The 57,671-nt window shown below is 37.7% G+C and carries 54 protein-coding genes and 1 riboswitch (1 of these 55 running past the window's edge); of the genes, 44 read left to right on the top strand and 10 right to left on the bottom strand.

The window, feature by feature from the left end:
• Window positions 1-282, bottom strand: the start of a protein-coding gene (locus tag BMX30_RS20495; protein WP_090749825.1) for a CynX/NimT family MFS transporter. The gene continues 936 nt to the left of window position 1, outside the view; 282 of the gene's 1,218 nt are visible here — the first part of the coding sequence; its start codon is at window positions 280-282; the stop codon falls past the left edge of the window.
• Between the two features lie 736 nt (window positions 283-1,018).
• Here BMX30_RS20495 and BMX30_RS20490 point away from each other — a divergent pair.
• From BMX30_RS20490 to BMX30_RS20475, 4 genes are all read left to right on the top strand, one after another.
• Window positions 1,019-1,771: an NADPH-dependent oxidoreductase gene (locus BMX30_RS20490; RefSeq protein WP_090749824.1), complete on the top strand. Its 753-nt coding sequence runs from the start codon at window positions 1,019-1,021 to the stop codon at window positions 1,769-1,771.
• 340 nt (window positions 1,772-2,111) lie between these two features.
• A complete protein-coding gene (locus tag BMX30_RS20485; protein WP_090749836.1) occupies window positions 2,112-3,176 on the top strand; it encodes a PfkB family carbohydrate kinase in 1,065 nt (354 codons plus the stop codon).
• Window positions 3,176-4,090, top strand: a complete 915-nt coding sequence (locus tag BMX30_RS20480; RefSeq protein ID WP_090749823.1) for a pseudouridine-5'-phosphate glycosidase — start codon at window positions 3,176-3,178, stop codon at window positions 4,088-4,090. Before BMX30_RS20485 ends, BMX30_RS20480 begins: the two co-directional genes overlap by 1 nt.
• 123 nt (window positions 4,091-4,213) lie before the next feature.
• The gene (locus BMX30_RS20475) at window positions 4,214-4,735 is read left to right on the top strand and encodes a DNA topology modulation protein (RefSeq protein ID WP_090749834.1); all 522 of its coding nucleotides are present in this window, start codon (window positions 4,214-4,216) and stop codon (window positions 4,733-4,735) included.
• A gap of 69 nt (window positions 4,736-4,804) precedes the next feature.
• On the opposite strand, the gene BMX30_RS20470 is transcribed toward BMX30_RS20475, so the two are convergent.
• A complete protein-coding gene (locus BMX30_RS20470; protein WP_090749822.1) occupies window positions 4,805-5,764 on the bottom strand; it encodes a D-2-hydroxyacid dehydrogenase in 960 nt (319 codons plus the stop codon).
• A 266-nt stretch (window positions 5,765-6,030) separates the two neighbouring features.
• On the opposite strand from BMX30_RS20470, the gene BMX30_RS20465 reads away from it, so the two are divergent.
• On the top strand, window positions 6,031-6,570 hold the full coding sequence (locus tag BMX30_RS20465; protein WP_090749820.1) for a hypothetical protein: 540 nt from the start codon (window positions 6,031-6,033) through the stop codon (window positions 6,568-6,570).
• An 89-nt stretch (window positions 6,571-6,659) separates the two neighbouring features.
• Here BMX30_RS20465 and BMX30_RS20460 read toward each other — a convergent pair whose 3' ends face one another.
• Entirely contained in the window at window positions 6,660-7,607 is a 948-nt protein-coding gene (locus BMX30_RS20460; protein ID WP_244532683.1) for an endonuclease I family protein, read from the bottom strand.
• A gap of 161 nt (window positions 7,608-7,768) precedes the next feature.
• Between BMX30_RS20460 and BMX30_RS20455 the strand changes: the two genes are divergently transcribed.
• From BMX30_RS20455 to BMX30_RS20420, 8 genes are all read left to right on the top strand, one after another.
• On the top strand, window positions 7,769-8,554 hold the full coding sequence (locus tag BMX30_RS20455; RefSeq protein ID WP_090749818.1) for an HAD family hydrolase: 786 nt from the start codon (window positions 7,769-7,771) through the stop codon (window positions 8,552-8,554).
• Between the two features lie 969 nt (window positions 8,555-9,523).
• Window positions 9,524-10,996, top strand: coding sequence for an NCS1 family transporter (locus tag BMX30_RS20450; RefSeq protein ID WP_090749817.1), 1,473 nt, complete (start codon window positions 9,524-9,526; stop codon window positions 10,994-10,996).
• An 18-nt stretch (window positions 10,997-11,014) separates the two neighbouring features.
• Window positions 11,015-11,257: a hypothetical protein gene (locus tag BMX30_RS20445; protein WP_090749816.1), complete on the top strand. Its 243-nt coding sequence runs from the start codon at window positions 11,015-11,017 to the stop codon at window positions 11,255-11,257.
• Window positions 11,258-11,451: 194 nt separating this feature from the next.
• Complete coding sequence (locus BMX30_RS20440; protein WP_090749815.1) at window positions 11,452-12,804, top strand: aspartate aminotransferase family protein; 1,353 nt, start codon at window positions 11,452-11,454, stop codon at window positions 12,802-12,804.
• 174 nt (window positions 12,805-12,978) lie between these two features.
• The gene (locus BMX30_RS20435) at window positions 12,979-13,290 is read left to right on the top strand and encodes a YbjQ family protein (RefSeq protein ID WP_090749814.1); all 312 of its coding nucleotides are present in this window, start codon (window positions 12,979-12,981) and stop codon (window positions 13,288-13,290) included.
• Window positions 13,291-13,887: 597 nt separating this feature from the next.
• Window positions 13,888-14,460 (top strand): MEDS domain-containing protein, encoded by a 573-nt coding sequence (locus BMX30_RS20430; RefSeq protein WP_090749812.1) that lies wholly within the window; start codon window positions 13,888-13,890, stop codon window positions 14,458-14,460.
• A gap of 56 nt (window positions 14,461-14,516) precedes the next feature.
• Window positions 14,517-14,891 (top strand): DUF488 domain-containing protein, encoded by a 375-nt coding sequence (locus BMX30_RS20425; protein ID WP_090749810.1) that lies wholly within the window; start codon window positions 14,517-14,519, stop codon window positions 14,889-14,891.
• Window positions 14,892-14,983: 92 nt separating this feature from the next.
• Window positions 14,984-16,597, top strand: coding sequence for an acyl-CoA dehydrogenase family protein (locus BMX30_RS20420; RefSeq protein WP_090749808.1), 1,614 nt, complete (start codon window positions 14,984-14,986; stop codon window positions 16,595-16,597).
• Between the two features lie 139 nt (window positions 16,598-16,736).
• Here BMX30_RS20420 and BMX30_RS20415 read toward each other — a convergent pair whose 3' ends face one another.
• Window positions 16,737-17,234 carry a DUF4367 domain-containing protein gene (locus tag BMX30_RS20415; protein ID WP_090749806.1) on the bottom strand — a complete coding sequence of 166 codons (498 nt, stop codon included), beginning with the start codon at window positions 17,232-17,234 and terminating at the stop codon, window positions 16,737-16,739.
• A 608-nt stretch (window positions 17,235-17,842) separates the two neighbouring features.
• Between BMX30_RS20415 and BMX30_RS20410 the strand changes: the two genes are divergently transcribed.
• The 21 genes from BMX30_RS20410 to BMX30_RS20315 all read left to right on the top strand — a co-directional run bounded on the left by BMX30_RS20410 (window position 17,843) and on the right by BMX30_RS20315 (window position 41,124).
• Window positions 17,843-19,054, top strand: coding sequence for an acyl-CoA dehydrogenase family protein (locus tag BMX30_RS20410; RefSeq protein ID WP_090749804.1), 1,212 nt, complete (start codon window positions 17,843-17,845; stop codon window positions 19,052-19,054).
• Window positions 19,055-19,127: 73 nt separating this feature from the next.
• Window positions 19,128-19,451, top strand: a complete 324-nt coding sequence (locus BMX30_RS20405; RefSeq protein ID WP_090749802.1) for a DUF3870 domain-containing protein — start codon at window positions 19,128-19,130, stop codon at window positions 19,449-19,451.
• A 166-nt stretch (window positions 19,452-19,617) separates the two neighbouring features.
• The gene (locus BMX30_RS20400) at window positions 19,618-21,027 is read left to right on the top strand and encodes an MFS transporter (protein WP_170843959.1); all 1,410 of its coding nucleotides are present in this window, start codon (window positions 19,618-19,620) and stop codon (window positions 21,025-21,027) included.
• Window positions 21,028-21,076: 49 nt separating this feature from the next.
• On the top strand, window positions 21,077-22,750 hold the full coding sequence (locus tag BMX30_RS20395) for a sigma-54 interaction domain-containing protein (RefSeq protein WP_090749798.1): 1,674 nt from the start codon (window positions 21,077-21,079) through the stop codon (window positions 22,748-22,750).
• Window positions 22,751-23,076: 326 nt separating this feature from the next.
• Window positions 23,077-24,225 (top strand): acyl-CoA dehydrogenase family protein, encoded by a 1,149-nt coding sequence (locus tag BMX30_RS20390; protein ID WP_090749796.1) that lies wholly within the window; start codon window positions 23,077-23,079, stop codon window positions 24,223-24,225.
• Between the two features lie 26 nt (window positions 24,226-24,251).
• Window positions 24,252-25,874, top strand: a complete 1,623-nt coding sequence (locus BMX30_RS20385) for a long-chain-fatty-acid--CoA ligase (RefSeq protein WP_090749794.1) — start codon at window positions 24,252-24,254, stop codon at window positions 25,872-25,874.
• Complete coding sequence (locus BMX30_RS20380; protein ID WP_090749792.1) at window positions 25,864-26,745, top strand: 3-hydroxyacyl-CoA dehydrogenase family protein; 882 nt, start codon at window positions 25,864-25,866, stop codon at window positions 26,743-26,745. The genes BMX30_RS20385 and BMX30_RS20380 overlap by 11 nt, the downstream gene beginning before the upstream one ends.
• A gap of 11 nt (window positions 26,746-26,756) precedes the next feature.
• Window positions 26,757-27,530, top strand: a complete 774-nt coding sequence (locus BMX30_RS20375; protein ID WP_090749790.1) for an electron transfer flavoprotein subunit beta/FixA family protein — start codon at window positions 26,757-26,759, stop codon at window positions 27,528-27,530.
• 16 nt (window positions 27,531-27,546) lie between these two features.
• Complete coding sequence (locus tag BMX30_RS20370; protein WP_090749788.1) at window positions 27,547-28,524, top strand: electron transfer flavoprotein subunit alpha/FixB family protein; 978 nt, start codon at window positions 27,547-27,549, stop codon at window positions 28,522-28,524.
• Between the two features lie 58 nt (window positions 28,525-28,582).
• Window positions 28,583-29,431, top strand: a complete 849-nt coding sequence (locus BMX30_RS20365; protein ID WP_090749786.1) for a 3-hydroxyacyl-CoA dehydrogenase family protein — start codon at window positions 28,583-28,585, stop codon at window positions 29,429-29,431.
• Between the two features lie 11 nt (window positions 29,432-29,442).
• A complete protein-coding gene (locus tag BMX30_RS20360; RefSeq protein ID WP_090749784.1) occupies window positions 29,443-30,597 on the top strand; it encodes an acyl-CoA dehydrogenase family protein in 1,155 nt (384 codons plus the stop codon).
• Between the two features lie 18 nt (window positions 30,598-30,615).
• Window positions 30,616-31,812, top strand: a complete 1,197-nt coding sequence (locus BMX30_RS20355) for a thiolase family protein (RefSeq protein ID WP_090749782.1) — start codon at window positions 30,616-30,618, stop codon at window positions 31,810-31,812.
• A 17-nt stretch (window positions 31,813-31,829) separates the two neighbouring features.
• Window positions 31,830-32,609: an enoyl-CoA hydratase/isomerase family protein gene (locus tag BMX30_RS20350; RefSeq protein ID WP_090749780.1), complete on the top strand. Its 780-nt coding sequence runs from the start codon at window positions 31,830-31,832 to the stop codon at window positions 32,607-32,609.
• 83 nt (window positions 32,610-32,692) lie between these two features.
• Window positions 32,693-32,914 (top strand): YozE family protein, encoded by a 222-nt coding sequence (locus tag BMX30_RS20345; protein WP_090749779.1) that lies wholly within the window; start codon window positions 32,693-32,695, stop codon window positions 32,912-32,914.
• Window positions 32,915-33,209: 295 nt separating this feature from the next.
• Window positions 33,210-34,685, top strand: coding sequence for a recombinase family protein (locus BMX30_RS20340; protein WP_090749778.1), 1,476 nt, complete (start codon window positions 33,210-33,212; stop codon window positions 34,683-34,685).
• 464 nt (window positions 34,686-35,149) lie between these two features.
• On the top strand, window positions 35,150-36,070 hold the full coding sequence (locus BMX30_RS20335) for a Kiwa anti-phage protein KwaB-like domain-containing protein (RefSeq protein ID WP_090749776.1): 921 nt from the start codon (window positions 35,150-35,152) through the stop codon (window positions 36,068-36,070).
• Between the two features lie 20 nt (window positions 36,071-36,090).
• The gene (locus BMX30_RS20330) at window positions 36,091-36,720 is read left to right on the top strand and encodes a hypothetical protein (RefSeq protein ID WP_090749774.1); all 630 of its coding nucleotides are present in this window, start codon (window positions 36,091-36,093) and stop codon (window positions 36,718-36,720) included.
• A 705-nt stretch (window positions 36,721-37,425) separates the two neighbouring features.
• Window positions 37,426-38,991: an RNA-dependent RNA polymerase family protein gene (locus BMX30_RS20325; protein WP_090749773.1), complete on the top strand. Its 1,566-nt coding sequence runs from the start codon at window positions 37,426-37,428 to the stop codon at window positions 38,989-38,991.
• Between the two features lie 430 nt (window positions 38,992-39,421).
• Window positions 39,422-39,868, top strand: a complete 447-nt coding sequence (locus BMX30_RS20320; RefSeq protein ID WP_090749771.1) for a hypothetical protein — start codon at window positions 39,422-39,424, stop codon at window positions 39,866-39,868.
• A 290-nt stretch (window positions 39,869-40,158) separates the two neighbouring features.
• Entirely contained in the window at window positions 40,159-40,428 is a 270-nt protein-coding gene (locus tag BMX30_RS24030) for a hypothetical protein (RefSeq protein ID WP_244532682.1), read from the top strand.
• Between the two features lie 60 nt (window positions 40,429-40,488).
• Entirely contained in the window at window positions 40,489-41,124 is a 636-nt protein-coding gene (locus BMX30_RS20315) for a tyrosine-type recombinase/integrase (protein WP_244532681.1), read from the top strand.
• Between the two features lie 216 nt (window positions 41,125-41,340).
• On the opposite strand, the gene BMX30_RS20310 is transcribed toward BMX30_RS20315, so the two are convergent.
• Genes BMX30_RS20310 through BMX30_RS20300 form a run of 3 tightly spaced genes read right to left on the bottom strand, consistent with a single transcriptional unit; the run spans window position 41,341 to window position 42,064 of the window.
• Complete coding sequence (locus tag BMX30_RS20310) at window positions 41,341-41,514, bottom strand: aspartyl-phosphate phosphatase Spo0E family protein (RefSeq protein WP_090749770.1); 174 nt, start codon at window positions 41,512-41,514, stop codon at window positions 41,341-41,343.
• Between the two features lie 52 nt (window positions 41,515-41,566).
• Window positions 41,567-41,770 (bottom strand): YvdQ family spore coat protein, encoded by a 204-nt coding sequence (locus BMX30_RS20305; protein ID WP_280139995.1) that lies wholly within the window; start codon window positions 41,768-41,770, stop codon window positions 41,567-41,569.
• Between the two features lie 6 nt (window positions 41,771-41,776).
• Window positions 41,777-42,064 carry a YvdQ family spore coat protein gene (locus tag BMX30_RS20300; RefSeq protein ID WP_090749766.1) on the bottom strand — a complete coding sequence of 96 codons (288 nt, stop codon included), beginning with the start codon at window positions 42,062-42,064 and terminating at the stop codon, window positions 41,777-41,779.
• A gap of 758 nt (window positions 42,065-42,822) precedes the next feature.
• Window positions 42,823-42,948: riboswitch (cobalamin riboswitch) on the top strand.
• Window positions 42,949-43,121: 173 nt separating this feature from the next.
• Between BMX30_RS20300 and BMX30_RS20290 the strand changes: the two genes are divergently transcribed.
• Both BMX30_RS20290 and nrdG read left to right on the top strand, forming a co-directional pair.
• Entirely contained in the window at window positions 43,122-45,005 is a 1,884-nt protein-coding gene (locus tag BMX30_RS20290; RefSeq protein ID WP_090749763.1) for an anaerobic ribonucleoside triphosphate reductase, read from the top strand.
• Entirely contained in the window at window positions 45,002-45,490 is a 489-nt protein-coding gene (gene nrdG / locus BMX30_RS20285) for an anaerobic ribonucleoside-triphosphate reductase activating protein (protein ID WP_244532680.1), read from the top strand. The genes BMX30_RS20290 and nrdG overlap by 4 nt, the downstream gene beginning before the upstream one ends.
• A 395-nt stretch (window positions 45,491-45,885) precedes the next feature.
• On the opposite strand, the gene BMX30_RS20280 is transcribed toward nrdG, so the two are convergent.
• Window positions 45,886-46,473 carry a CBO0543 family protein gene (locus BMX30_RS20280; protein ID WP_090749761.1) on the bottom strand — a complete coding sequence of 196 codons (588 nt, stop codon included), beginning with the start codon at window positions 46,471-46,473 and terminating at the stop codon, window positions 45,886-45,888.
• Window positions 46,474-46,879: 406 nt separating this feature from the next.
• Here BMX30_RS20280 and BMX30_RS20275 point away from each other — a divergent pair, with 406 nt between their 5' ends.
• From BMX30_RS20275 to BMX30_RS20265, 3 genes are all read left to right on the top strand, one after another.
• On the top strand, window positions 46,880-47,887 hold the full coding sequence (locus tag BMX30_RS20275; RefSeq protein WP_090749759.1) for a DUF3231 family protein: 1,008 nt from the start codon (window positions 46,880-46,882) through the stop codon (window positions 47,885-47,887).
• Window positions 47,888-47,897: 10 nt separating this feature from the next.
• Window positions 47,898-48,368 carry a hypothetical protein gene (locus BMX30_RS20270; protein WP_090749757.1) on the top strand — a complete coding sequence of 157 codons (471 nt, stop codon included), beginning with the start codon at window positions 47,898-47,900 and terminating at the stop codon, window positions 48,366-48,368.
• Between the two features lie 753 nt (window positions 48,369-49,121).
• Window positions 49,122-49,406 (top strand): hypothetical protein, encoded by a 285-nt coding sequence (locus tag BMX30_RS20265; protein WP_090749755.1) that lies wholly within the window; start codon window positions 49,122-49,124, stop codon window positions 49,404-49,406.
• Window positions 49,407-50,188: 782 nt separating this feature from the next.
• Here BMX30_RS20265 and BMX30_RS20260 read toward each other — a convergent pair.
• Entirely contained in the window at window positions 50,189-51,691 is a 1,503-nt protein-coding gene (locus tag BMX30_RS20260) for a restriction endonuclease (protein ID WP_170843958.1), read from the bottom strand.
• Window positions 51,692-52,082: 391 nt separating this feature from the next.
• Here BMX30_RS20260 and BMX30_RS23680 point away from each other — a divergent pair, with 391 nt between their 5' ends.
• The 5 genes from BMX30_RS23680 (at window position 52,083) to BMX30_RS20235 (ending at window position 57,252) form a co-directional block, all read left to right on the top strand.
• Window positions 52,083-52,241, top strand: a complete 159-nt coding sequence (locus tag BMX30_RS23680; protein ID WP_170843957.1) for a hypothetical protein — start codon at window positions 52,083-52,085, stop codon at window positions 52,239-52,241.
• Window positions 52,238-53,767, top strand: a complete 1,530-nt coding sequence (locus BMX30_RS20255; protein ID WP_170843956.1) for a recombinase family protein — start codon at window positions 52,238-52,240, stop codon at window positions 53,765-53,767. The genes BMX30_RS23680 and BMX30_RS20255 overlap by 4 nt, the downstream gene beginning before the upstream one ends.
• On the top strand, window positions 53,724-55,388 hold the full coding sequence (locus BMX30_RS20250; protein WP_090749749.1) for a recombinase family protein: 1,665 nt from the start codon (window positions 53,724-53,726) through the stop codon (window positions 55,386-55,388). Before BMX30_RS20255 ends, BMX30_RS20250 begins: the two co-directional genes overlap by 44 nt.
• Window positions 55,389-55,859: 471 nt before the next feature.
• A complete protein-coding gene (locus BMX30_RS20245; protein ID WP_090749747.1) occupies window positions 55,860-56,381 on the top strand; it encodes a hypothetical protein in 522 nt (173 codons plus the stop codon).
• A 649-nt stretch (window positions 56,382-57,030) separates the two neighbouring features.
• Window positions 57,031-57,252: a hypothetical protein gene (locus BMX30_RS20235; RefSeq protein WP_090749743.1), complete on the top strand. Its 222-nt coding sequence runs from the start codon at window positions 57,031-57,033 to the stop codon at window positions 57,250-57,252.
• Between the two features lie 6 nt (window positions 57,253-57,258).
• On the opposite strand, the gene BMX30_RS20230 is transcribed toward BMX30_RS20235, so the two are convergent.
• A partial coding sequence (locus BMX30_RS20230; RefSeq protein WP_139195426.1) for an IS3 family transposase occupies window positions 57,259-57,671 on the bottom strand: 413 nt, incomplete at its 5' end.

Raw genomic sequence — 57,671 nt, 5'->3', positions numbered from 1 at the left:
GGACCGGATAAGAATCCCCACTCCTAACAAACATAGACCAATGAATATGCTTCGTTCAGTTCCAAACCGGGATGCAATTTTTGGTGCAAATGGAGAGATTAAAGCGAATGCTAAGAGCGGTAGAGTCGTTAATAGACCTGCTAGTGAATTTGAAACTCCTGTATCTTCACGGATAAAGCCTACTAGTGGTCCAACTGATGTAATTGCAGGCCGTAAGTTAAAGGCAACAAATATAATTCCAATAATTAAGAGCCATTTTCCTCGATAAATAGAATCTTTCATACGTTTGTTTGCTACCTCCACGTTTTTATGTGAACCGTGTTAAGGATAAATCATTATAGATTTATGACAACCAATCTATACTCGTTTAACACAGCCTAGGTAAATTAATGGAAAAAGTATAGGTATTCGAACTATTATAATGAACTTTCTTTTGTTTGTATATAAAAATTCTGAATTTTTTAGTTGGTTTACAAAGTTAAGGATAGGGGAAAAGAGCAGAAAGGTACTGGTGAACTTTTTCTTTGGCTAATATCTTATAAAAATCTGTATTTGATGCAGGAAAAATACTCCTTCATGTCAAATTAAATTTGCACATTCTTTTTATAAGGAGGAAATATCATGACAAAGCATTACTGTAAACAATGTATGGGCTTTACAAAAGAAACACAAAAGTGTGACCAATGTGGCCATGATGAAGTTGTTGAGATTGAAATCAACACTCATAAATAACCACGAAAAAGTACTTTTTTATTGAAGCTCATTTAATTAAACTTTCTATCCCTACCTGAAAAATCCTCAATTACTTAAATTAATCCAACTTTGTCTCTCTTTTAGTAACGCTAAAGTTGAGATAAGATTCCTACTAGGATAATTACCGTTTTGCTCCAAATTTGAAATGAATGTAAAATGGCTTGGAAGGACTCCTATCCAAGCCATTTTATATAGGGCGTTCAAAATAGACATCATTTGAATTAATTCCTGAAAGTATGTAAGGTATCTAGTAGGGAGTGATCATATGAATGAAATGATACGGTTATTAAAAGACCACCGTTCTATTCGAGAGTTTTCAACGGATAGGGAGGTTACGGAAAAACAATCAAAGACAATTATTGAAGCTGCAATGGCTGCTCCAAATTGGATCAATGGTCAGCAGGTAAGTGTAATAGAAGTACGTGACAAAGAGAGAAAGGCAAAGTTAGCGATGGCTGCCGGGAATCAAACATGGATTGATGAGGCACCTGTATTTTTTGTGTTTTGCATTGACTTTTATCGGGCAAAGCTAGCTTCGGAGAAAAATGAGGCAGGATTTCGCATTGCAGACAATATCGAGGCTGTAATCATTGGTTCTACAGATGTTGGAATTGCCTTAGCCAATGCAACGACGGCAGCAGAGTCTATGGGTCTCGGAATTGTTCCAATTGGTGGAATCCGAAGAAATCCAGATGTCTTTATAGAGGCATTAGGTTTACCTGAATATGTTTTCCCAATCTCCGGTCTCGTTGTTGGATATCCAAGGAATGTACCTGAACAAAAGCCTCGTCTTCCACTTGAAGCTGTTCTTCATAGGGAAAAATATGATTTAGATAGACAGAATACTCTAATAAACAAATATGATAACGAAATATCTACATATATGAGCAAACGTACGAATGGACAAGATTCATCAAACTGGTCATCCAAAATAGCATCTTTCTATGATAAAGGATTTGAAGCTTATGAGAGGGCAGTTGCACCAGCGATAAAAAAACAAGGATTCGATTATAAATAATAGATACATCCTCGAGTAACCGGTGCTAAGCTGGTTGCTTTTTTTTATGGAGGAAGAGTGAAAACACTAATAAGAACCGTCACAATAATTTAATTTCCCAAAGGCTGTAAATCAGTAACGCTGTTAATCCCCCGTAAGGAGGATATGAAGTTGATTTGAGGAAAAGTAACTCCTTGTTTAACGATAGTAATTTTAATAAAACAAAAATAGGTAAAAGCTAGGCTAGACGAAATCGATTATGTAAGTTATAATCTAAACATAAGTTTTAAAAATAAACAAAAGTTTGGGGTGTGGGTCTGTGTCTGGGAATATTTCAGAGAAAGAACACTTTCTACTAGATATGATTCGAAAGAACCCTTATGTCTCTCAACAAGAAGTAGCGGAAGCGCTAGGCTTATCACGTCCATCGATTGCGAATTTAATATCTGGGTTGACGAAAAAGGGTTATATTGTTGGACGAGCTTATATTTTAAAAGAATCCCAACCGATTATCTGTATAGGCGGAGCCAATATTGACCGGAAGTTTTATCTGAAGGATAAAGCTCAATTAGGCACTTCTAACCCAGTTAAATCCAATCAGAGCCCTGGTGGAGTGGCGAGAAATATCGCTGAAAACCTAGGTCGCTTAGGAATGGAATCCGTATTGCTAACGGCTTGTGGAGGGGATTCTGATTGGAAGTTTATTGAAGATTCTTCTTCCTTGTACATGGATTTGAATTCTGTCGCTCAGATTTCGGGAATGGCAACAGGGTCCTATTCGGCTGTATTAGATTCGTCAGGAGACTTAATCATTGCCCTTGCTGATATGGATGTATATGATTCAATCTCAACAGAAGTGGTTCAACAACAAGAGCGTTTGCTCAGTAACGCCAAATGTATTGTTGCAGATTTAAACTGTCCTAAAGAAACCCTTCAATTTATTGCGCAGTTTGCAAATGCTCATGATGTACCGCTTGCTTTTATTCCGGTTTCGTCTCCAAAAATGAATCGACTCCCAGATGAGCTATCGGGTGTTACATGGCTGATTACAAATCGTGATGAATCGGAAACTTTTTTTAACTGCAAAGTGGAGAGTAAAGAAGAATGGATACAAATCGTGGAGAAGTGGCTTGCTCTTGGTATTTCAAATGTCGTGGTTACAAATGGTAAGGAAGGTGCAATGTTTGGAAATAAGGAAGAAGGGATTTTTCATCAGCCTGCCATAGAAACGGAACAAGTTGTCGATGTGACAGGAGCGGGCGATGCCTTTAGTTCGGCTGTGATTTTTAGCTGGTTGGAAGGAAAACCTTTACAAAGTATTGCTAAAGCTGGGACCGTCAATGCATCAAAAACTCTTCAATCATCTTATACAGTTCGCCAAGATTTATCAGCTACCCAACTAATAAAAGACATGGAGGAATTATAATGGAACAATATATTACTTATTCTGAAGAAGTACTTGAAGCAAGAGAGCAGGGAAAGCCAATCGTTGCCTTGGAATCAACCATCATCTCTCATGGAATGCCGTATCCGCAAAATGTGAAAACGGCACGTGAGGTGGAGCAAATCATCCGTGATTACGGTGCGGTACCCGCTACAATTGCGATTGTGGATGGTAAAATCAAGATTGGTTTATCAGATGAGGAACTTGAAATGTTTGGGAAGAGCTCGAATGTGGCTAAAGCGTCACGACGTGATTTACCTTATTTGATTGCTACGAAACAGCTTGGTGCAACAACGGTTGCGGCGACAATGATCTGTGCGGAACTAGCTGGAATTAATATTTTTGTTACCGGAGGAATTGGTGGTGCCCACAGAGGAGCAGAAACATCCATGGATATTTCTGCAGACTTAGAGGAGTTAGCTCAAACAAATGTTGCCGTCATCTGTGCGGGAGCGAAGTCCATCTTGGATTTAGGTTTAACAATGGAATATCTTGAAACAAAAGGTGTCCCTGTCATTGGTTATCAAACGGATGTTCTTCCTGCTTTCTATACGAGAACGAGTGAATTTGCTGTTAATTTCAGAGCAGATGACGTGGAAACAGTAGCTTCTACGTTAAAAACAAAATGGGATCTAAATTTAAAGGGAGGCGCGGTAATCGCTAATCCAATTCCCGAAGAGCATGCGATGGATGAGCAAATGATTAAAAATGTAATTGAAACAGCATTACAAGAGGCCGAAGAGAACCATATCAGTGGCAAAGAGGTAACACCATTTTTATTAGCGAAGGTAAAAGAGTTGACGGGTGGAAAGAGCCTCGAATCAAATATCGAGCTAGTAAAAAATAACGCAGTGGTAGGTGCGCAAATCGCTGTTAGCTTTCATTCACAAAGTTAATTAGATGAAAAGGTAACTGCTTTCTAAAGTAGTTGCCTTTTATTTATTTCTGATTATCTTCAACTATCCTTTTGCGGAATCGTTTATAATGGATAAGCAATTTGAGCGGGAGGTGGGCATTTGGTGAAGCGCATTATGGTGATTGGAGTTTCTCCAGGAGTTGGGAAAACGACATTTGCCCGTACGTTAGGGGAAGCTTTGCAGATACAGGTACATCATCTGGATAAATTGTATTGGAAGCCCGGTTGGATTGAAACACCTCTTGAAGAGTTCGCCGACGCCCAAAAGAAAATCATGGAGGGAGAAGAGTGGATTATTGAAGGTAATTATGGCAACACTTTTGATCTTCGCATACAATATGCGGATACAATCATCTACTTAGAACTTCCACTATATGTATGTTTATATCGCGTCGTTAAACGGTGGGTGACCAATATCGGGAAGACGCGCCCAGATATGGGAGAAGGCTGCGAGGAGAAGCTAGATTGGGAGTTTATAAAATTCATTTATACTACCTTCTACTCTAGGAAAAAGAAGATGAAAGAAAGATTCCGTTCATTTCAAGAAACGGAAGCGAATAAAAACATTATTATTCTAAACAGTAAAAAGCAAATACAGGATTTTTTAGATGCCCGAAGAAAATAACAAAGGTGAGATGGAGAAAAGGAAACAACTGGAAGGCGCCTGGCACCTTCCAGTTGTTTCCTTATTAACTTAATAACCTTTTTTGTAGTCGACTAGGTTGAGTGTTGGTGGTTGATTGTTTAAATACTGTTTGAGATTTGGGATAAAGATATCCTCTACTACTCTTTTTGCGTAGTCCTCTGTGGCACCAGCGGTATGTGGGGTAACGATGACATTCTCCATTTCCCATAATGGGCTCTGCTCATTCAAAGGTTCTTTTTCGAAAACATCAAGTCCGGCTCCAGCAATTTGTTTTTCCTCTAAAGCAGTAATAAGTGCCTTTTCATCAACAATGGGGCCGCGTCCGATATTGATGAAGAAGGCAGTCTGTTTCATCTGCTTAAACTCATTTGAGCCAAACATTCGATGAGTTTCCTCAGTGAGCGGTAGAGTAACGACGACATAATCGCATTGTGGTAAAACCTCATTTAAAGCGTCAGGCTTATACATTTTGTTTACTGACAGATCAGGTTTCCCAGAATGCCGGATCCCTAATACTTTCATACCAAATGCTTTAGCTATTTTGGCTGTCTCCTTTCCAATCGCTCCAACACCGATGATGCCAATGGTCTTACCGTGTATTTCTAACTTAAGCCCGGAGGCCTCCCAGGTTTTCTTGGTTTGATTTCTAACATATGTATGTATTTTTCGGGTTAAGCCCAGCATCAGTGCAAAGATGGTTTCGGAGATTGGAAAAGTATGTACCCCATTTGCACTTGTTAGGTAAATTCCTCTAGATTGCATGATCTCTAACGGCATACTGTTCACTCCTGCACTCCATGACTGAAGCCAGCGCAACTTTGAATCTTGTTCGAAAAGGTCCTTCATTTCCTTTTTCCAACCGACAATAACTTCAGCATCCTGTAAGTGCCCCTGCCAAATCGAGGCATCTCTTCCAGTAATAAGCTCCCAATCAGGGACAATTCTTTTAACGGACTCTATAAGACTTTGATCTACATTATGAGTGATAAGTAATTTCCTTTTTCGCAAATTCATCCCTCCGTAAATGTGTAACAACAGTTAATCTTTTTTCTTCACTATACCTTTTCCGAAAAGGACAAACAATCCCAATGAAGATTATTTGTAAGACTATTATTAGTTATCTAATAATTTTGAAGCTATTTTAAAAAAGAATGCAGGGATTTTTTAATTTAAAAGGAAGTGTTATATAGAGAGGTTTTTATTAAAGTAGCATCCATATAATTAGTAGTGCAATCAATCATAATCTATTTCTACCGGGAGGGGGACTATTAAAAATGTTATCTTTTGAAGAAAAAAAGGCGATATTCCATTCGTTTAAACTTGAAGAAAAGCAAATGAGTAATGGCAAAGTAAGTTTTCATTATCCTGAGAGCAAGCAAAGGGGCCAAGTGTTGGCAACGCAATTGCATTCCACCGGAAATGGGTATGTTGTGGGGAAGTATATGTCCGAGGAAACCATTAAGAAGAATGGGTTCACGGTGGACTCCCGGGGGTGGATTTCTATTAAGGAATTCTCGATAGAGGAGTTAGAAAACGTCATTACCGAGGCAATGAAGTCAATGCTTTCTACCACAACAGACATTCAGGAAGAACCAATCGAAACGCTTTCCGTTCAGGAAGAGACAATTCAGGAAGACTCACCCCGTCAGAAGTCGGTTGAAAAGGATAATGAAATTAAAACAACCATAAAAGAGGAACCATCTTTACAAAGATATAAAAGATATAGATCTCCTTGCCTCACCTATTGGACAGGGCTTACAAAGGCTGTAATCGAGTTTCATTATATTGTGTGGACAGGTATGATTAGAAAATAGGTACGAAATTGAGCTAAGACAACCGAAAGAAGGTATGGGCTATTTTCGAGTCCATACCTTTTGTTGTAGAGAGAGGACGTTAAGTCAAGCTAAAGAAAGCTTATCTCCTCCGCTAAGTCCGGAAAATCAATGAATGGATTTCTGTTGCCTTGAATCATATAGATGGATTGGTTTCGGTGTTTTTCATATAGTGTGACGGGAAATTGTTGATTCCAGCGTTTAAGCAGGGGTAGGTCAATCGAATTTCGAAAGCTACGTTTAATCGCATCAGGATACCTTAATAAAAAATAGAGCATCGCACGGGCACTTTTTCCTTTGCCATGTTCTGGCTCGAACTTTTCATTAATAGCTACCCCGCAATGATTTTGGATAGGTTCATATACAGACTCGGGCGTATAAAAGGTGAAATCGGCATAAGGGAAATTTGACCTTGATATATTACAGTCAGGTTGACAGGTAAACAGGTGGTGTAAATCACCTTTCATTGGCTCCAAGGCACCAAACCAGGATTGTGGAACGATATGTTCGGTGTTAAATCTGAATTTCCAATCGATTGATTTTAACTTCTTTAATGAAACATATTCATCCTGACCAACCTCGTGGAAATACTTTAGAAATTCCTCGTACTTTATTCGGATGATTTCTTGGTCATTGACGATTAGGCTAGCAGGATCTTTTTCTTCCCCTGAGTAGATACTTTTCACTGTTCCATCTGGGTACAAGTCGACCCAAGTATATAAATATAAATCCTTGCTAATAAAATATGGAACTTGATTTTTATGCGATTTCATTAGTAGTTTAGTTAGTGATGAACTTAAATTAGTTGATTCTTCAAAAATAGAACCATAATAGTGATTGAGATCGCATTGGTTTTGTTGTTCGTTATAATAGAGCTCCTGATTTTGCTGGATTCTTCTTTTGTTCGCTTTTAAAAAAGCCAATTGTTTTTTTAAATCTATTCGTTCCAAAGGTTTGTGACCCACCATTTTAATCTTTTTCTTTTTTGTGTCCTTTTTTGGCTTCTTTTGCTTCCCCATAAAAGTTCTCCTCATGTAAGAAATTGACTAATGTCTTCTGTTCTTATTATAACGAATTGAATATTGTAGAAAAATCAGATAAATATTTTATTCATATATTCTTTCTATTAAAAAAATGGTAAACTATTAAACAAATTAAAATGAGATAAGTGAGGAAGAATATGATAAAAGCAATTTTTTTTGATTTAGATGATACACTCCTTTGGGATCAGAAAAGTATCCAAGAAGCCTTTATTGCTACTTGTAAAATAGCGGAGGAACGCTATGGCGTAAATCCAGAAAAATTAGAAGTGGCTGTTCGGCAAGCTGCAAGGGAGCTATACGCTTCGTATGAAACTTACTCTTTCACACAGATGATTGGAATCAACCCATTCGAAGGGCTTTGGGGTAATTTTCCAGATGACCACGAAGAGTTTAGGAAAATGAAAGAGATTGTTCCTGCGTATCGTAAAGATGCCTGGACAATAGGGTTGAAAAAACTGGGGGTTGATGACTGCGAGTTCGGCTTCGAATTAGCTGAAACATTCCCTGAAGAACGAAAAAGGCTCCCGTTTGTTTACGAGGAAACGTTTCAGGTCTTGGATGCATTAAAGGAAAACTACCAACTATTGCTGCTAACAAATGGCTCTCCGGATCTTCAGCAAACAAAGCTGAAGATAACTTCAGAACTTGTTCCTTATTTTAATCAAATTGTCATTTCAGGTGACTATGGCAAAGGGAAGCCAGACCCAGGTATCTTTGAACACGCATTGGATCTCATGAAGGTAGACAAAAACGAAGCAATTATGGTTGGGGATAACCTAATGACCGATATCCTCGGGGCAAATAGGGTCGGGATGAAATCAGTTTGGATTAATCGTCACCAAAAAGAGCGGAACGAGGTCATTCCAACGTATGAGATTCAGCATCTTGAAGAGCTTTATCCATTGTTAGAGAAGTTAGGATAAAGAAAACTCGCAGGTTTGAAAACTGTAAAATTTAAAGGCATCGGCATACGGCCGATGCCTATTTCACGTTTATTTTGATTGCTTTGTTTGTCCGTATCTTGTTTGTCCGGCTTCCTTTTCCCCTTTTTGTTTATTCAACTTTCCTTTTAATTGAACATTGGGATAGCTAGTTTCTTTTTCATTCACAATAAATCACCTCCAAATTATATTCTTTTCTTATTTCTAGAAGATTATGTTGGTGGCTAATTGGCCTAGGCGCAAAACTTTTCTCTATTTCTAACGTATTTTTTTAATTTTCAAAAAATATGTTAGAAATAATAACAAAACAGAGGAACCCCCTGTCAAACTGTTATACGCTTTTCTTAAAGTTAGTTTTGGAAGCATCATCGGAAATGTGTACTACAACTTTGTTCTTAAAGGCTAGGTGTGCTCGTTCGTTATAAAGCATTGTTTAGCACATCTAACAGGATGATCGTTGAAGGACTAGGAAGAAGTAAAAACAGGTAGAAATAGAAAAGATAGAGGGTGGGATAAGAACAGGGGGGAATATTTTACTAATGGAACTATATTTTTAGTAAATATCTGAATATTCTGTAATATGAGGAGGATTTAACAAAACTTATGAAGAACATAATTAAAAATCGTACATTTGTCACGCGTAACCGATACATATTAGAGCGGTTGCCCTGTTGGAAAATGGAGGATTACTCTAAAAATCGTTTCAGGAGCTAAGTAACGAAAAAAAAGGTCAATACCTTTTTACGAGGGGGGACTGATTCACATACTCAAATAAGAAATTCCAATTTTAGAAAAAAACAAAGGATGACTTTAAAAGTTCAATTCGTTTTCAGTAACTAAGCCTTTCCAACTTACAGTGAGATTGAAATGCTTAGTAATACAAAAATATCAAGTCTTTGCGTCTTTTCTATTCTGAATACTTTGATAAATTACACCAAAAGGAGTGTTTTTATGAAAAAAGCGAGCAATTATTTAAAATCACCAGATTTACTCCCGATTACTCACGGTGAACGAAAAATCGGACCATTCGGATTTGCAGTCATCTGGGTTGGGATGGCTATTGTTTTAGCAGCGTTTGCCATTGGTGGAGGCGGTATTATCAATCTACCGCTAGATATGGTCATACTAGCAACGATTATCGGTTCTGTTGCAATTGGAATTTTCATGGTCGTCATTGGGGACATTGGGGTGGAACACGGTCTTTCCTTTCCTGTTTATATGAGGGCCCCATTTGGTACGATAGGTACCCATATACCCTCTGTGGTCCGTGGGGTAACGGCTTCATGTTGGTTTGGTATTAATACCTATTTTGGTTCAACGGCTATGAATGCAATATTGAATTTATTATTTGGGTTTGATAATTGGTTTGTTTGTTTTCTAATCTTTGCCGCGTTACAGTTATTCAATACATCCCTTGGGATTAAATCCATCGAACGCTTTGCAGACTTGGCAGCACCAATTATCATCTTAATCTCTTGTTGGATGTACGTGACTTTATCAGATAAAGCAGCAACACAAGGGAAAGACATTTGGTCATGGGTGGAAACGCCTGTGGCAGGGGGCTCTGCGTTTACAGCATTCATGGTTGTCATAATGGCAAATATGGGCTTCTGGGCAACACTTGCTGCAGATATGCCTTCGTTATCGAGATTTTTCAAAGCTCCAAAGCATGAACGGAATTGGTTTAAACGAAATAAAACACAACTTATTGGTAGCTTGATTGTTATGCCAATCTTTAATACTTTTATGGTTGTTATCGGAGCAGTTTCATATATAGCTGTTTCAAATGCCGATCCTGTTGTCGCTCTTCAAGAAGCAGCTGGTGGTTTTATATTAGGAATTCTTTTATTAATGATTGTTTTGGCACAATGGTCAACGAATACATCAGCGAATGTCATTCCGGCAGCGACGATTTTTTCGAATGTAGGTGGACCAAAGGTTCCGTTTTGGGTTGGGGTTATCGTTGCGGGAATTATAGGGATCCTAGCTCAGCCATGGAGCTTATTCGGTGTTTTAAATTCAGCACTCCTTATCATTGGTGGCATCTTGTCTTCAATTGTCGGAATTCTCTTTGTTGATTATTATGTTATACGGAAGAGACGGGTCAATGTAGAGGAACTGTATGAAACGGAAGGCCAATACAAGTATTTAGGTGGTTTCAACCTTGCTGGTATGATCGCTTGGATCATCGGTGGTGTTGCAGCAAATCTACTTCCGACATACTCCTCAATCGTTGGGTTTGCAGTCGGTGCGGTAGTCTACTATTTCTTAGCGAAAAACTGGTGGTTTGCAAAATATAAGCAGGCTGAAATTGAGAATCCAAGTGATGAAAAATATTTAGGAATTACCGTTGGACGTGATTGGAAGATTCCTGTAGAGGAAGAGGTAGTCGTTGTTCCCGAGACTGTAAGTGAAAGAATTTAAAAAAAGGGGAGCAAGAGGATGTCGGACTATAAACAGTTTTTACAAGAACGCGAGCAGATAGATGGTTTGGTTGGAAAAGGGTACAAAATCAAATCAATCATTGAGAATTTAAGTGGTGCAACAGTAGAATTTGAAAAAGGGAATGGGGATCGTAAAAGTTTAAGGGTGTTATCTCCCGATGGACGTAAATATTTTTCAATCTTACTTATTAGACAACAAAGGCAAGCCATAGGGGTCAGCCCTAGCGAGAAAGGAAGCTAGAATAGTTTTTCATGTCCCTCACGGAACGGTTCTAGCCATTTGATTTCTTAAATATGAATATGGAAAGGACTGGTAAAGCGTAAGTGAGCTAGCCAGTCTTTTCTTGTATTGTTTGTGTGAAATCCAAATAGCATTTTGGGATGAGCGATTACAGTAAGGGTACACAGCCAATTTTTAGTCTAGGGGGTAAGTAAATGGAGATTAGAAAAGATGCCGACCTCTTGAAGAAAGATAAAGATTACCTTTGGCATTCGATGAAGCCCTACAGTCCGGACACCACCATGATGGTTGAAAAGGCGGAGGGAGCTTGGGTGGTTGATCAAAGTGGGAAACGTTATTTGGATGCAATGGCCGGGCTGTGGTGTGTAAATATTGGATACGGGAGGACAGAATTGGCAGAGGCTGCTTACGAGCAGCTAAAAAACATGGCTTATTTTCCCCTTACTCAAAGTCATCGTCCTGCCATTGAGCTGGCTGAAAAGTTAAACGAAATGCTAGGGGAAGAGTATGTTATCTTCTTTTCCAATAGTGGCTCGGAAGCCAATGAAACGGCCTTTAAAATTGTTAGGCAATACCATCAGCAAAAGGGAGATGCTAACCGTTATAAATTTATCTCAAGGTATCGGGGTTACCATGGAAATTCAATTGGGGCCTTAGCAGCAACAGGCCAAGCGCAACGAAAATATAAATATGAACCATTGGCACCAGGATTTATTCATGTCGCGCCTCCTGATTTGTATCGTTCATCTGATGAAAAGGAAGCAAAACCAGAGGAGTTGCAATCTGTTAAGGATATAGACAATGTGATGACATGGGAATTAAGCGAAACCATCGCTGGTGTTATAATGGAGCCGATTATCACTGGTGGTGGGATTTTAATTCCTCCTGATGCTTATTTAGCAGGGGTAAAGGAAGTTTGTGAAAAACATGGAGCTTTGCTAATTGTTGATGAGGTAATCTGTGGCTTCGGGCGGACAGGTGAACCGTTTGGCTTTATGAATTACGGGGTTAAACCAGATGTAATTACAATGGCGAAAGGAATTACAAGCGCTTATCTACCATTATCGGCCACGGCTGTGAAGAAGGAAATCTATGAAGCCTTCAAAGGGACGGAAGAATACGATTATTTCCGTCATGTTAATACATTTGGAGGGAATCCAGCTGCCTGTGCACTTGCATTAAAAAACCTAGAAATCATGGAAACTGAAAATCTATATTCTCAGTCTAAGTCATCGGGCGAATATTTAAGGCAAGGATTGAATACTGCCCTATGTGATCATCCATTTGTTGGAGATGTGCGTGGAAAAGGACTATTAGTAGGAATTGAACTTGTCCGTGATAAGAAAACGAAAGAACCACTAGCGGTTGAATTGGTTAATCAAGTGATTGGTGGTTGCAAACAAAAAGGACTCATCATTGGCAAAAACGGTGCTACCGTCGCTGGATATAATAATGTGTTGACCCTAGCACCACCATTAAATATCTCGAGAGAAGAAATCCACTTTATCATCCAAACGATCAACGAGGAAATAACAAAAATAACATGAGTGTGATGGAAGATAGCTGGAGGGTGCCTGGCACCTTCTAGTTATCTTCCATTTAAATAACTCGCCTTTATACATGAGAGAATCTTAGAAAACTTTCTTAGGACAAGGAAATGTTCTTTTCTTGAAAAATTTTATAATAGAGGGGAGTTTAACTATATGAAAGGAGGAATGAACATGATTATGGTCACGACGGAAACAATTCCTAACAAAAATGTCATAGAGGTTAAAGGGCTAGTAACGAGTAGCATCGTCCAATCGAGGAATATTGGCAAGGACATCCTCTCAGGATTAAAGTCCATTGTTGGTGGTGAACTGAAAAGCTATACCGAAATGCTTGAGGATTCTAAAGTAACCGTTAAAAAGCGCTTGATACAACAAGCGGAACAAGCTGGGGGTAACGCAATAATAGCAGTAAGGTTTGAACTTTCCGCAGGCCAAGGAACATCAGAATTGATAGGATATGGTACGGCAGTGGTAATTGAGTAAACATTACATGTTTGATATGGTCATAAGACAGGTTGCTAGAAGCTTTAAGATGGAGCATCTTTTTTGAATTGGCTCTGTTAAAACAGTATGTTGATTGTCCGCTCAAGTAGGAGGTGCTAGGGAGCCTCATCGGCGCTTGATGAAGATGAAACCGAGGGAAACCAGGAATGAATTATCTTCATAAGGCCGCTTGATGATGAAATTAAGGAGGAACCTGGCAAGAAATCATCTTCATAAGCCTGACGAAGATGAAACCGAGAGTGAACCTGGCAAAAAATCATCTTCATAAGATGCGCTGTGGGATCTCCCTTGCCCTGTTGTATTCTTTAATAAGTCCACGCATGAAAAAATGGCAATTCATCGAGGAGAGTTGCAACCAATTTTGTTCAATCAAAAGGTCTAAAAAAATGATATGTGGTCATCTATTTTCTGTGTTAATATTTAGAATATGGTAATGATTTGAACATGAACGTAGTTGTTACTATTTTTTAGAAAAGTATGATGTACTAAAAAGTAGAATTACATAATAAAGACAACTAACCTTCTAATATACGAATGGTTTTTTACATTACCTCGAATAGACTTAGGAGGGACAGAATGAAAGGGACTTTTTCTGAGCTAAACCAACTGGTAAAAGAAGAGAGTAAAGGTGTACATATCTACTATAATATTACCGACTCACAAGCCTACATTAACAATCTTGTTGCGTACATTCAATCAGGTGTTGAACAAGGTGACAGTATTTTGGTAATTGAAAGTGAAAGGATTTTACCACAAATAAAAATAGAGTTGGCTAAAGTCTTAACAGCAGAACAACTTAAAACGATACATACTATTAATAACTTTGACTATTATTGTTCAAGTGGTAGTTTCCAACCTGCAGTCATATTCGAGCATCTTGGCAAAACCTTAGAACCCTTTATAGAAAACAATATCCCATTTCGGATCTGGGCACATGTTGAATGGGGTGAACAGGAAGGAATCATTCCTATTTTAGAAGAGTTTGAAAACGAAGCAGACCGTGTGGTTACTGAACAAGGAATGTACCTAGTGTGTGCCTACGATAAGGAGAGAGTACCAGAATCACTTGAAACAAAATTGATGAAATGCCATAAATATGCTTTAGTAAATAACGAAATTGTTCTTTCAAACTTATATCATCAAGATTAGCTGCCTGCGGCAGTTTTTTTTGTTAGTAAGAAAATAAAAACAGAAAGGTGACAAAAATGCCTGATATAGTCGTGAAAAGGATATATGATGTGTTAAACGAAGAGGACGGATATCGCGTCTTAGTTGACCGCTTTTGGCCAAGAGGGGTAACGAAAGCAAAAGCTAATCTGAATGGTTGGGCAAAGGATATCTCCCCTAGTAACGACCTTAGAAAATGGTTTGGTCACAGGCCGGATCGATTCGAAGAGTTCAAACGTTTGTATCTTGAAGAGTTGCGTTCAGATGAAAGGAAAAGGGAGAAGATAATAGAATTAGTAGAGTTAGGAAAATCCCAAAAACTTACTCTTCTTTATGGGGCAAAGGATTCTGTTCATAATCATGCTGTAGTTTTGAGAGAAGAACTACTGCATAGTTTAAATGGGGTAAACTGATGATGTTTTCTGCTTCAAGTTGACAATAAGGGACGACTAGTTTTATAATAATTCTGAATATTCAATACAATAATTAAGGGAGTGATGATTCGATGAACTTAGCTTCCCAAGAGAATAAAACACGAGGGGAAAATCCCTATACATTTGAAAAGTTTGTATTGGAAAGAGAGAACCTGGACTGGTACCGGGATGACGTTTTTTTACGAAAGGTAGTGCAAAAGTATACGAGTGAGAGGTTTGACCAAGTTGAAAAAGCTTTAATAGCGTTTTCTCCGATGGTTTCTAAAAAAATGAATAAATTGGCCGAACAAGCAGCACGCCCAGAGAACCGCCCTTACATGCTACACTTTGATGCGTTTAACAAACGGATAGATCGTGTCGTTCGACCAATGGAGACTCTTCAACTAGAACAACTTGTTTTTGGTGAGGGTCTGTTTGCTAGTAAAATGGAACCTTGGGAAAGCTTTGTGAAACGTTTGTTAATTCATCAATTAGGAGAAGCAGGCATCACCTGTCCTCTAACATGTACCCATGGACTCATAGCTCTTCTCGATGAATTTCCTGATGAAGATTTGCCTGAACTTCAAGAGATACTCCTACATACCAAAGAAGGGATTGCTGGTGAATTCGCTATCGGTGCCCAGTTTATGTCTGAAATCCAGGGAGGATCTGACCTTCCTGCCAATCTTTTAGAGGCTGTCCCAAATGGTAAGCGCTATCATTTATATGGAAACAAATTTTTCTGCTCAGTCGCACATGCTGATTATGCGGTGGTAACAGCTAAAATTTCTGGTACCGATAAAGTCTCGACCTTTATTGTTCCTTCGTGGCTACCGGGTAACAAAGAACAAGAAAAGCGGAATGGGTTTGAGATTAACCGAATCAAATGGAAAATGGGCACTGCGGAATTACCTACAGGTGAATTTCAATATAATGGGGCTATTGCCTATCCGATCGGCCCTAAGGATAGGGGAATTGCCGTTGCAGTAGGGATCGTTCTCACATTATCTCGTCTTGAAATCGGAATTGCTTGTGCAGGTTTCATGCTTCGTGCTTTTAGGGAAGCGAGCCTTTACAGTGATTTTCGGACGGTTTTTGGTAAAAAGGTTAAGGACTATCCGCTATCAGCGAGTAAGTTAAAATCTATTGAAAATGCTGCTCAACGGACAACCGCCGGTGCTTTTAAGATTTATAATCTTTTCCTAGAGCTGGAAAAGCCACTGAATCCAGGGATTAACTCGGATCAACCGTTGGAGACCAGGAAGCAATTATTCAATTTGAGAGAATTGGTGTTATTGCAAAAAATAGGTACAACAAAGGAAGGGGCAGAGGTTCTTCGTGAAGCGATTTCTATCTTTGGTGGCCATGGGGTTATGGAAGAGTTCTCGTCACTTCCGCGCATTTTCCGAGATATAGTGGTCAATGAACAATGGGAAGGTCCTCGGAATCTATTATTAACGCAAATCTATCGTGACCTTCAAAGGGTAGCCGATTGGTATCCAGCTGAGGACTTTGTCAAAAATGTCCTTGATGGAGCGTCTAGAGAGACAGTTGAACGATTTTCCATGCAGTTGGCCGACCTACTTCAAAGGCCTGTCCTAGGAGAGGTGAGTGAAGCTTCGATAGAGGCAGCTGAAGAGTGGGATGCGTTTTGCGAATCGTTTTTTAAAGCATATCAATCAGTAGCATTACAGGAAATCGTGTAGGAAGTATATCTCGGCAAACAGAAAAAGGCTAGGATTTCCCCTAGCTCTTTTTCTCATCATTGCGCCCTCAATAGCTCATCTAAATTAAAAGCGGTACTTAGGTATGGACTAACTCCCTAAGGTCACAGCCAACCGTGATTTATTCAAGACTTGCGGCGATTTTTAAAAGGGTGCTTTCTTCAATTTTCTTTGTGTAAAACCGATATAATATTTTATCTTTTCTAAAGACGATGTTGAGATCCATTGTCTTTTCATTTATTCCAATAAGTGCCTTATTTTCATTCACCTCTGTTTCAGTCCAACGCCAGTACTGATTGTTAGAAGCGATGTCTTTTAATGATTCGTTGCTTTTTGTTGCAGAGAATTCGTAACTATAGGTATTATCTAGGTTAGAATAACGAAATCCAATCATGATTTGCTTTTTGTCGACAAGGCTAATGGTAGCTTCTTTCATTGTCATCTCCCTAGGGAGATAGGTTGGGAGTTTAATATCAAACTCCAATGCCTTCAAGGCTTCATCTATTTCATTCATACTATAATGAATCGTTTCAATCTCTGCTGTTCGTTTGGTAAAGAGGAAAAGGGATCCAATGGCCAGAACGATAAAAATAGAGCCAATGATGAAGTAATGTTTCATGATTCCTCCTTCCAAGATATTTAAGTTGACTAATCACTCAAACGAAAATTCTGCATCGTTACCAATGTATATGCAAGGTGACCCTCACCAATGTCTTAATTAAGGTCCATTCAGACACTTGGTTCTCTATATGTTCGTACCAAACATTTCCCTCAGCGATGCCTTCGCTAATAAAGAAAAAGTAGATGGGCAAGTTCCAGGGTTGTATGAACTTTGCAGTATGCTATATTAAAATAATGTTCTAAATTTTCAATAAATAATATTGCGCTTATTTATTCCTCATTGTATAATTTTATTAATAGCCAAATACTTCTAAAGAGTTAGCCCTCTTAGGATCCGTAAATGGTCTAAAGGTGTTATTGAATCCAAGTAACTAGATTTTTGACTGTCTAGTCTGAAAACACAGACAAGAGCCGGTTGCATTTTCTGTGCAACTGGCTTTTATTTTTAAGCTCTGTTTCTTTCCAATCTTTGATTGGTGCGGAAAGCACTTGACTCTTGCGAGAGGGCGGGACTAGGTTCCCTACACGCCCGTGGAAAGCGAAAGCTTAGAGTAAAATTAACATCCCGGTTAACAGAGCAAAACTTTAAAAAGAGGAGATGGAGAAATGTTGGATTTTAACTTAAGTGATGAGCAATTAGCGGTTCAAAAAATGGTAAAGGAATTTGTTGATAAAGAAATCAACCCTTATATTCGTGAATGGGATGAGAAGGGACATTTTGAATCTTCGATTTTAGGTCGACTTGCGGAACTGGGACTAATGGGAGTTTGTATTCCTGAGGAGTACGGCGGGAGTGGAATGGATTATAATACGCTAGCGATTGTTTGTGAGGAACTTGAGCGTGGCGATACGGCATTTCGTACTGCTGTTTCCGTACATACGGGCTTGAATAGCATGACACTACTTCAATGGGGATCAGAAGTACAAAAGCAGAAGTACCTAGTGCCGCAAGCGAAAGGATTAAAGGTAGGAGCCTTCGGTTTGACGGAACCCAATGCTGGTTCTGACGTTGCCGCAATGCAAACTTCGGCGGTACTAGACGGCGACCACTACATACTGAACGGTCAGAAGACATGGATTTCACTTTGTGATTTTGCTGACCATTTCCTAGTATTCGCTTACACGGATAAAAGCAAAAAACATGCTGGGATATCTGCTTTTATCGTTGAGCGGACAATGCCTGGGTTCTCCTCAAAGGCGATAAAAGGGAAGCTTGGGATTCGTGCTGGTAATACCGGGGAACTTTTCTTTGATAATGTTCGAGTACCTAAGGAAAACTTACTTGGTCAAGAAGGGGAAGGCTTTAAAATTGCGATGTCTGCCCTAGATAATGGAAGATTTACTGTTGCGGCTGGTGCTGTTGGACAGATTCGTGCTTGTATCGAAGAGAGTGTGAAATATTGTCATGAACGGAAAACATTTGGTAAGGAAATTGGGAAACATCAATTGGTACAGCAGATGATTGCGAAAATGGAAGCTGGATACCAGATGTCAAGGCTACTTGTTTTCCGTGCAGGCTGCTTAAAAAATGAAGGGAAGCGCAATACTCGTGAAACTTCTCTAGCGAAGTGGCAGGCTTGTGATTTTGCCAATGAAGCAGCAAATGATGCAGTTCAAATTCATGGTGCATATGGGTTCTCGAATGAGTACCCAGTTGAAAGATTTTTACGAAACAGTAAAGCGCCTGTTATTTATGAAGGAACGCGGGAAATTCATACCGTCATGCAGGCTGAGTACTTACTTGGCTATAGGGAAGATAAAGCACTTAGCAACCCGCTTCCGGCTTGGCCATATGAGCAAGAAACGGTTAAAAACTAATTGGTTCCGAGAATACAAGAAAAGCAGGAGTCTATCTTCACAAAGGCGAATATGTTCGCTGAGGTGAAAAGTTATGGTTGAAACGATGTTTATCGCTGGTCATTCGCGCTTACCGGCTGGAATGGCTGCAAAAAATGTATATGAAACTCTAACGATAACGGTGGAAATTGAAAAAAAGTTCGGGGTTATCCTTGAAGCTTCATGTACACTCGCAACTGAACATGGTCGTGACTATATTGGTAGATTATTAAGGGGCTATAGTATCCTTCATGGTGTAGATGAAATTGTTGAAGCAGTCAAGCAGAACTACTATGGAAAAGCAACAAATGCCATTACCGCTGCACTAGCTGATCTACATTATCAATTTCAACAAATAAAGCAAAAGGCTCAAGTATAGTGTTGGTAGTCCATCATCTAAAAGACCCAGCAGCGATTGGTCCGAACATAGGACTGAAAGCTACTGGGTCTTTAGTAGATGCATGGTTGTTTTAAAAAAGGCTGTTATCGTTAGGACTGTTGTTAAAATCCTGTGTTTTAACAAACATAAAAGGGAGGAAATCCTTTTGTTGAGGAAAGAGCATCAGGAGGAGAACCTCCAAATAAAACATGAATACTTGCTATATAGTGCTATCTTCTTAAATACATTGATTGTTGTTGTGAACACCTCGATGTTTAATGTAGCTTTACCTTCTATTGCCGATGATTTTAACTTGTCACCGGGAGCCTCTTCACTTATTGTCAGTAGCTATTCCACGGTATTCGCCATTAGTGCCGTCCTTTATAGTAAACTTTCAAACAGTTTTCAATTAAAAAATTTACTAACCTTTGGCATGCTGTGCCTTGCTGTTGGTTCTTTGCTTGGAATGTTTTCAAATGCCTTTTATTTGCTGGTCCTAGCTAGAGTGATTCAAGCAGCAGGAGCGTCAAGCATCTCAGCTTTGGGAATTATTATTACAACAAGATACATTCCTTTTTACCGTAGAGGGGCTGCCATGGCAAGGGTAGCAGCTGCAGTTACCTTGGGGTTTGGATTAGGGCCATTGTTGGGCGGCGTCATAACAGAATATACAGGATGGGAAAATTTATTTGCGATTTCGATCCTAGCGATTCTAACCATTCCTGTTTATCAATATCTGCTCCCACGAGAGGCTAGTTATGGCAACAAGATGGATGTACTTGGTCTTCTTTGGTTAGTTGGAGGCATTGTCTCCCTGTTGTTATTACTAGCGACTAAAAATGGTCTCTTCATCCCAGGAATTCTCTGTCTATGGCTGTTCTGGAAGCATATTGAAAAAGCGGAAACACCGTTTATTCAACCAGATACATTAAAAAATCGTACAATTGCCTACTTGTTTGGAATTGTCTTTATAACCTTCTTCATTAATTTTGCCATCATGTTTGTAACGCCTCTACTGTTGGTTGAAATCTTTCATATAACCAATGTAGCAAAACTAGGTTTGATTTTATTTCCAGCAGCGATCCTCTCGTCGCTTGCTTCTAATTTAATTGGTAGGGCCGTTGACCGATTCGGGGCAATGAAAGTCATTCTTGCTGGGATTAGCTGTTTGTTTCTAGCTACTTTCAGCTTTTCGGCATTCGGGTACCAATCCATCGTCATTGTGTTAATAGCGTTTATTATTGGCAGCTCTGGTTTTGTTTGTATTACCACTGGAGTCCCTAATATAATTTCGGAACACTTGCCTCCTGACCAGGCGAACACAGCCATCGGCACGCTACAGCTTTGCCAATATATAGGTGGTGCCTTTGGTGTAACCGTATCTGGCATGGTACTCGACCAGTTTGTATTATCTAAAGCCCTTAATCCTTTTTGGCATCATAGTGGGAATGAATTTAGTCAAACCTATTTAGTTCTATGTTTCATTGCTGTGGTTGCAGGGGTTTTATATTACACTCTTAACAAGAAACAGCGCTCGAAAAATATTCCATTTCACGAAGTGAAAAAGGGATTATAAGATAATCAAAGAATATATAAATATAGAAACGTTTTCCGAGGTGATTACCATGCAAGCCGTACTGACCGATAAACTTCCATTCTCTTATTTCATTGCTTCGTCTGACGGGTCCATTCGGTATTGCAATGATGTTTTGCTGCAACATATTCAACTAACAGACGTAACGAATAAAAAGATATCCCATGTTTTTGACCGCTGGGAAGAATTGCGTAGTGGAAAGATTATCTACGCTAGTTTCCAGGGGAAAAACTGCATTTTCTTAAATGAACATTTGCCTTCCTCAGATGAACTTGTTTATATTGGTACTTTTTCCTCTGAATTGATCTCACTTGTAGAGGAGCTTGAAGAAGCTAAACGGGTAAACCGCGAGCTCGATGCAATCATTGAAAATTCGTATGACGGCATTTATATTACGGATAAAAACGGAATAACCGTTAAAACCAATTCGGCAATTGAAAGATTAACTGGAATTCCGAAAGAATACTATATCGGGAAAAATGTCGATCAATTAATGAAGAGAGGAATTTTACAAAAATCGGTCACCCATCGAGTTTTAGAGAAAAAGCGCCCGGTGTCTCTCGTTCAAGAGAATCACTTAGGTAGAGAAACCTTGTTGACCGGGAACCCGGTTATGAACGAAAAAGGGGAAATTGAAAGTATCGTCACCAATATTCGGGATTTGTCCGAATTGAATGAGCTTCAATCCGCGCTGAAAAAAGCCAATCAATTGAATGATCATTTTAAAAAGGAAATCGAGCGGCTCAGAGGAAAGATGATTCGTCCGAATGGGGTAATTGTGCGCAGTCCAGAGATGAAAAAAATTTACGATACGGCGTTAAGGGTTGCCAATGTGGATGCGACAGTGCTGATTCTAGGTGAAACGGGAACCGGTAAGGATGTATTAGCACGGTTTATCTATGAGAATAGTGAACGTAAGAAGACTGGAGACTTTATTAAATTGAATTGTGGCGCAATCCCACCTGATTTACTCGAATCTGAATTGTTCGGGTACGAAGGTGGAGCGTTTACGGGAGCGAACGCTAAGGGGAAGCCAGGGATGTTTGAGCTTGCCAATAATGGAGTCTTATTCCTCGATGAAGTGGGTGAGCTTCCGGTTTCGCTCCAGGTGAAATTACTTCGAGTTCTACAGGAAATGGAAGTTCAAAGGATTGGCGGGACAAAGCCAATTAAATTGAATGTCCGAGTGATTGCAGCAACCAATCGGAATTTAAAAGAGATGGTCGCAATAGGAGATTTTCGTGAAGACTTATTTTACAGGTTAAATGTCGTGCCTATTTCGCTCCCGCGCCTTGCAGATCGAAAAGATGATATTCTTCCGCTTGTTGATTCCTATTTGGAAGTGATGAATACAAAATATCAAAAGCAAAAACAAGCGACCTCTAGTCTTAATGAATTTTTTTATCAATACCAATGGCCTGGTAACGTCCGAGAACTAGCTAATTTAATTGAAAGAATCGTTCTTGTAACGGAGGATGATCTGTTAACCATTGATCATCTTCCTGCTGAGTACCGACCCACAAAAGCGTTGGCTGTAGAGGTAAATGAGATGATGACATTAAAAGAAGCAACAGAACTTGCCGAAGAAAGAATACTGCGCTTAGCGATAAAAAAATATACAACCACATACGAGATCGCAGAAGCCCTAAATAGTAGTCAACCCACGATTGTAAGGAAATTGAAAAAATATAATTTAAGATTTTAAATAATACTCGTTTTGAGTAGAGAACCTAATAGGTTAGCAGGGAAACCCACTTTTTTTGTAAAAGTGGTTTTTTTCATGATATCAGGATTTTGAAAAACCACAGTTGTTTGACCCTGATGTTTGTGCGATTCAAATGTGAATTATTTGATTCAATAGTGAATCCTATGTTAAAACGTGTTTTCTCATAAAATTCACTCCAAAAAAATTCAAAAATGAATCAAACCTTCTACTGCTTCGCTTGGCATTGTTGATATAGATGGCTTTTTAATATTGGCACGCATCTTGCATTAATAACTGATAGATAAAATTAAAGGAGGCAATCTGCCATGTTTGTAACTTTGCCACAGGAAATTGAACAAATGAAGCAAATGGTTAAAAACTTTGCTGACAAGGAAGTTGACCCTTATTCACAACAAATTGAAGATGAGGACATGCTACCTCAGCATTTAGTTGAACAAGCGAAGGATCTAGGTTTGTTTGGAATCAGCATTCCAGAGGAATACGGTGGGATTGGTTTAAATGCAGTCGGGAAAGCTGTCGTCTTAGAACAATTGGGTCGGACTCATAATGGCTTTGTCAGTCTCATAAGTGCACATACGGGGATTGGCAGCACAGGCCTAGTTAAGCTAGCTTCAGATTATTTAAAACAAAAATACTTACCGGATATGGCAGCTGGACGCAAAATCGGTGCATTTGCCCTTTCTGAACCAGGAGCTGGCTCAGATGCGACGAATTTGGCTACTCGTGCGGAAAAAGTGGGCAACAATTGGATCTTAAATGGCACGAAGCATTTTATTACAAATGCTCCTGTTGCTGATGTGTTTACTGTTTTTGCTTTAACAGACAAGGCGAAAGGTGCAAAAGGTGGGATTACAGCATTTTTAGTTGAAAAGGATTTCCCGGGTTTTACTATTGGCAAGAAAGATAAAAAAATGGGATTGAGAGGTTCCTATACTGCTCAACTGATTTTTGAAGATTGTATCGTACCTGAGGAAAACGTCATTGGTGAAGTTGGTATGGGCTATATGAACGCGCTGAAGATTCTCGGTGAAGGGCGTGTAGGACTTGCAGCACGTGCAGTTGGTTCCTGCGATAAATTAATTGAATTATCAGCGTCCTATGCAAAGGAAAGAGTTCAGTTCGGTAAGCCTATTGCTGATAACCAAGCGATTCAATGGATGCTAGCCGATATGGCAACGGAAACGGAAGCAGCTAGAATGCTGACGTTAAAAGCGGCCAATATGATTGATGAAGGCAAAACGGTTATTAAAGAGGCTTCCATGGCAAAATTATTCGCCTCTGAAGTATTCAACCGTGTGGCAGATAAGGCTGTTCAAATTCATGGTGGTATGGGCTATGTTTCTGATTATCCAGTCGAACGTTTTTACCGTGATGCACGGATTACGAAGATTTATGAAGGAACAAATGAGATTCAACGATTAATCATCGCAAGACGAGTTTTAGAAGAGAATTAAACTATTTTTAAGTGAGGTGGAAGCGATTGCAAAATGTAGAAAATCGGCCTTGGACGAAATATTACAAAGAAATAAATAATCTAATGATTCCTGAGATTTCGCTTTATCAGATGCTTGAACAAGCCGTAGCGGATTACGGCGATAAGACCGCAATCATTTATGATGACGAAAAAACAAGTTATCGTCAGTTAAAGGAACAGGTAGACCTTCTTGCTGGAGCTTGGAAGCAACTCGGTTTTCAAAAGGGCGAACGGATCGGATTGATGCTTGCTAACCACCCAGATTATGTCATTTGCTATTATGCGACTCAAGCGTTGGGGCTAACTGTTGTTCAAATCAACCCAATGTACACACCTCGGGAGCTATTACAAATTGTCAATGATTCTACTGTTTCCTATATAGTTGGGGACCCTGTAGCACGGAAGACGATTGAAGAAGTGCATGAGATATATGGGTTCAAATACCTAGTCGGTTCCCAAATTGAGTCTTGGGGTTCCAACGAGTTTAAGAGTTTGGATGAGCTAATCTTGTTTTCCACTCCTTTAAAGGAGTGCGCAAGATTGGATGTTCATGAAGATGTTGCTGTTATTCAGTACACGGGTGGTACAACTGGAAAAATGAAAGGCGCAATGCTAACCCACTATAATCTTGTATCCAATGTAGTTCAAAGCCATGCAATGTATGGGGACATTATGGTTAAAGGGGAAGAAACCGTTCTTGCCGCAACGCCTTTATACCATGTTTACGCGATGACGAGCGGGATGAATCTAGGTATCTATATCGGAGCTAGGCTTCTCTTGATTCGAAAGTTCGATGTGACTGATGTGTTGGAGAAAATTAAAAAATATCAACCTACTTTCTTTCCGGGCGTTCCGCAAATGTATATTGCTTTTCTTCACCATCCAAAGGTCAAGGAATACGGCTTAGACTCCTTTAAAACTTGTACGTCTGGATCGGCACCTCTTCCTGTTGAAGTGTTAAAGCGGTTTGAAGAGTTGACAGGAGCAAGTATTGGTGAAGGATTTGGATTATCAGAAGCGTCACCAACAACACACAGAAATCCGCCGTTTGCAGCAAGAAAGGTTGGAAGTATCGGGATTCCAATGCCAGATACAGATTGTAAAATTATCGACGATCAGGGAAATGAATTGGGCACGAAATCAGTTGGTGAATTATTAATTAAAGGACCTCAAGTAATGAAAGGGTACTGGAGAAACGAGGAAGAGACGAAAGCTAGCTTACAGAATGGTTGGCTTCATACGGGTGACCTTGCGATGATGGATGATGATGGTTATTTCTATATCGTTGGCCGGAAAAAGGAAATGATTATTGTTGGCGGTTTTAATATTTACCCTCAAGAAATTGAAGGTGTCTTATATGAATATCCTGACATCCAAGAGGCTGCGGTAGCAGGAATACCTCACGAGAAGCATGGTGAAATCGTTAAGGCATATGTCGTTCCGAAAAAGGGAAGTCAAATTGACTTAGATGAGCTAAAGGGTTATTGCTATTCGAAATTAACCCCTTATAAGGTTCCAAAGTCATTTGAAATCAGAGAGTCTTTACCAAGGAATACAGTCGGTAAACTACTAAAACGCCTGCTTGTAAAAGAAGAATTAGAGAAGGAGGCAAATAAAAATGCCGATTGAGAACATAAATGAAGTCGCTGTAATCGGCGCGGGTACAATGGGTGCGCAGATTGCGATGGTTTGTGCAATGGCGGGCTACTCGGTTGTGCTTCAAGACGTGAGCGCCGAAAGTCTAGTAAATGGAAGGAAAATTCTCGATGAGCAAATGGAGAAAAGGGTCCAAAAAGGGCGATTAACTCGAGAAGAAGTCTGTGCCGCGTTTGAAAAAATTAGGTTTACCACCGCTTTAGAGGATTTAAAACAGACGGATTTTGTGATTGAGGCTATTGTAGAGAAATTGGAGATTAAAAGAGACCTATTTGAAAAGCTTGATCGGTTTACACCGAAGCATGCGATTCTTGCAACAAATAGCTCGACCATTGTTAGCTCGAAGCTTGCGGATGCGACGAATCGACCAGAGCAAGTCTGCAATGTCCACTTTTTTAACCCGGCTCTTGTGATGGAATTAGTTGAAGTCGTTCGTGGACCACATACATCGGCAGAAACGGCGGAAATGGCAATGGCGTTTGTCAAATCAATCGATAAGTATCCGGTTTTACTAAACAAAGAGATTTCCGGATTTGTAGCCAACCGGATTCTCGGAAAACTAATGGATGAAGCGGTGTATTTACTTGAAAACGGCATTGCTAGTCATGAAGACATTGATATCGTTTGTAAAAAAGCGCTTAATCACCCGATTGGACCATTTGCATTAATGGATTTAACTGGAATTGATGTCAATTATCTTGTTCGCATGCAACGGTATCAAGAATCTGGAGATGAGAAAGATAAGCCAGCTAAAATCGTTCAAGAAAAGGTTGAAAAAGGCGAGCTTGGGAGAAAAACAGGCAAAGGATTCTATACGTACGATTCTGCACCAGCAAAAGTTTAGGAGGAAAAAAGATGAACATTTTTGTTTTATTAAAAAGGACATTTGATACAGAAGAAAAAATTACAATCGCCAAAGGTGCAATCAATGAAGAGGGCGCTGAATTTATTATCAATCCTTATGACGAGTATGCGGTCGAAGAAGCGATCCAACTTCGCGATAACCATGGCGGTGAAGTAACGGTCGTAACGGTTGGCAATGAAGAAGCAGAAAAACAACTCCGCACAGCTTTAGCGATGGGCGCGGACAAAGCGGTATTAATCAATACAGAAGACGATCTCGAATCAGGAGACCAATTCACGACCGCTAAAATTCTAGCCGAATACCTAAAGGACAAAGAAGCAGACATCATTCTCGCTGGAAACGTCGCGATTGATAGTGGCAGTGGTCAAGTTGGACCGCGTGTTGCCGATCTATTAGATATTCCATACGTAACAACGATTACAAATCTAGAAATCTCAGGAGAAACAGTTACAGTTGTGCGCGATGTGGAAGGGGACTCTGAAACGATTGAAACGAAGTTACCAGTACTCGTAACTGCACAACAAGGGTTGAATGAACCACGTTACCCTTCCCTTCCTGGGATTATGAAGGCAAAGAAAAAGCCACTTGAAGAGTTAGAGCTAGATGATTTGGATCTTGATGAAGACGATGTTGAAGCAAAAACAAAGGTGGTCGAAATCTTCCTTCCACCAACAAAAGAAGCAGGTCGTGTTCTTGAAGGAGAGCTTGATGCACAGGTAAAAGAACTTGTGAACCTACTTCATAAAGAAGCAAAAGTTATTTAAAGGGGGATAAAGTATAATGGGGAAAAAAGTTACAGTTTTAGGTGAAGTACGTGATGGAGCATTAAGGAACGTATCTTTTGAGGGAGTAGCAGCCGCAAGAAAAATTGCAGAAGACGGAGAAGTTGTTGCTGTCCTTCTAGGGTCTGCTGTTAAAGATTTAGCTCAAGAAATGATTGTTGCGGGTGCAGACCGGGCTGTCGTTGTTGAAGACGAGAAATTAGCTGGCTATACGTCTGACGGATATGCACAAGCCTTGTTAGCAGTTGTGGAACAAGAAAATCCAGAAGCAATTCTTTTTGGTCATACAGCCCTTGGAAAAGATTTATCTCCTAAAATTGCAAGCAAACTAGGCTGTGGTCTTGTTTCTGACGCTGTGAACGTAGAGGTTGAGGGCGGAAACGTTGTCTTTACCCGTCCAATCTATTCGGGTAAAGCATTTGAAAAGAAAATTGTTACCGATGGTGTTATTTTTGCGACGATTCGTCCGAATAACATTCCACCATTAGAAAAAGATGCTTCACGTACCGGTGAGGTTTCGGAAGTCTCTGCTGAAATCAAAGACCTGCGCACAATTGTACGGGAAGTAGCGAAAAAAGCGACTCAAGGAGTGGATCTTTCTGAAGCAAAGGTCATTGTTGCTGGAGGGCGTGGCGTCAAGAGTGAAGAAGGATTTGAACCCCTACAAGAGCTTGCTAATCTACTAGGCGGAGCTGTCGGTGCCTCGCGTGGAGCATGCGACGCCGAGTATTGTGATTACTCGCTACAAATCGGGCAGACAGGGAAGGTGGTTACACCAGACCTCTATATCGCTTGTGGAATTTCCGGAGCCATCCAGCATCTTGCGGGTATGTCTAACTCAAAGGTCATCGTTGCAATTAATAAAGATCCTGAAGCGAATATTTTCAAAGTAGCGGACTACGGGATTGTTGGAGATTTATTTGAAGTGGTACCACTGTTAGTTGAAGAGTTTAAAAGTTTACTAGTAAAGGCATAAAAAGAAGAGTCCCCGTTTAGGCGGGGGCTTAATTCCGCTTATCAGAAGGGGGATTTACATGGAAAAGGTGAGTGTCATCGGGTCTGGAACGATGGGACGAGGAATTGCGTTCTCTTGTGCGACATCAGAATTTCTGACCGTGGTTCAGGATATATCTGAAAGCTCATTAGAAACCTGCCGTACCTATATTGAAAAACAATTGGGACGTTCAGTTGATAAGGGGCTATTGACGGTAGAGGAAGCTGATGCTGCGAGAGAACGTATCCAATATACAACAAGCATAGAAGAAGCTGCCGAGGAGGCAGATCTAGTTATTGAGGCAGTTTTAGAACTAATGGATTTAAAAATCGAGATCTTTAAGCAACTGGATCAGTTTGCTCCGCCCCATGCCATCTTAGCGACGAATACTTCGACGATGAGCCCAACTGAAATTGCGGCGCAAACGAACAGACCAAGTCAATGTATTGCCCTACATTTCTTTAATCCTGTTCCAAAGATGAAATTAATCGAAGTGATTTGTGGTCTAGAAACCTCAGAAGAAACGATTCAAAAGAGCTTTGAATTTGGAAAGACACTTGGGAAAGAGTGTGTGAAAATCAATGAATACCCAGGATTCGCTGTGAGCCGCATGAACTGTTTAATCGGGAATGAAGCGATGAACATGGTAATGGAAGGCGTCGGAAGCGTTGAAGACATCGATAAGGCGATGAAGCTTGGGCTTAACCATCCAATGGGTCCTCTAGAGTTGGCTGATTTAGTCGGACTTGATACTCGACTTCGAAATATGGAATATCTTCACAAAACATTAGGCGAGAAATACCGACCATGTCCAATCCTTGTTAAATACGTAAAGGCTGGGTGGCTAGGGAAAAAGAGTGGCAGAGGATTCTATAACTATAGTGAATAGGGGGATGTATAATGGATTTTCGCTTAGACGAGGATATTGAATTTTTGAAAAAAGGTGTCCGTGACTTCGTTCAGACGGAAGTAGAAGCAGTCGCGATGCAAATCGAAGAAGAAAATAAAATTCCACAGAAAATTATCGATATGTCCAAGGAAATGGGCTTGTTTGGCTTAAGCATTCCAGAGGAATATGGTGGCCTTGGGATCGGAATGGTCGGCAAATGTGCCCTTTATGAAGAGATTGGCGCAACTCATAACGGTTTCACGACATTAATAGGTGCCCATACAGGAATTGGGACTGTCGGTATTGTTGAAATGGGCAATGAAGCACAAAAGCGTAAATATCTCCCTGATATGGCTGCCGGGGAAAAGATTGGAGCGTTTGCCTTAACTGAACCAGCAGCGGGATCAAATGCGACGAATTTGAAAACAACTGCCGTGAAAAAAGGCGATAAATATATTTTAAATGGAACGAAGCATTATATTACAAATGCGACCGAGGCGGATGTTTTTACCGTGATGGCTGTAACTGATCCATCGAAGGGGTCAAAAGGGATTACTTCTTTTATCATTGAAAAAGATTTTCCTGGTTTCCAAGTCGGTGCTGTTGAGCGGAAAATGGGGTTAAGAGGGTCACACTCGGCCGAAGTAATTATGGAAGATTGTGAGGTTCCAGTTGAAAACGTCCTAGGGGTAGAGGGCCAAGGTTATGTCAACGCCCTTAAAATCCTTGCCAATGGTCGCGCTGGTTTGGCAGCAAGGAATTTAGGTTCATGCCAAAAGCTGCTTGATATGTCGGCGACTTATGCAAATGAACGGGTCCAATTTGGGGTCCCAATCATTGACCACCAGGCAGTTGGCCATATGTTAGCTGAAATGGCGATGGAAATTGAAGCTCTGCGTTCGTTTACTTACCGTGTTGCTTGGATGGTGGACCAAGGAATGAAAGTGATCAAAGAGGCAGCGATGTTAAAGTTATACGGTTCTGAGGTTTATAACCGCGTAGCCGATAAAGCTGTTCAGGTGCATGGAGGTATTGGCTATATTTCAGATTATCCGATTGAGCGTTTCTTCCGGGATGCGCGGATTACGAGGATTTATGAAGGAACGTCTGAGATTCAAAAGAATATTATCGCTGGTCAATTGAAGAAGGAATATAAATTAGATTAATAGAGGGGAGCAGGATTTATGGTCAATAAGGATAACATTGTCATCGTTAGTGCGGTCCGTACACCAATCGGTCGTTACGGAGGCTCATTTAAGGAGATCAACTCGGGGTTTTTAGCGAGCCACGTTGTCAAGGAAGCGGTAAATCGTGCGAACATTTCGAGTGATCAAGTGAACGAAGTGATTTTAGGAGAGGTAAGACAGAGCACGGAATCATCGAATGTCGCGAGGGTTGCAGCTTTAAGAGCGGGAATTCCTGAAACTGTTCCTGCGTTTACGATTAATCGACTGTGTGCTTCGGGGATGCAGGCAATCGCCTCAGGTGTTCAACAAATCCAATCAGGTCAAGCGGAGGTTGTTGTTGCAGGTGGAACAGAAAGCATGAGTTGTTCACCCATTTATCTTCGCGGATCAAGGTTTGGTGGCGACCGGACCCATCTAGTCGATTCTAATACAGAAGCGGGGCAGCAGCCAAAAGAGATTTACGGTGATAGCCTTGGAATGGGGATAACCGCAGAAAATGTAGCCGAGAAATATCAGGTTTCTCGCGAAGACCAGGATGCGTTTGCAATTGAAAGTCAGCGTCGAGCAAGCTTGGCCATCGAGGAAGGGAAGTTTAAGGAAGAAATTGCTCCGTTTGAGGTTAAAACAAAAAAAGGTTCAACTGTTGTGGATACGGATGAGCACCCGCGCCCGGATACGACGATTGAAAAGCTAGCTACCTTAAAGCCTGCATTCAGAAAAGGTGGAAGCGTAACAGCTGGTAACGCATGTGGCCGTAATGATGGTGCCGCTGCAGTTGTGTTAATGACAGCGGAAACAGCCGAAGCAAAAGGGGTAAAACCGTTAGCTCGAATCGTCGATTGGGCAGCTGTTGGGGTATCACCAGAAATTATGGGAATTGGTCCAGTTCCTGCTGTGAAAAAGTTGCTTGAACGTACTGGTAAAAGCATTGAAGAAATTGATTTATTTGAGTTGAATGAAGCCTTTGCATCCCAAGCTTTAGCGGTGATTCGTGAACTTGGCCTTGATCAAGAAAAAGTCAATGTTAATGGTGGCGCAATTGCCCTTGGGCATCCGGTTGGAGCCACTGGTGCTCGAATCGTAACAACTTTATTGTATGAATTAAAGCGACGTAAACAGCGATATGGAATTGCGACACTTTGTGTCGGTGGTGGCCAAGGAATGGCAATTTTGATTGAAAATATTATTGAGTGATGAGGAGTTGTGAGCGTATGAAGTTTGAAAATATTGAAATCACCCAAAATGGGAAACTGGCTTATATTGTGATTAATCGACCTGAACTTCGAAACGCGTTAAATACGGAGACGCTACAGGAAATAGCAGGTGCACTCGATTTGCTGCAACGAGATGATTCTGTTGGATGTGTTGTTTTTACAGGAAAAGGGGCAAAGTCGTTTGCTGCAGGAGCGGACATTGCCCAGTTAAAGGAAAAAACGTTCCTCGATGTTTTTAATCCAAACAGCATGCAAGAGGTCTACGATAAGATTGAAATGTACGATAAGCCTACAATTGCGATGGTAAACGGGTTTGCACTTGGAGGTGGATGTGAACTAGCGCTTTCTTGTGATATTAGGGTTGCATCCTCGAATGCAAAGTTCGGACTTCCTGAATTGAATTTATCCATCATTCCTGGAGCAGGTGGTACCCAGCGTCTGGCAAGAGTGGTAGGAAAAGGGATTGCGCTCGATATGATACTTACCGGGAAGATGCTTGATGGAGAACAAGCCCACCGAATTGGCTTAGTGTCGGAGGTTGTTCCACCGGACGAACTCGAAGAAAAGACGGTAGAAGTAGCGGAGAAAATTTTAGCCAAAGGTCCGCTTGCTGTAAAATTGGCAAAGCTTGCAGTTCATTCTGGGTTCGAAACGGATCAAAAAACAGGTTTGATTATTGAAAAGCTTGCACAGGCCGTTCTCTTTGCAACCGAAGATAAAAATGAGGGGACAGCGGCCTTTACTGAAAAAAGAAAACCAGAGTTCATGAATAGGTAAAAAACTAACTAAAACTCTTGTACTGAATCGGAGCTTTCGTTTATAGTTAAGGACAAACATTTAACTATAGGAAGGCGTTCAATATGTACAAGAGTTTTTATCATTTCTTAATGAAATATCGGCATCCGAAGCCAAAGGATGATATCAGTCGATTTGCGAATAACGCATACGAAGACCATAGCTTTCCAAAGAACTCGGAGGATTATGATGAGGTTAGCTCCTACCTTGAGTTTAATGGGCAATACCTTGAGAGTATGGCCATTTTTGATGAAGCATGGGAGATTTACTTGCAGACAGAAGGGTAAGTATTACTTAAATATAATTTTTTATTGAGGCCACCGATAAGCTATCGGGTTTAGGCCTCTTTTCTTTTATTGGGCGTGTCGAATTAGCCACCCTCCGCATATAATGTGTTAATAAACTCACGACGCATCATTGAGAGGATGGAGGAAATGGAAAACCGTAAAGAACCGAAATATAATATCGGTGATACAGTCGTGATCACAATCTATGGTACTGTAGGAAAGGTAACAAATGTTAATTTTCTATTTTTACTGGGTTCATAATGGAATTTTGTAAAACATAGGAGTGATCTTAAACATGGCCCTCGCCGCTATTTATTTACGACTATCTAGAAATGAGGAACAGCTAAACATTGATGAAATATTAGGAAGTCATCGAAATGCACTAATTAAACTTGCTAAACAAAATAATTTAACATATGACGTGTATCAGGAAATTTCGAGTGGTGTAAATAATGTTAGACCCCAATTAAATCTTCTGCTAAATAAATTAGATGAATATGATTATCTCTTAGTAATGGATATAGATCGGATTTCCCGTGACAACGCCTATGCTGAACAAATCAAGACGATGTTGATTGCACACGACATAAAAATCTTAACTCCACATGGTGCAATTGATTTAGCCCAGGAAAGCAATGAAATGCTTTTTTCGTTCCAAGCAATGATGGCGAACTTTGAGTACAAGCAAATACGGAAACGGTTAGGTAGAGGTCGCTTAGCTGCCGCAGAACAAGGAAGATGGGTAATGAGTAATAAAGCACCACTAGGTTATAAAAAGGACGAAAATCAAAGATTAGTTATCGTTGAAGACGAGGCAACAATTATTAGACATATCTTTCAGAGAACCGTACAAAGAGTAAGTGCCAATGAAATCGCAAAAGAGCTAGATACATACGGATGGAGGAGCAGAAGCGGCAAAATTCTAACAACATCTCACATATCCAGTATACGAAAAAATGTTGTTTATTATGGAGTGGTTCAAGCTTGTAGGAGGGTTAACGGAAGAGTGGTTGATGAAGTATTTGTTGAGAATGCACATGAACCGATTGTAAGTAAACAAACTTTCTTAGAAGTTCAAAAAATATTAGAAGAAAACAAGAGTGGTAGTTATTTTAATAAAAAGAAGGCGAACCGGAGACTACAAAACCTTCTGTACTGTTATTGTTGCGGAAGAAAGAGATATATCCAAACGGATGGAACCGATATTGATTACATTAAATCTTGTTCATATAAAATTAGCAATAATACATGCAAAGATAGAGGTCATAAATATTTACCTGTTGAAGTATATGTTTTGCAGAAGGTAAAAGATAAAAAAGCGGATTTTGAAATTGCGCTTGAAAAATTAAAAACTCATGACACTTCTGAAGAGGAAAATAAACTTAATTCTCAAAAGGAATCACTTATTAGGCAAATAGGAAAGTTTGATAATAGACAAAAGAATCTAAAGGTAATGAGAATGGATGGAGAAATTACAAAGGCTGAATTCCTGGAATTAAGCGAGGAGAATGAAAGGCAAATCAAAAATGTTAAGCAGCAAATAGAACTAATAAACATTCAATTAGAAAACCTTAATAATACAGAAGAAGAACAAAGCCGGTTAGCACGATGCATTGAAACTTTAAACAAGATTGATAATATTGAACCTGAAGTTTGTAATACTTTTCTTAAGACTTTTATAAAGAAAATTTGGTTTTCAACTAATTCAAGAGTGGATCATAATACAAGAAGAGAAGTTCCAGAGGTTACTATTGAAATTGAATGGCTGTAAAGGTGTGTTGGGTATTGAACATAGAAGAGCCACGAACATGCGCCAATCATCCCCGCCACTCCCCTCAATTGAAACTCTCCCTGGAAAGCATTAATATAGCTATCCAAGGAATGGATTGGATTGGCGGTCTGTTGCTGGCTAAAGTAAATGGTGGCACCTTTACTAATCGTAATTGATGTACAACTGCACGCGCGTACATATAGTGTACAAAATCGCCCTAGTGCAGTACGTATCGTAATACAAATTGTATAGGGAAAAGGTCTCCGTCCCCTCCCAAATATGCAAAAATCTAAATAAAGAAATATAGGTTGTAAATGGATGCAAAGAGAGTTTTAACTTAGAGGAATAAGCATCAAGGCGTGGGTTTATTTAGGAGAATTGGAAAAATATGCGGTTGGTTGAGAGGTATTCCGTCTTTCTTGTCGAATTTTGTTATTATAATTTTATCGAGAAGAGGGATAACATTGAATATTAATTACCTTAGACAATTTGTGAATAATCTTGACATTAATCAACCGAATGCTGTATCAGTTAAATTTGTCCAAAAGATAATGGAAGCCTATGAAGTTTACCAACCTACTATAAGGCCACAAATGCGTCAAGATTTAAAAGATCTATATAATGAGGTTTTCCAAACAAGATTGTACGATTTACCGCAAGAGATTTACAACCCTAATGTAGGCCAAGATGGGTATCTATCTGTGGCAACTCTAGATGTAGCACGTGTGGCTAATACCATAGTGGAAATAGATTCAGAAGAAAATATACATGGTGATATGGGCGAAATGGATCTTAATGATATAAATTTTTACTGCATTAAATTTACTAATACTAATGATGAATCCATGTATATATTTCGCAGGTTTACAAAAATGAAAAAAATTCGAAGTGGAATCTTGGGTATTTTAGAAGATAATACTTTAAGGAAGTTTGATAACGAACTTTTTATTGGTTTGGATAGAGATATAGATATATTAGTATTTCAAAATGAAATGTTAATAATCAATCGATTTGCATTACAAACAATTTTCAATTTACAGGATTATTTTTCAGAAAGAGCAACAGAAGCCCTAAGCCATATTGAGGAAGGTAATATTATAACTAACTTTGATGAATTTAGAGATGATTGTTTAAATGATAGACAAGCATCTAAGAGAATCACTAAGATTTTAAACACTCCTGGGAGAATTGAAGGGTTTATACAAAATCGTAATTTACTTCCCAATGTGATTGCTGAAGCAGATTTAGATATTGAATTAAATCAACACGGTCAAATTGTATATACAAGAAATAGACAAGTTAGAAGTCAAATACTTTTCTGTATTGCAGATGCATATTATTTATCATTAATTTTAGGTCGTATAGGTGAGGATGTTACGCAATAAATCTAAAGAAGGGAATATATATGAAATTCACTAGATCGTTACAAAAAATTCTCTTTTATTTATCATCTTTTATCCCCTTATATTTGTTGCTCATAGTACAAAATATACAGCTTTTTGATGACAATGGCCGTCTTCTTACCCTTAAATGTTTTTTTAATCAATTTCTTAATATAAGCACTTCTGTGTCTATATTTTGGATAGGTTTATTGATTTTTTTTATATTGTCATTGTTCGGTGTATTTTTGTTTTTTCGTGTATATACAAAAACAGAGGGAAGAATAGGTACAATAAAGGATACTGAATTTGTTAGAGAGGATACAATGGGGTATATTGTAACGTATATTGTTCCACTAATATCAATGGATATACATAGCGGGAGAAGTTTACTAATAAACTTTATATTATTTTTTATCATTGGAACTTTTTATGTAAAGAATGATCAGTTATTTATGAATCCGTTATATAATATTTGTGGTTATAATGTTTTTTCTGCAGAAGAATATATTTATATAACTAGAATTAGTAAAACTAAATTAAAAAAGATAGCAAAGAGAAACCTTGAGGTAAAAAAAGTTAATCTTATAGGAGATATATATGTTATAACCGAAGTACCTCTACAAACAAGTCGTTCAGATGACTTATATCTATAATAGATTTAATACTATCACAAACTAATTGGACTGCTTTAATTGTTTAATTAGTAAAAAAGCTTCCTACAAGGATGCTTTTTTTTATGTTGTAAAATAGGAGACATATGTAGAAATGAAAGGGTTAATACCTATGAATATTCAAGACATGTTCGTTTGCTGGATTTGGTGTATTCATCACCTTATAGGAATTGTTAATAAAGGTTGGGACAAAACCAAGTCGCAAAAGCACAGGCTTTACGACAGTGGTGCTTGAAACTACAAAGTGAAGGAAGAGGTAAAAGGCATAGCCAAACTACGATTAAATGAATTTTGATTACAAGTAATTAAAATGTTTGTACCAGCTCTGACATAGCATTTACCACCGAATGACAAAAAGTGTACCAAAGAATTACAGACTGTTTACAAACGGGCAAGACTAAATAATGTATTGTGTAGTAGACCTATACTGCGTAATAATTTTCTTCATTTTAGTTGGTTTTGTGTGAACTAACAAGCAGAGCTCTTCAAAACTAATTGCAATTTAATGGTAATATATAGATGTAAATAAAAAGCATTAATATTTTACACTATGATGGTTCAAAGGTAAGTGTAGAATGTGTTTAAAAGATTTTTTAATAAAATTGGATATTTTTTACAAATGGAAATGAATTGCTAGAGAGCAAAGTTTAAGTTAGAAAAACTAATAAGTGAAACAAGGTGGAGAAGATGAAACTTAATAATTTGTACAATTTCAAGAATTCAGTCAAGCATTTTCTGGACATTGATATTCTTAAATTCCCAACTGATATATCCTCATTTGATATTAGTAAGTTGGTCTGGGTTGAACCTATTAATTTTAGAGTTAAAAAGCAAGAAGATAAGTATCGAACCCTTAAAATGCCAAATATTTTGAATTTTATAGTTGCATATGAACATTTTAAGGATTTATCAAATTTTGATAGCATTCAAAATTTAGATCCACTACATAAACGCTTATCAGCAAATATTGATACTGGGGATTTTGTATCAGGTGAATACGAAAGGCAATTAGAGGAGGATTTTAACAGGTTATGCGTTTATGATCAACTTATTAAAATGGATATAAAGGAATACTACGGGAGGATCTATACTCATTTAATAGACTACGAAGAACATGAAGAACGATTTTTATCCAATATGAATCAGGGAAAAACAAATGGATTAATAATGGGAAATTATTTGTCATTATATTTCGCAGAAAGTAACTTAAAAAATATCAGTAATGAAATAGCAGGAGAAATTAGAAGAGCAAAGATTGACTGCGAGTTTTCCTATTTTTCCGATGACTTTTACTTTTTCTGTAATAAGGATGATGTTGTTGAAATAACAAGGATTTTTGATAAGGTGTTGGAAAAATATGAATTAGAAAGAAATGATAGCAAAAAAGAGGTTTGGACATATGAAACTTTCAATAATTACAATTTAGTTGCGAGATATTGGAAAAAATTAATTGCCCATTGTAATGTAAGATTCGATAAGGAAAAAGATAATAACAAGCTATATTTTATTAACCAACTTGTTTTTAGAGTCTCAAACTTAGAAGATGATAAACTTAAGAAGGTTTTTATAAATAATTTTTTTAAGACGAAATATTTTAGAGAGTTAGACCTAGAGAGTTATCAAGTTAAGAATTATGATTATCACCAATTATGTTTTCTATTTAACTTATCTCCTGAGACTATGTTGTATACAGTCGATAAATTTAATGATATGAGTAATTTTGACAAAAATAGATTACATAAATTTTTCCATGTTAGGTATAGAGAAGTGCTTAAAACTTCATTTAATGAAGAGCAGTTGTATTTTTATTACGCAATAAAAATATTTGATTTTACAGATGTATTGATTGAAAATAAAAATAGAGTAATGGAAACAAGCAATCAAGTATTAATTTCGTATTACCTAAAAGATGGGTATTTTGAAAAAGAAGAATTGGATAAATTAAAAGAAAATGATGGTGAACAATACTGGTTTCAAAATTATCACCTGATACTGTATTCTGCTGACTTAAAAGCTGATTTAGAAGGTAGCATTGTAAAATATCTAATTCCCAAAAAGGTATTCGAGGTAAGAAAAGAGCAATCACGTATGGAAAAAGTGAGCAGTTATTTGGAGTTTTATAGAGCAAACATAACATCAGAGCTTCCCATCATTAGAGATATTCCAGAGGTTCTTAATGAAATTGAAGAGTATTTAGCATTGAAAATAAAGGAAATGGAAGACGGCTTTGAAGCTGAAGATATGGATATATAAGTGGTTTAATCAATGACAAAAGCATGGTCTTTTAGAGTATGCAAGTGTATTGATAAGCATATGGCTTCCTTGAGCTTCTTCCCTTTATAAAAAGATAGTAAATATTATTGCATTTTTGAATCTCTTTTTCATACAAATGGGGGCTTATTTTGAAGAAGAACAACTAGCAATACAATGTCAGTTGCTGAGCAGTACAACCATACTTGTAATTAAAAAATCATGTCAGGCGATCACTCTTTTAGGGTGATCTTTTTTTCGTATTGGACTTATACTGCGCAGCAAAGTTCTTCATTTTAAAGCACTTGTGAATAAATGTATATAAGCTGAACCGGGCAGTATGGTTCAATAAGAAACACATAATTAGTGATTTCCCTGTGAATTATTCCCAAATAAGAGGGGAAATTAAGATGAAAAGGGGGAATCAATTTATATGCCTAATATCATTAGAATCATTCAGCTTATATTGCCTTGGATTTCTATCATTTTTCTTCCTAAAAAGTCATTTAAACTTTATTTACCCGTTTCTCTTTTTGCATCACTTCTTGTAACAGGAATGTGTTTGTTGGCAGTCCCATATAAGTGGTGGGTTGTTAAAGGGGGATGGAAAGTTAAACTATTAAACGATGGTAGCTTTATTTTGGGACCTTTTCTTGTAGGAACATTATGGATTTTTCATTTAACCTTTGGAAATTTAAAACGGTATTTAGGTCTTAACCTAATAATGGATATTCTTTTTTCTTTCCCACTGAGCTATCTATTTCAAAAGTTAAGACTTTTTAAACTAGTTAACTTTAGGCCTAAACACATATTTTTTTCATTTATTACTTTCGCTCTAGTTATTTATGGATATCAGTTGTTAATAAAAAGAATTAAATAAATGCTATATTATTTCTCAACTAGGGAGAGTGATTAAAGAGGATAATTGTTTTTTGTTATTCAAGTAATGTGAGCGTATTTTGAGAAGAACAACTAACAAAACAAGTCAATTACTGCGCAGTGCAAAGATACTAGCTATACACAACCATTATGAGACGATTACCCCAAAAGTAATCGTCTCTTTCTTATTCAAAGGATCAAAAAAGCGGTCCATACTCACTCAGTTGGTATTTTTGCTGTTTGAATAGGTAATCCTTAGTTACTAATATGAACTAAGGAGAGTTGATTATTATGAATCTAGGAGAACAAGTATTATCAGCTTTAGTGGCTGCTTTAAAAGATTTGTATCCTAATATTGAAGTGGAAAATACAAAGAATAAATTATCTACTGTTCTATCAGAGTATTATATTCACAGAGTTGAGTTAGGTGAAGTACATCCTGATCTTGAGGATAAAATACTATTGTTCATCTCGGCAAAAAAACTAGAAGGTTTAAGTTCTATTACTCTAGACAACTACCTCATGGAATTAAATGTGTTTGCTGATATCGTAAAAAAGTAGGCTGAGGACATAGCTGCAGCAGATGTTCGAATGTACTTAAGTCAAGATGGGTCCTTAAAAATGAGCACAATTAGAAAGAAATTATCGATTATAAAAAGTTTTTTTAGTTGGTTAGTTTCAGAAGAATATATTAAACGTGATCCAACTAATAAATTAAAAGCTCCAAAAGATGAATACCGACTTCCTAAATCCTTATCAATCGAAGAACTAGAAATGTTAAGAGAATCCTGTGATACAGTAAGACAGCGTGCTTTTCTAGAAGTATTGTATGCAACGGGCTGTCGATTATCTGAAGTTCATGGATTAGAAAAAGCTGATATCAATCAACAGAATATGAGCACATTAGTTATAGGTAAAGGTGATAAACAAAGGGAAGTCTATTTTTCGATTAGAGCAATGTATCATTTGGATAAATATTTAAAAGGAAGAAATGACAATTGTGAAGCCTTGATGATTACAGAGAGAAAACCTTTTAGAAGATTATCTAAACGAGGAATACAAAGAGAAATAGGAATAATCGCTCAAAGGGCAGGATTACAAGACAAAGTAAGTCCCCATGTTTTAAGACATACCTTTGCTACTTTAACATTAAATAATGGTGCTGAATTGGTTGCTATTCAAGAGCTCTTAGGACATAGTTCACCAGATACGACACTTAGGTATGCAAAAATTACTCATGAGCGAAAGCGAGAGTAGCATAAAAAGTATTTGATTCAGTAAGTTGCTGTCTATTTGACTTAATACTGCGTAACAATAGCCTTATTTTTAGGTGAGTTTGTGGAATGATGTACTTAAGCGAACGGAGGCTTTCCCGCAAGATCAACCTGATATTTCGTTGGCTTTTTTGCTGTTAAATGAAATTGGCAGTGATTTCCCATTTGATCATTATTCCTAAAAAGATTAGTGGCAATACTAAGTTATTCTTTGGTACTCAAATATAAAGTAATCTAGTTCCTGACTAGCCTGTATTGTTCGTTCGTCATTAAATCCGAAATGTAAACCTTTGTTAATAAGGTCTTTTCTCAAAAATTCGATATAACTAAGGAGTTCATTTGGATTTAAAACAGATGGTAGGGTTGTTTCCATAATTACTCTTCCCCTTGCATTAAAATACAAACGCAAAGTCAATTTTACCAACTTAATGGTAATGGATGAAGAATTGATTGTGAACAATTTGTGACACCTGCATCATTAGCTTTTCCGAAAAAGGGGCTGTTGTTGTTTTGAGAATCTCGGAATCCATAGTTGGTGTTTCAGAAATGTTTTCTTCTGATAAAATGTGAGGCATAAACTCCACGACTTTACTCGCTATTTGAGATCCTCTAGCCATATAATTCCGCACCTCTTGTTAACCAGCAGTTTGTCCAAAACCTAGCAATAACGATTTACCAATAGCATTTCGTTTCATATTTTTATAAAAGTGCATAATTTCAATTGCATTTATTGGGCGGCGCTCCCCACACCAACCAGTTAAATACCCTTGTTTTTCTATTAAATCAACTTTCTTTGGTATCGGAATAGAAGCAGCTCTTGAATATAACCCTTTTTCTAATAATACATTTAACGATTTGTTATATAACTGTCGTGTAAGGTCAATCGTATTTGAAAAGAGATCCAACACTTCCGTTCGAGCCATGCTTTGTCATATTGTGAACAAGTAAAGAATGAATTGGATTAGTTGGAACTCCGTAGATTCGAAATTTTTATGTACGGTGTGAACAGGGGGAAAAGGGACCGATAACTTCAGACCCTTACCTATCTGTGTATGAATAAGCATTTACTAAAGATTTGATACAACTAATAAAGTTGAAACTTTACTGCTCAAATGGGGAGGCAATATGGGGATAGGTAAACAGATAATATTAGCATTAACAATTTATGCAGTTTCTGCACTATTAATTGAAGCGTTACTTTGGTATTTTAATCCATCTCTAAATGAATATCTTAAGAATGCAATTACTACATCTCCTATTTTAATATCGGTTATCTTGACAAGAATAATTGTCAAAAATTTTAAACCAAAACGATATGATTAGTTTTAAGGATTTCCTTATTTAAGTGTGTTTGATTCAGTAAGGATTAACGGGCTTTTGTTAAATTCCTTATGGAGTTAACAGGCACTTTTATGGAAGAAGGGTTTCCAAAGTAGAATAAAGTTATAATCTGGAGAGTTGCAAAAACACCTCTTTTAATAATAGAGGGTGAATGAAACAGCAAAGATTTTTGGTTTTATGTTACGTAATTTTAATGACTTTTTTAATTCTGGTCATGCTTTACATGAATTATGTTCATAAAATCGCCACATGAATAGTAATTGATATTACTACTAATTACATGTACTATTAAATCGTTCTGTATATTGTGTGTTGAATATCGGAGGACAACTACATATTGTGTTTAGCCTTATAATGAGATGCCGATTGGCTTTTAAGGGAATCCGGTTAGAGTCCGGAACTGTACCCGCAACTGTAATTGCTTAATAAGCATAAGTCAGATACCTGTCTCATTATGAAGTATTTCAAATTCCTCGGGAGTTGGGAAGGTGAATCGATGGCCGTAAAAGGTATTTGTGTACCTTTTTAAGTTGTTCATTCATCCACTCAGTTAATGAGTGGATTTTTAATTCCCTGGAAATTCTGATTGTAATGCATTAGATGAATGTCAATCCAATACCAAAAAGAAGGGTGATTTTTATGACAACTCAACACTTAGAAAAGAAAAGAGAGAATCCCTCCCAAACTTTATTCTCTTCTTTTCACGAAATTGTTTCAAACTCCAACCAAGATTTAACACTAGAAAACGCAAATGTAGATGGACGTTCTCCATTAGGACAAATGAATAAATTCGCAAGCGAAAGTGCAAAAGCTTATGCAAAAGAATATCTACTTTCAAATGAAGCTCTAGAAGCTATGGATGATAATTTTATCCACATTCATGACCTTGATTTTATGGCCACAGGAACAACCACATGTGCTCAGATACCATTAGGGAAAATATTAAAAAATGGGTTTAATACAGGACACGGATACATGCGTGAACCCAAAACCATCAGTAGTGCTATGGCGTTAGCGGCTATTATCTTTCAAAGTAACCAAAATCAACAACATGGAGGTCAAAGTTTCCAAGCTTTTGATTTTGATTTAGCACCTTATGTAAATAAAACATTTGAAAAGGAACTAGATACACTAAAGTCATACGACCTACCGATTAGTGAAGAAAGAATGAAAGAGATAGCATGGGATGAAACTGACAAGCAATGCTATCAAGCGAGCGAGGCATTTATCCATAATTTAAATACTATGCATTCACGGTCTGGTGGGCAGGTTCCATTCACATCCATCAATTACGGAACAGATACCAGTAAAGAAGGTCGGATGATTATTAAAAACATCTTGCTAGCTACAAAGAAGGGTTTAGGTAACGGAGAAACACCAATCTTCCCAATCCAAATTTTTAAAATGAAAAAGGGTTTCAATTTTTATGAAGCGGATCCAAACTACGACTTATATCAATTAGGTCTAGAAACAACCGCAAAGAGATTATTCCCTAATTTCAGTTTCATTGATGCACCATTTAATTACGAGTTTTACAGAGAAGGAGAACCTGATACAGAAGTCGCTTATATGGGTTGTCGTACAAGGATTATGGCCAATCGACATGGAGAACAAACCAGTATAGAAAGAGGGAATTTATCTTTTACCAGCCTTAACTTAGTGAAAATTGCATTAATCTCAAATTCTGTTTCCGAATTCTATAAAACACTCGAAAAGTACACTAATGTTGTTATTAGACAATTGTACGACAGAATGTGCTTCCAATCAGAAAAATCAGCTAAAGATTTCTCTTTCTTATATGGACAAGGGGTGTGGAAGAATAGTGAACAATTAGGTCCGAACGATACAGTAGGCAAAATTCTAAAACAAGGTAGTTTGAGTATTGGATTTATTGGGCTAGCTGAGTGTTTGAAGGCATTAACTGGTAAACATCATGGTGAATGCGATGAGGCTCAAAAATTTGGCGAAGAAATTGTTTCTTTTCTACGCCAAAAATGTGATGAAGCTGCAGAAGTGTATGATTTAAACTATTCACTAATCGCAACACCAGCAGAAGGTCTAAGCGGGCACTTCGTTAAACAAGACAAAAAAGAATTCGGTGAGATAGATGGAATAACAAGTCGTAATTATTATACAAACTCATTTCACGTTCCTGTTTACTATAACATCCGCGTCATTGATAAAATCAAAAAAGAAGGAGTATTTCACAAGTATACAAACGCTGGACACATTAGTTATATCGAAGTCGATGGAGATGTATGCAAAAACATTAAGGCTATGGATAGAATTGTAAAAGCTATGGCTGATAATGGCATAGGGTACGGAAGTATAAATCATCCTGTAGATCGATGCCACCAATGTAACTATACAGGGGTCATTGACAATGAATGTCCTAAATGTGGGAATGATAATGAAGAGAAAATTGACCGCATTAGACGAATAACTGGATATTTGGTAGGAACAATGAAACAATGGAACACCGCAAAAGCGAGTGAGGAAGAAGACCGGGTGAAACACTCGTGACCGATACTGCAAAAGTGCTTTCCATCTACCATGATTCCGTAGTAGATGGGGAGGGGGTTAGAACGGTTATATTTTTTGCTGGTTGTGAGCACTTCTGCAAAGGATGCCATAATCCTAAATCGTGGAATATACAAAATGGGACCGAAATGACAGTCAAAGAAATAGTGAAGGAAGCACTAAACCCTATTACAGATATTACTCTCAGTGGTGGAGATCCTTTCTATCAAGCTCCTGTTGTTAAACAAGTAGCTAGAGATTTAAAAGAACATGGTAAAAATATATGGGCATATACAGGTTGGACGTTAGAGGAATTACAGGCTAGTAAAGATGAAGATAAACTAGAACTACTTACTTACATTGATGTAATTGTTGATGGGCGATTTGAAATAGATAAACGTGATTTATCGCTTCAATTTAGAGGGAGTAGTAATCAAGAAATAATAGAATTAGATAACGGGTTACGTAAAACAAGTTATCAGAAGTAATTTTGATTTAAATCATTACTAGATAAACCATTAAGTAAATAATTTTTGTGACAAGTCACAACAGTGGCTTGTCACAAAGGAGAGCGATTACTCGGAAAGGAAAAATATGTAGAGAGGTTCCAAATGGGTCCAAGAAGCTAAGCGAGGATTAACTAGGAATAGAGTGAATCGTAAAAGACCGCTGGAAATTTTGGGGTCCCCGTTTTTCCCGAACTGTTACCGAGTGAGAATGGTAAGGGATTTATATATGTGGGAACAGGGACAGTGAACTGTCCCTATGTCCTCCCGCGAAGTAGACTAAATATTGCGCACTAAATGTTTTTACTTTTGGTAACTTTGTGAATGTAATCAAGCTAAAGGAGCAAAAAAAGCACTCGCTAATAAAAGGAAGTGCTTTATCTTCTGTTTTCGATTTGTTTGACCTTAATTATTGTCCACCTAAATATCCAGCCACCAAAAATGTAAATAGGGAAGGAATATATGTATTTCCAGTTATATACTTCGTAAATACCTAACCACTCCGTCAATGGTTCAAAAACAAAAGAAAAAATAAATGAAGTAATTATCATAGCTGTTAAAAATGATTGCCAAGTATCAAAGAATTGATAAATTATCATATAAAAAATAGGCAAATGAACATGATGAATTTCAATTATTGGAGGTATCACTGGTACTATGCTGTCAGGATAAGACCATAAAACTAATGCAATACCGATAATATCTAAAATAAAACCTGTGGTTCCTATCAAAAGACCAAACGAAGCAATTTCAATTATTCTTGTTTTATCAAGAACGATGAGCCATATTATTAAAAAGATAATTGTTGTGGTTAAAAGTAGCCACCAATTAAAAGAAAATAAACTATTAGTGAGCCAATAGTCCATAAGCAGATCTCTAATTTGCCTACGTAGTCTGATTATTTCATCCCAATTAGGAGTTATCGAAAATAATTTTAAGGTTGTTACTATTTTAACTAAAGACATTATGTTATATCTCCTCGAAAAATACCTTTTCACAGTTATAATGGGCTATTTATTGTTTATGTATTCTTTAGCGGGTGCTTTATATTGAACAAGAGTAACTAAAAAAACATTTGCTGTATAGTACAAAGATACTTGTAATAGATAAACCATCTAAGAGACGATTGCATTCAAAGTGATCGTCTTTTTTATTTTACTGATAGTGCAAAACAAGAAGAGACAGATCAAAGACTTGACCTGTCTCTTAGAAGGGGAGGTAGTTATCAATTATCCACTGCAACCATAATCACACCATATCCGCGAGTTGTGTGCCTGCCATGAACAATGAGTGAAATACTATAAAAAATACCGAATTAAGATACCAGTTTATGCTAAACCTAAAATGAGTAAATTTTAGGAGGATATATATATGCCAGAAAAATCAGCAATTACTTCATCTGAATTAGGTGTATTATGGCTTACGTATCAGGAAAAGACAATGATTTTACGTATATTAGAATACTTAATAGAGAAAGCCGATGATGAAAAGGCTAATGAGATTATGACTAATTTATATGGGGAGATTGATAACTATGTTGGTAAAATCACAGAAACTTTACAAAATGAAGGGGCTGTAATACCAGTTGGATTTACTGCTCAAGATGTTAACAAAGAGGTGCCAAAGTTATATGATAATGGTTTTGACATCATGTTTGTTCGCCTATTGAAAGAAATTAGTATGGGACTTCACTCGTTAAATATAACTATGAGTTATCGAGAAGATATTGTACTGATTTTTAAAGATCTAACTGCCATTACTCAAAAGTATTACAACCTTTGTACACAATATTTGCTTGAAAAGGGGTTGCTTGTTAAATCTCCTCATGTTTCAATGCCAAAGTCAGTTGAATTTGTTAAAGATAACAGCTACTTGGGTGGACTCTCCATAAATCCGTTTAGCGAAAAACGTTCATTAAATACAGTGGAAGTTGCTCAACTTCATCATTCAATTGAATCAAATGTCTCTGGGCTTCAAATGATTATAGGTTTTGCTCAATGTGCAAATGAAGCAGAGGTTAAAAGCTACTTTAATGATGGAGCAGAGATTGCTAAAAGTATTGTAAAGGAATTAAGTGAAACCTTTCTTCAAGGCGGTATACAAACTCCGCAGACATCAGGTGGTAATGCAACCCGTTCAACAATAGCGCCATTTTCCGATAAATTGATGATGTATTGCACAAGTCTTTTTTGCAGTTTTTCTATGGGAAGTGGCTCATTAGGTACCGCCTTCAGTTTACGAAATGATTTACCAGCTAAAATGACTATTTTTATGAAAGATATATTTGAATATGCTCATAAAGGTGCAAAAATAATGATTAAAAATGGTTGGATGGAAGAACCACCTCAAATGGAAGAACGCAATCAAATGTTGAATTGAGTGATACAAGGTGAAGGATTTTAGAAAGCCTAAAAAACATGAGGCTTTATTATGGAGTATAGCTCTACCAGGGTTCGGTCAGTTTCTAAATGGAAGTTTATTTAAAGGATGCGTGTTCATTTTTTTGGAGATTCTTGTTAATGTTTTAAGCAAGTTCAATTTAGCGATTCTTTATTCATTTACAGGAGAAATACAAAAAGCCATTGACGTTACAAACTTTCAATGGCTTATGTTTTATCCTTGTTTATATATGTTTGCCATGTGGGATGCATACCGTAATGCAGATGGAAAAGTGAACTGCTTTTCCTACATACCTTTTGTATTTGGAGCCTTCTTTATTACAATAGGCTTAATATATTCAACCTCAATAAAAATATTTGGAGTGACAATTGGTCCCGTTTTTTTACCTATACTCTCTTTAGTCCCTGGGCTTTTAATAGGGTTTATTATTTATAAATTGGTTATTATCTACAAGGCTTAAAGAAACTTTTCTAATCTTCAACTATCTGCTTTAGTTGAACAAGGACTGTCATTTATAACCGGATCTTTGCTGCGCAGTACAAGAATACTATTCAATAGAAATTGATAACCCATAATTAGCCCGATTGTGGAAGACCTAAGCCTAATTCCTCGGTAAAGATAAGGAGGATTAGGCTTTTTCACTTCAAAACCGTTGACCTACTTCTTTTGGTAAACACTTTGGCGGCGAATGGTAAATTCCGGGGCAACTGCTGGTAAAAATGATGGCAGAGATGGTACATTCTTGTGGCTGTAATCACAAGCGAATGTGGTGCCCGGTGTTAAAAAGCAGTTTAATAAGGACGGAGAGTATTGGTTCGAATACTTAAATACATACAGGTTTTGCCTAGTTAGAATAAATGCAAATCATACCTGCTGATTGTATTCAGTAGAAATGAATTCCTATTTACAATAGTGAAAAAGTGTTTAATATCATGAATAAAAAGCTGATGATTGCAAAGATTACTTAACAATTGAGGTCGAAATATGTGGGGGAGTAACGAAAGGGAAGAAAAGAAATCAAATCTCTGATATCAAAATGGTTTCAATTGAGTTAGTTTACCAAACAGGTTTTGAGAAAGGATGGGTGGGAGTTTTTTGTATTGATCGCCATAGATTGACAGTCACCTTAGCGCCAAACGAATCTACGATATAATACGAAAACCCGATGAAAAACAATGCTAGTAATAAAATCAGTTGAGGAAGAAGTGGAAAAATGGGAAGGAAAATTGAAAATTTTGATGATTGGTATAGTGGTATTGCACATGGAAAAAGAGCAGCATTTGAAAAATATACTAAATACGTCTTTCGGAACATGCTCAACCAACAGTTAGAATGTTTAAGGAACATACATGATCGAGATCTAATTGAATTATTATTTGATAGCATGATGGAAGTATCGGAGTTGCCTGTTTCTGAAATGGATCGTTTGATAGCTAGGATTCAACAATGTTACGAAAGGCAAATTCAACTCGATAAGACCTATTACGAAGGTAAGTAACATATTTAAATCGAGGAAAGAGAAATAAATAGCCCAATGTTTTTGATTAAGCGAAAAAACGATTTAAGTTTTATCGCTGGTCAGACGGGCTTTTACGAAGATAATGACGAGATGATCGATGAAACTTCAAACAGAGTGATCAAAGCGTACAAATTAGGCGGGACCGAAGCTTGAATTATTATATGTCAAGGAAATATATCCCCAAATATCATTTTTAGGCCATGATAGAACATGGCCTTTCTTCTTGTGTCCCCATAGTATAAAAGCCACCCTGTGGAGTCCAGATCAGCGCCACAAATGTGGCAGGTGCGCTCACCTACCGCAAAGATTTTCATGGGAATATTTGAATCTGAGGTTAGCGAGTAGCAATAATTTTATATAAATAACTTTACCTCAGTAAATTTACCAAAGTAAAAATACAAACATAAAGATACAAATTAAAATCATTGGACGTATATCATTTAGTTAACAAAATACAAGCTGCTTAGGCTTTGTGAAAACAAAAACATGCAATCCAAACTTTAGACCGCTGAAGGTATCAGTTTGAGGCTTAATAACTGGGGTTTATATAAAAACTCGAAGGACCTCTCCATACAGGTTGATGGTTACAACCATGTAAAGCTTTTAAGTTAGCTGACGGAAGTTATGGCTCTGATAGTCATTAAAATGTTTAAAACTTTACCAGGAAAAATGAATTAAGAGTGAGTTATATGGTTACAAGTATTCATATAGAAACTTATTGAATTAAATTGGTAGAAGTAAGAGACTTCATTGGTAACATTTCATGAAGTCTCTTTTTTTCCTTTATTTATTTCACATTTAACCTTATAACCGTGCTCATTTAACATGTAAACTAACTGCGGCCCATCTATAAGTGAAATGGGTTTGTTTTTTACAAAGTCTCTTGATTCCTTTCCAAAATAGGCGGTGGTGACTAAAATTCCCCTTGCTGCTCCTTCATCATTCATGATTCCATTTAACTCTCGAACTGCAGAAGGCGGGACTACATCATTATATCTTTTCGCTTGTATTATGTATTTGCCTCCACGTATAGGATCCGGATCCAATATGACAGCATCCACCCCACCTTCTCTCGAGCGTTGTGTTACATTTACCTCCCCACCGATATCCTTAAAATACAATTCAAATAATTCCCTGATTAGGTGTTCAAAGTCTTCCCAATCCATTTGAGCTAAATTTGGGGTGGAATTAATATCCGCTAAAATCTCTCTTCCTTCAATAAACCGTTTGTCATGCCTATTCAATTCTAAAATTGGTCGAACCGGTGCGAAATGATGCAATGCCCCAGCTGATAAACCTTTTAGTTTTTTGAAACAATCTTTAGGAATCACTTGGGATAAGTTTAATTTTATAAACTCTTCTTTATCGGCGTGAATACTAAGGATACAAGAATCAAATTCTTGACCTGTTGCTGTATCAATTCCATGTACCCAGCCGTTAAAGACAATCGTTTCAAGGTGGTGTGGGTAGTCTGAAATAAAACATTCGTAAATGGACCTTAAGCAGATTTGATACAGAATAGTATCATAAAATTCCTGGAAATCAATATTTTTCATCTTCTTTTCATCAATTTCTTTTCTTGATTGAATAAACTTAAATTCTATTTGATTTGGTACCTCACTTGGGTGTGGTAGACGATATTCGATAATTAAATTGCGGATCGTTTCATCATATTCAAGGACAAACTCTTTACTAAATCCACTGGGGTAAGGGGCATAATTTAACACCATGGTAAAATATCTTTCTACATTATTAAGGTCGCCATTCTCGAAAGCGGTTCTATAGGAATCAATGTTACTGTTTTTTGTTTGCTGTTCATTTAAGAACTGGTTTTTCTCATAAAGGTACTGTGTCAATGCTTCCTGATACATCTTTTCAGCCTCGTGTTGTTTTTCCTCCCGCTTTTTCTTTAAAAAGGGTAAGAAAAATTCAAAAAGCTTATCTTCCTTAGGGACACCTACCCTAATATTAAACGTCTCTTTTAATGGTTCTTCTTTAGTGAAACTAGATTTATCATATGAATTTTCCCATTCAATAATATGGGATGCAGTTAATGATTGCTCTAATAATGACCGGTATTCCCTAATCGCATTTAGGGCAGAGATGGTCCGCTTATGTGCATCGATTTTCATACGCTCTATGTTCTCTTTTTCTTTCCATTGTTTCTTTTGCTTCCTAACCTTTTCGTGAAGTTCATATTCTGTTTTAGCTTTAATTGTCTTTGTTTCACCAAGGAAACGATTAGCTATATTCTTTTCAAACATTGAATCCCCCCCAATTTTATTGCTCATGTTAGAAATTTTATCCATATAGTTAACTTTTTATAAAACCCTTATGACCTATAAATCAAATATGGGAAGGGCCGCGGAATCAACCGTTCTAGTTATATGCTGCTTTAAGCTTATCCTGGAAAACAGAACTAGTTCAAAAATCCTTATATTCCGCATATTTATCATTAAGCGGGACAGGGAGGTCTATAGTGGAACACCCTTTAGAACAATGTTTTTCTATTTATCAGAATAAAGGTTGTTCATTATCATGAATAAAAATCTAATCATTTACAAAGCTTACATAACAAGGGATGGAAATTAGTGTCTAATTAGGAAACTCTTTTCCACCAATTAATCTAACTAATTATTGGATTGGAGGAACATAATGGGCAGAAAAAGAAAACAGGTTTCTGAGATCGCAGTTGAATCGATTGAATTTGTATACCGCCCAGGTTTTGAGAAAGAATGGGCGGAAGTTGTTTCAAACATTCTTCATCATCAAATAAAAGAGGGTCTGAAAGAACAGGGGATCGACGATATATGAAAAAAACGGTGATCTATATTCGGCAATCATTAGATCAAGACAAACAAAAGAACTCATTGGAGATGCAGCAAATTACTTGCCTTGAATTTGCACATAGAAATGGTTGGCTGATCCATGAGATCTTTAATGAAGGGATGTGTTCCGCGCGACTAAACAAGATAGAAGACCGGAGGGAAATAAGTCGACTACTAGATGAAGCAAAGAAAGGGTTAATTGCACGTGTTTTAGTTTTTAAAAGGGACAGAATTGCTCGTAATACCGGACAATACATTGAAGCGTTAAAAACATTTCAAGCAGCGGGTGTTGAACTGTATTTTACTGCAGATAATGAACCCCCAGTGTTTAATGGTCCGGTTGGTGAATTTGTGGAGGCACTATTAGGCGGGATTGCGGAGCAGGAAGGAGAAAACATTGTAAACAGACTCATTAATGCCAGGAGAACAAAGATTTTACAAGGAAAGTGGGGAGGGGGAAGCCCACCCCTGGGATACTCTTCGAAAAACGGAGACCTTTCATTCGATGAAAGTTCAATAAAGGTCAGGGAGATATTTGAAAACTTTATCCGTTTTGGCAAGGGGGACATTGATGCCGACTACCTCGACAAAACCCTTAAAGATACTGTGGGCAAATCTGTGACGAAATTAAGAAAAATCATTTCCAATCCAATATATAAAGGGACATTAATACAACGACTTGATGGGAAAACCATACCATTTCCCGGAGTGTTAGAAGACCTCCGTATCGTGACCGATGATGAATGGTATTTGGCCAATGACATGTTAAATAATATGTTTGGTGAAGAAACTCTGAACCCAGACAATAATGATGAACATGAAAACTCAGAAGAAAGATATACTCCACTCCTAATGAATAAAATACACTGTGGTTCTTGCTCTGTGACACTAACCATTACCAAAAAGAAATACAAATGTAAGCAATGTAGCATACATGTAGATATGGAACACTTGGATGAAAAGGTAATACAAGCGGTGTTGGAAATATTTATGACCAGGTTAGCAAATGATTGGCCGAAATTACATGAAATTGTAAAAAGACGTTATCTCGCACCTGTGGAAAAAAAACAAAAAGAGTTAGCTAAAGCAATCAAAGACAATGAAGAGCAAATAAAGATGAACTATCAAATGTATTTAAAAGAGGGCTCGAAAGACGACATATTAGAGAAATCTGTAACAAGGTATAAATATATATCCAAAGAACAAGAGCAGCTTAGTTCAATGCATTTTTCCCTAAATCAATTCCTATCAAATTTTAAACCGCAGTATGAGTATCACAGTGGGTATTTTCGCTGGCTAAAATCTTTAAAAGAAAAAGATTTAAAAGGGGAATTAAAAGAAGAATCTTTAAAAAAAGAAGCGTTACAACTGCCACACTTGACTCATATCATTCGATTGATTGATAAAGTCATTGTTTCAAAAGATAAAACAACAATAAAGTTGTTCATCCCACCGGAGGTGACTTTACGTGAAAAAAGAGAACCAAAAAAGCGTACAAGAACTAATAAATGAGGCAAAGAGAATTGCCTTTTACGGTCGTGTCTCTACCACTGAGCAAAGGGTTGAATCACAACAGTTAAAAGTTGTTGAAGATTATTTAAAACGATTCGGAAAAAGTCTTGAAAAGGAGGATATATATACAGATGAAAAGTCTGCCTATAGCTTGAGTTATGAACAAAGGGAGAATTTCACCACTTTGTTAGAAGCAGTTAAAGATAAGAAATATGATGCCATAGTTGTATCTGATTGGGATCGATTATCAAGGCAGGTTGATGAACATTTTAAATTGAGGGAATTATTAAAGGAAGAATTAGAGGATATTCCTGTCATAATCGCTTCTAAGGATGAGCTTTATAGCCAAGATGATCTTATTAAAGCCTTGATACAAGATGGGATGTCAAGGTTGGAGTCAGATAATATTTCGGTTAGGACCCGACATGCGTTACGGACTCTTTTGGAAAAAGATAAATACATAGGTGGAAGACCACCGTACGGATACAGTTATAATGTAACAATCATAAGGGGAGAGAAAGGGAAAAAGGACACGAAAGATATTGAGTTTAGAATCGTTCCGGAAGAAATCCAAAGGGTAAAACAGATGTATGAGATGTATTCCGAAGGGGCCACCTTCCACAGCATTGCCAAGGAGCTTGATGAAAGGTACATAGACAAACACGAGAAGATTAAATATAAGGCTAATAAAATCAAGGGGATTATCCTTAATCCGATATACATGGGGTACTTTGGATATGACCGATTAAAAAACAAAAAGGGCGGTTACTCTTTAAAACCAATTAATGAATGGAAACTGATTAAGAATCCTTATACTACAGAACCAGCACCTATTAGTGAGAAACTCTGGTGGCTTTGCTATGAAAGGTACACCTCTCTTCCGCAAAACCCTCATTTTACAAAATCAAATTTTATCCTGAATAATCTTATTAAATGCTGTTGTGGGGATTCTCTAGATGAACCATCCTTTTTAAAAGGGGTTGACCAAAGAACTGAGATTAAGAAAAGGGAACAATTGGAAGAAAAAGTCTATGGTTATAGGTACTACCGCTGCGAATATTGTGAAAGGAGAGTTCATGCGGACAAATTGGAGGAGCTGGTGCAGAAGACAATCGATCAGCTTTCAAGACCAGATAAGGTCATACTTGAAAAAACACATGAACTGCTAAAAACTACATATGAAGAGCAAGAAAAAGTCCTTTCCCGGATGAGAGCTGAAAAGAAGATGGAAGTGGATAACTTAGCTCTTTTAAGGCAAGAAGACCCTGACCTTTTCTTTAAGGATATCCTTCTGTATGAATCAGACCAACCACTTACCGTTGCTTACCTAATATCTAAGAATGACAGTATTGATAAGTTAAATGATTTAGAAAAGGAAATCCCTAAAAAAGAATATGAGCATAAGAAATTAAAAGAACTCATGTTGAATAAAGAGCTGTTAGAGTTAAAGGTTAAGAAACTTTTGAAGGAGGCAAGGTTAACCAATTCAGAATGGAGAGCGCTTACTTTACTATTTGTGGAGGAATGCTCACTAAACGAATCTCATGAGGTTAAACTGAAGCTTAGGTCGCTGCCCCCAGTTTTTCACAAAGATATATATCCCAAAACCTGGAATCCTTGAATTCCAGGTTTTTTATTTTCCCGCTTCTTTAAAAGGCGTGATAAGATTTTAGTACAGGGAATATTTGAGCAAAGAATGTCGGACTGTATGACAGTTCGACTTTTTTGCATTTTTACTAGGTAAATTTATAAAGGGATCTGACAAAATGCGTAAAATGAAAGTCCTTTTATCTCGGTAGCTGATAAAACCTTGTCCTAATTCTCGGTGGAATGGATAAAAGGGATCCCTTTTATCAACAGTTCCGAGAAAATGGACATCAGTAATCGCAAGGTCTATGGGGCTCTAGGACAAGTATGCAATTTTTCCATCCGTAGCCTGTCTACTTAAATTAGTCGACAAGACATATCTCGGTAAGTGTATAAATGACATCATTTTTCTCGGTTTGGATAAAACCCGTGAACTGGGCACAGAGATCCTTAATAATGGTCGTCCTTCTTCATATATTGTTATTAAGACAAGGGGGGACGACATATGAAGAACTTTACTATAACTGATGCAATCACCGAGCTTAAAAAGTTAGGAATAGATCATTTAAAAAAGGATGACTTACTTAAGAAACTAAAAGCGGGTGAATTAGGGTCCTCAGCCGCTGCGACCTCTAATGAGGAGGAAAGTGCGGTTTCTAACAGTCAAAACAAAGAAAATCGCAACACTAAGGACTATTACATTAAGGAGCATGATTTGTATCGGTTTGTTTTTGATTGTAAACAGAAGGATTTTCTGAATAATATAAGGGAACAAAAAAAAAGTAAAAAGCCTTTCCATAAATGGATCAATCCTTACCAGCTTGAGCTTGAATTAATGGAGAGTGCTGATACAAGTGAAGTTACAGGCAATCCTTATACTAAAAAGGAAAAACCTGGAACAAAGAGGAGAAATGGCCCTAAAGAAGAGGACATACAAACGACCTTTGGGTTTCTTGATGTGGAATTTAAATATGAAAGGGATATACCAGAAGGGAAATTTAACTACCCTACCAAAATCATATTTTAAGAAATCAGGAACAAATCCGCTTAGTTAAAGAGACAATTGGAATATCTATTTTTAAGTCAGATTGTTTCGCCAAGAATATTGGCAGTACAGGTAGATAAATAGGTTAACATAATATTCCCAATAAATATTTGGCCTGGTTCTGAACCAGGCCTTTTTTTGTTCGCCCAGCATGGGCGAACTCTAACGGGTGAAAGTCCCGAGTACGACCTTGTAGCGGTAAGTACATAGCTAATGGCAAGGGTGTCCATGGCGACATGGAATCTGAAGGAAGCTTGAGGCAAACCTCTGGTCTGACGAACAGAAATCATATAAGAGGCAACGTATGGGGACAAAACTGCAAAAGAAGTTAAAATCCGATAGCTACAGCAATCATACGGTGTATATGTGGCAGATAGATGGAGGGAAAGAGTTCGCACCTTAACTGGGGAGGTCTCACTGGTCTACTCCAAAATCTTGTAGTGATACAAGACTGGATAGTGAGAAGTCAGCAGAAGCCGTAGTAGTGAAGACATCTAACGAAAGTTAGAGAGAGCGAAGGGCTGAACAATTTCATCGTTATAGAAATCTCGATTGGAAGCGGAAATAGACCACTGGCGACAAGCGGAATAGTGGATACCGACTTTACGAGACAGGAAGGAAATAACAAAGCATGTATGAAGGAAAACTACTGGATAAAATTCTTGATAGAGATAATCTAAATCAAGCATTTAAGCGGGTGGAAAGAAATAAGGGCGCCGCTGGTGTGGATGGAATGACAGTGAAGGACTTAGGAGCATATATGGCGTTGAACAAAGAAGAAATCATTTTTCAAATTCGTCAAAGGAAATACCACCCTCAACCTGAACTGTACCCTTTGTCAAGGACATTTTAAAAAAGCCTAGGCAGTTTTAAGAAGATGATCTCTGTATTGAACAGGGGTCATCTTATTTAAATTCCATTGATATCTATGGTGATTATAATAGGTCATATATTGCTTAATTTCTCGTTTCAATTCATCTAGAGTTTTACATGCTTTAATAGAGGCCTCGTCCTTTAGATGCCCAAAGAATGATTCTTGGGGGGCGTTGTCCCAACAGTTACCTCTTCTTGACATAGATTGTTGTAAACCTAATTTCTTTACTGCTTTTTGGAATTCAGGATGGGTGTAGTGTACTCCCTGATCCGAGTGAATTAATGCATCTTTAACTTTCTTGAAATTTTTATTTTTCTTTAACTTTTTAAGCGTGTCTGTCGCTAAGTCGATGGTCATTCGATTTGATATATTATAAGCAAGAATCTGACCTGTTGAAG

The sequence above is a fragment of the Mesobacillus persicus genome (genome assembly GCF_900109925.1).
In the GTDB taxonomy this organism is placed as follows: domain Bacteria; phylum Bacillota; class Bacilli; order Bacillales; family Cytobacillaceae; genus Mesobacillus_B; species Mesobacillus_B persicus.
This window is presented reverse-complemented; position numbering and strand designations above follow the sequence as displayed.

Bases quoted from the DNA above. Each gene is read 5' to 3' on its own strand.
- BMX30_RS20360 (WP_090749784.1), top strand. From the start codon at position 29,443: ATGGATTTTCGCTTAGACGAGGATATTGAATTTTTGAAAAAAGGTGTC.
- BMX30_RS20395 (WP_090749798.1), top strand. From the start codon at position 21,077: ATGCAAGCCGTACTGACCGATAAACTTCCATTCTCTTATTTCATTGCT.
- BMX30_RS20340 (WP_090749778.1), top strand. From the start codon at position 33,210: ATGGCCCTCGCCGCTATTTATTTACGACTATCTAGAAATGAGGAACAG.
- BMX30_RS20320 (WP_090749771.1), top strand. From the start codon at position 39,422: ATGCCTAATATCATTAGAATCATTCAGCTTATATTGCCTTGGATTTCT.
- BMX30_RS20345 (WP_090749779.1), top strand. From the start codon at position 32,693: ATGTACAAGAGTTTTTATCATTTCTTAATGAAATATCGGCATCCGAAG.
- BMX30_RS20260 (WP_170843958.1), bottom strand. From the start codon at position 51,691: ATGTTTGAAAAGAATATAGCTAATCGTTTCCTTGGTGAAACAAAGACA.
- BMX30_RS20430 (WP_090749812.1), top strand. From the start codon at position 13,888: ATGAAAGGGACTTTTTCTGAGCTAAACCAACTGGTAAAAGAAGAGAGT.
- BMX30_RS20265 (WP_090749755.1), top strand. From the start codon at position 49,122: ATGGGAAGGAAAATTGAAAATTTTGATGATTGGTATAGTGGTATTGCA.
- BMX30_RS20325 (WP_090749773.1), top strand. From the start codon at position 37,426: ATGAAACTTAATAATTTGTACAATTTCAAGAATTCAGTCAAGCATTTT.
- BMX30_RS20435 (WP_090749814.1), top strand. From the start codon at position 12,979: ATGATTATGGTCACGACGGAAACAATTCCTAACAAAAATGTCATAGAG.
- BMX30_RS20365 (WP_090749786.1), top strand. From the start codon at position 28,583: ATGGAAAAGGTGAGTGTCATCGGGTCTGGAACGATGGGACGAGGAATT.
- BMX30_RS20450 (WP_090749817.1), top strand. From the start codon at position 9,524: ATGAAAAAAGCGAGCAATTATTTAAAATCACCAGATTTACTCCCGATT.
- BMX30_RS20370 (WP_090749788.1), top strand. From the start codon at position 27,547: ATGGGGAAAAAAGTTACAGTTTTAGGTGAAGTACGTGATGGAGCATTA.
- BMX30_RS20425 (WP_090749810.1), top strand. From the start codon at position 14,517: ATGCCTGATATAGTCGTGAAAAGGATATATGATGTGTTAAACGAAGAG.
- BMX30_RS20415 (WP_090749806.1), bottom strand. From the start codon at position 17,234: ATGAAACATTACTTCATCATTGGCTCTATTTTTATCGTTCTGGCCATT.
- BMX30_RS20235 (WP_090749743.1), top strand. From the start codon at position 57,031: ATGTATGAAGGAAAACTACTGGATAAAATTCTTGATAGAGATAATCTA.
- BMX30_RS20410 (WP_090749804.1), top strand. From the start codon at position 17,843: ATGTTGGATTTTAACTTAAGTGATGAGCAATTAGCGGTTCAAAAAATG.
- BMX30_RS20460 (WP_244532683.1), bottom strand. From the start codon at position 7,607: ATGGGGAAGCAAAAGAAGCCAAAAAAGGACACAAAAAAGAAAAAGATT.
- BMX30_RS20465 (WP_090749820.1), top strand. From the start codon at position 6,031: ATGTTATCTTTTGAAGAAAAAAAGGCGATATTCCATTCGTTTAAACTT.
- BMX30_RS20480 (WP_090749823.1), top strand. From the start codon at position 3,176: ATGGAACAATATATTACTTATTCTGAAGAAGTACTTGAAGCAAGAGAG.
- BMX30_RS20330 (WP_090749774.1), top strand. From the start codon at position 36,091: ATGAAATTCACTAGATCGTTACAAAAAATTCTCTTTTATTTATCATCT.
- BMX30_RS20245 (WP_090749747.1), top strand. From the start codon at position 55,860: ATGAAGAACTTTACTATAACTGATGCAATCACCGAGCTTAAAAAGTTA.
- BMX30_RS20445 (WP_090749816.1), top strand. From the start codon at position 11,015: ATGTCGGACTATAAACAGTTTTTACAAGAACGCGAGCAGATAGATGGT.
- BMX30_RS20440 (WP_090749815.1), top strand. From the start codon at position 11,452: ATGGAGATTAGAAAAGATGCCGACCTCTTGAAGAAAGATAAAGATTAC.
- BMX30_RS20455 (WP_090749818.1), top strand. From the start codon at position 7,769: ATGATAAAAGCAATTTTTTTTGATTTAGATGATACACTCCTTTGGGAT.
- BMX30_RS20390 (WP_090749796.1), top strand. From the start codon at position 23,077: ATGTTTGTAACTTTGCCACAGGAAATTGAACAAATGAAGCAAATGGTT.
- BMX30_RS20380 (WP_090749792.1), top strand. From the start codon at position 25,864: ATGCCGATTGAGAACATAAATGAAGTCGCTGTAATCGGCGCGGGTACA.
- BMX30_RS20275 (WP_090749759.1), top strand. From the start codon at position 46,880: ATGCCAGAAAAATCAGCAATTACTTCATCTGAATTAGGTGTATTATGG.
- BMX30_RS20350 (WP_090749780.1), top strand. From the start codon at position 31,830: ATGAAGTTTGAAAATATTGAAATCACCCAAAATGGGAAACTGGCTTAT.
- BMX30_RS20375 (WP_090749790.1), top strand. From the start codon at position 26,757: ATGAACATTTTTGTTTTATTAAAAAGGACATTTGATACAGAAGAAAAA.
- BMX30_RS20280 (WP_090749761.1), bottom strand. From the start codon at position 46,473: ATGTCTTTAGTTAAAATAGTAACAACCTTAAAATTATTTTCGATAACT.
- BMX30_RS23680 (WP_170843957.1), top strand. From the start codon at position 52,083: ATGGGCAGAAAAAGAAAACAGGTTTCTGAGATCGCAGTTGAATCGATT.
- BMX30_RS20420 (WP_090749808.1), top strand. From the start codon at position 14,984: ATGAACTTAGCTTCCCAAGAGAATAAAACACGAGGGGAAAATCCCTAT.
- BMX30_RS24030 (WP_244532682.1), top strand. From the start codon at position 40,159: ATGAATCTAGGAGAACAAGTATTATCAGCTTTAGTGGCTGCTTTAAAA.
- BMX30_RS20405 (WP_090749802.1), top strand. From the start codon at position 19,128: ATGGTTGAAACGATGTTTATCGCTGGTCATTCGCGCTTACCGGCTGGA.
- BMX30_RS20485 (WP_090749836.1), top strand. From the start codon at position 2,112: ATGATTCGAAAGAACCCTTATGTCTCTCAACAAGAAGTAGCGGAAGCG.
- BMX30_RS20310 (WP_090749770.1), bottom strand. From the start codon at position 41,514: ATGGAAACAACCCTACCATCTGTTTTAAATCCAAATGAACTCCTTAGT.
- BMX30_RS20290 (WP_090749763.1), top strand. From the start codon at position 43,122: ATGACAACTCAACACTTAGAAAAGAAAAGAGAGAATCCCTCCCAAACT.
- BMX30_RS20490 (WP_090749824.1), top strand. From the start codon at position 1,019: ATGAATGAAATGATACGGTTATTAAAAGACCACCGTTCTATTCGAGAG.
- BMX30_RS20255 (WP_170843956.1), top strand. From the start codon at position 52,238: ATGAAAAAAACGGTGATCTATATTCGGCAATCATTAGATCAAGACAAA.
- BMX30_RS20300 (WP_090749766.1), bottom strand. From the start codon at position 42,064: ATGGCTCGAACGGAAGTGTTGGATCTCTTTTCAAATACGATTGACCTT.
- BMX30_RS20315 (WP_244532681.1), top strand. From the start codon at position 40,489: ATGAGCACAATTAGAAAGAAATTATCGATTATAAAAAGTTTTTTTAGT.
- BMX30_RS20355 (WP_090749782.1), top strand. From the start codon at position 30,616: ATGGTCAATAAGGATAACATTGTCATCGTTAGTGCGGTCCGTACACCA.